At 70.4% G+C, this 56743-nt stretch carries 48 protein-coding genes (1 of these 48 running past the window's edge); 23 read left to right on the forward strand and 25 right to left on the reverse strand.

What is annotated here, in order from left to right; all coding sequences use genetic code 11:
- A protein-coding gene (locus ACEN96_RS25730) for a S9 family peptidase (RefSeq protein ID WP_495585856.1) crosses the window boundary here: on the forward strand, window positions 1-583 show its 3' portion. Its footprint begins 2474 nt before the window's first position; the window shows 583 of its 3057 coding nt (coding positions 2475-3057); its start codon lies beyond the left edge, outside the window; the stop codon is at window positions 581-583.
- 43 nt (window positions 584-626) lie between these two features.
- On the opposite strand, the gene ACEN96_RS25735 is transcribed toward ACEN96_RS25730, so the two are convergent.
- From ACEN96_RS25735 to ACEN96_RS25750, 4 genes are read right to left on the reverse strand one after another with little or no spacing between them, the layout of a single operon-like run.
- Entirely contained in the window at window positions 627-1730 is a 1104-nt protein-coding gene (locus ACEN96_RS25735) for a M48 family metallopeptidase (RefSeq protein ID WP_495585857.1), read from the reverse strand.
- A 16-nt stretch (window positions 1731-1746) separates the two neighbouring features.
- A complete protein-coding gene (locus tag ACEN96_RS25740) occupies window positions 1747-2994 on the reverse strand; it encodes a YjgN family protein (protein WP_495585858.1) in 1248 nt (415 codons plus the stop codon).
- 47 nt (window positions 2995-3041) lie between these two features.
- Window positions 3042-3434: an S-adenosylmethionine decarboxylase family protein gene (locus ACEN96_RS25745; RefSeq protein ID WP_495585859.1), complete on the reverse strand. Its 393-nt coding sequence runs from the start codon at window positions 3432-3434 to the stop codon at window positions 3042-3044.
- 8 nt (window positions 3435-3442) lie between these two features.
- Entirely contained in the window at window positions 3443-3904 is a 462-nt protein-coding gene (locus ACEN96_RS25750) for a MerR family transcriptional regulator (RefSeq protein WP_495585860.1), read from the reverse strand.
- Between the two features lie 45 nt (window positions 3905-3949).
- Here ACEN96_RS25750 and ACEN96_RS25755 point away from each other — a divergent pair, with 45 nt between their 5' ends.
- Window positions 3950-5005 (forward strand): MBL fold metallo-hydrolase, encoded by a 1056-nt coding sequence (locus tag ACEN96_RS25755; protein WP_495585861.1) that lies wholly within the window; start codon window positions 3950-3952, stop codon window positions 5003-5005.
- A 354-nt stretch (window positions 5006-5359) separates the two neighbouring features.
- Here ACEN96_RS25755 and ACEN96_RS25760 read toward each other — a convergent pair whose 3' ends face one another.
- From ACEN96_RS25760 to ACEN96_RS25790, 7 genes are all read right to left on the reverse strand, one after another.
- On the reverse strand, window positions 5360-6265 hold the full coding sequence (locus ACEN96_RS25760; protein WP_495585862.1) for a M48 family metallopeptidase: 906 nt from the start codon (window positions 6263-6265) through the stop codon (window positions 5360-5362).
- A gap of 15 nt (window positions 6266-6280) precedes the next feature.
- Complete coding sequence (locus ACEN96_RS25765; protein WP_495585863.1) at window positions 6281-7060, reverse strand: lysophospholipid acyltransferase family protein; 780 nt, start codon at window positions 7058-7060, stop codon at window positions 6281-6283.
- Entirely contained in the window at window positions 7060-7710 is a 651-nt protein-coding gene (gene gmhB, locus ACEN96_RS25770) for a D-glycero-beta-D-manno-heptose 1,7-bisphosphate 7-phosphatase (RefSeq protein WP_495585864.1), read from the reverse strand. The genes ACEN96_RS25765 and gmhB overlap by 1 nt, the downstream gene beginning before the upstream one ends.
- Before the next feature lie 38 nt (window positions 7711-7748).
- Entirely contained in the window at window positions 7749-9890 is a 2142-nt protein-coding gene (gene glyS / locus ACEN96_RS25775; protein ID WP_495585865.1) for a glycine--tRNA ligase subunit beta, read from the reverse strand.
- A gap of 18 nt (window positions 9891-9908) precedes the next feature.
- On the reverse strand, window positions 9909-10874 hold the full coding sequence (gene glyQ / locus ACEN96_RS25780) for a glycine--tRNA ligase subunit alpha (protein ID WP_495585866.1): 966 nt from the start codon (window positions 10872-10874) through the stop codon (window positions 9909-9911).
- Between the two features lie 74 nt (window positions 10875-10948).
- The gene (gene lnt, locus ACEN96_RS25785) at window positions 10949-12427 is read right to left on the reverse strand and encodes an apolipoprotein N-acyltransferase (protein ID WP_495585867.1); all 1479 of its coding nucleotides are present in this window, start codon (window positions 12425-12427) and stop codon (window positions 10949-10951) included.
- Window positions 12427-13311, reverse strand: a complete 885-nt coding sequence (locus ACEN96_RS25790; RefSeq protein ID WP_495585868.1) for a CorC family transporter — start codon at window positions 13309-13311, stop codon at window positions 12427-12429. Before ACEN96_RS25790 ends, lnt begins: the two co-directional genes overlap by 1 nt.
- A gap of 126 nt (window positions 13312-13437) precedes the next feature.
- Here ACEN96_RS25790 and ACEN96_RS25795 point away from each other — a divergent pair, with 126 nt between their 5' ends.
- The 7 genes from ACEN96_RS25795 to ACEN96_RS25825 all read left to right on the forward strand — a co-directional run bounded on the left by ACEN96_RS25795 (window position 13438) and on the right by ACEN96_RS25825 (window position 20219).
- Window positions 13438-14550: a CobW family GTP-binding protein gene (locus ACEN96_RS25795; protein ID WP_495585869.1), complete on the forward strand. Its 1113-nt coding sequence runs from the start codon at window positions 13438-13440 to the stop codon at window positions 14548-14550.
- 262 nt (window positions 14551-14812) lie between these two features.
- Complete coding sequence (gene dksA / locus ACEN96_RS25800) at window positions 14813-15334, forward strand: RNA polymerase-binding protein DksA (protein ID WP_495588688.1); 522 nt, start codon at window positions 14813-14815, stop codon at window positions 15332-15334.
- A gap of 70 nt (window positions 15335-15404) precedes the next feature.
- The gene (locus tag ACEN96_RS25805; protein WP_495585870.1) at window positions 15405-17162 is read left to right on the forward strand and encodes a hypothetical protein; all 1758 of its coding nucleotides are present in this window, start codon (window positions 15405-15407) and stop codon (window positions 17160-17162) included.
- Window positions 17163-17358: 196 nt separating this feature from the next.
- Window positions 17359-17919, forward strand: a complete 561-nt coding sequence (gene hslV / locus ACEN96_RS25810) for an ATP-dependent protease subunit HslV (protein ID WP_495585871.1) — start codon at window positions 17359-17361, stop codon at window positions 17917-17919.
- A gap of 20 nt (window positions 17920-17939) precedes the next feature.
- Window positions 17940-19283 carry an ATP-dependent protease ATPase subunit HslU gene (gene hslU / locus ACEN96_RS25815; RefSeq protein ID WP_495585872.1) on the forward strand — a complete coding sequence of 448 codons (1344 nt, stop codon included), beginning with the start codon at window positions 17940-17942 and terminating at the stop codon, window positions 19281-19283.
- A 118-nt stretch (window positions 19284-19401) separates the two neighbouring features.
- A complete protein-coding gene (locus ACEN96_RS25820) occupies window positions 19402-19650 on the forward strand; it encodes a hypothetical protein (protein ID WP_495585873.1) in 249 nt (82 codons plus the stop codon).
- Between the two features lie 152 nt (window positions 19651-19802).
- Complete coding sequence (locus ACEN96_RS25825; RefSeq protein ID WP_495585874.1) at window positions 19803-20219, forward strand: YybH family protein; 417 nt, start codon at window positions 19803-19805, stop codon at window positions 20217-20219.
- A gap of 29 nt (window positions 20220-20248) precedes the next feature.
- Here the strand turns inward: ACEN96_RS25825 and ACEN96_RS25830 are convergent, their stop codons facing one another.
- Complete coding sequence (locus ACEN96_RS25830) at window positions 20249-21028, reverse strand: type III pantothenate kinase (protein ID WP_495585875.1); 780 nt, start codon at window positions 21026-21028, stop codon at window positions 20249-20251.
- A gap of 187 nt (window positions 21029-21215) precedes the next feature.
- Between ACEN96_RS25830 and ACEN96_RS25835 the strand changes: the two genes are divergently transcribed.
- The 3 genes from ACEN96_RS25835 to ACEN96_RS25845 all read left to right on the forward strand — a co-directional run bounded on the left by ACEN96_RS25835 (window position 21216) and on the right by ACEN96_RS25845 (window position 24801).
- A complete protein-coding gene (locus ACEN96_RS25835; RefSeq protein ID WP_495585876.1) occupies window positions 21216-23021 on the forward strand; it encodes a methyl-accepting chemotaxis protein in 1806 nt (601 codons plus the stop codon).
- A 240-nt stretch (window positions 23022-23261) separates the two neighbouring features.
- The gene (locus ACEN96_RS25840) at window positions 23262-23609 is read left to right on the forward strand and encodes a HigA family addiction module antitoxin (protein ID WP_495585877.1); all 348 of its coding nucleotides are present in this window, start codon (window positions 23262-23264) and stop codon (window positions 23607-23609) included.
- A gap of 7 nt (window positions 23610-23616) precedes the next feature.
- Entirely contained in the window at window positions 23617-24801 is a 1185-nt protein-coding gene (locus tag ACEN96_RS25845) for a YbfB/YjiJ family MFS transporter (RefSeq protein WP_495585878.1), read from the forward strand.
- Here the strand turns inward: ACEN96_RS25845 and cobA are convergent.
- The 4 genes from cobA to nirB are packed head-to-tail and all read right to left on the reverse strand — an operon-like array spanning window position 24769 to window position 31337.
- Window positions 24769-25629 carry a uroporphyrinogen-III C-methyltransferase gene (gene cobA, locus ACEN96_RS25850; protein ID WP_495585879.1) on the reverse strand — a complete coding sequence of 287 codons (861 nt, stop codon included), beginning with the start codon at window positions 25627-25629 and terminating at the stop codon, window positions 24769-24771. The genes ACEN96_RS25845 and cobA overlap by 33 nt on opposite strands.
- Complete coding sequence (locus tag ACEN96_RS25855; RefSeq protein WP_495585880.1) at window positions 25626-28424, reverse strand: nitrate reductase; 2799 nt, start codon at window positions 28422-28424, stop codon at window positions 25626-25628. Before ACEN96_RS25855 ends, cobA begins: the two co-directional genes overlap by 4 nt.
- Window positions 28425-28437: 13 nt before the next feature.
- Complete coding sequence (gene nirD / locus ACEN96_RS25860; protein ID WP_495585881.1) at window positions 28438-28818, reverse strand: nitrite reductase small subunit NirD; 381 nt, start codon at window positions 28816-28818, stop codon at window positions 28438-28440.
- A gap of 14 nt (window positions 28819-28832) precedes the next feature.
- The gene (gene nirB, locus ACEN96_RS25865) at window positions 28833-31337 is read right to left on the reverse strand and encodes a nitrite reductase large subunit NirB (protein WP_495585882.1); all 2505 of its coding nucleotides are present in this window, start codon (window positions 31335-31337) and stop codon (window positions 28833-28835) included.
- Between the two features lie 50 nt (window positions 31338-31387).
- Between nirB and ACEN96_RS25870 the strand changes: the two genes are divergently transcribed.
- Window positions 31388-33106 carry a bifunctional protein-serine/threonine kinase/phosphatase gene (locus tag ACEN96_RS25870; RefSeq protein ID WP_495585883.1) on the forward strand — a complete coding sequence of 573 codons (1719 nt, stop codon included), beginning with the start codon at window positions 31388-31390 and terminating at the stop codon, window positions 33104-33106.
- A gap of 16 nt (window positions 33107-33122) precedes the next feature.
- Here the strand turns inward: ACEN96_RS25870 and ACEN96_RS25875 are convergent, their stop codons facing one another.
- Complete coding sequence (locus tag ACEN96_RS25875) at window positions 33123-34400, reverse strand: MFS transporter (protein ID WP_495585884.1); 1278 nt, start codon at window positions 34398-34400, stop codon at window positions 33123-33125.
- Between the two features lie 301 nt (window positions 34401-34701).
- Here ACEN96_RS25875 and ACEN96_RS25880 point away from each other — a divergent pair, with 301 nt between their 5' ends.
- Window positions 34702-35997: a type IV pili methyl-accepting chemotaxis transducer N-terminal domain-containing protein gene (locus ACEN96_RS25880; protein WP_495585885.1), complete on the forward strand. Its 1296-nt coding sequence runs from the start codon at window positions 34702-34704 to the stop codon at window positions 35995-35997.
- 397 nt (window positions 35998-36394) lie between these two features.
- Here the strand turns inward: ACEN96_RS25880 and ACEN96_RS25885 are convergent, their stop codons facing one another.
- The 3 genes from ACEN96_RS25885 to ACEN96_RS25895 are packed head-to-tail and all read right to left on the reverse strand — an operon-like array spanning window position 36395 to window position 39267.
- Window positions 36395-37198 (reverse strand): ABC transporter ATP-binding protein, encoded by an 804-nt coding sequence (locus ACEN96_RS25885; RefSeq protein WP_495585886.1) that lies wholly within the window; start codon window positions 37196-37198, stop codon window positions 36395-36397.
- A 51-nt stretch (window positions 37199-37249) separates the two neighbouring features.
- Window positions 37250-38047: a nitrate ABC transporter permease gene (gene ntrB, locus ACEN96_RS25890; RefSeq protein WP_495585887.1), complete on the reverse strand. Its 798-nt coding sequence runs from the start codon at window positions 38045-38047 to the stop codon at window positions 37250-37252.
- Complete coding sequence (locus tag ACEN96_RS25895; RefSeq protein ID WP_495585888.1) at window positions 38044-39267, reverse strand: CmpA/NrtA family ABC transporter substrate-binding protein; 1224 nt, start codon at window positions 39265-39267, stop codon at window positions 38044-38046. Before ACEN96_RS25895 ends, ntrB begins: the two co-directional genes overlap by 4 nt.
- 314 nt (window positions 39268-39581) lie before the next feature.
- Between ACEN96_RS25895 and ACEN96_RS25900 the strand changes: the two genes are divergently transcribed.
- Window positions 39582-40574 carry a PEP-CTERM sorting domain-containing protein gene (locus ACEN96_RS25900; protein WP_495585889.1) on the forward strand — a complete coding sequence of 331 codons (993 nt, stop codon included), beginning with the start codon at window positions 39582-39584 and terminating at the stop codon, window positions 40572-40574.
- A 67-nt stretch (window positions 40575-40641) separates the two neighbouring features.
- Here the strand turns inward: ACEN96_RS25900 and ACEN96_RS25905 are convergent, their stop codons facing one another.
- Window positions 40642-41271: an ANTAR domain-containing response regulator gene (locus ACEN96_RS25905; protein ID WP_495585890.1), complete on the reverse strand. Its 630-nt coding sequence runs from the start codon at window positions 41269-41271 to the stop codon at window positions 40642-40644.
- 139 nt (window positions 41272-41410) lie between these two features.
- On the opposite strand from ACEN96_RS25905, the gene ACEN96_RS25910 reads away from it, so the two are divergent.
- From ACEN96_RS25910 to ACEN96_RS25930, 5 genes are all read left to right on the forward strand, one after another.
- Entirely contained in the window at window positions 41411-42448 is a 1038-nt protein-coding gene (locus ACEN96_RS25910; RefSeq protein WP_495585891.1) for a hypothetical protein, read from the forward strand.
- Window positions 42449-42653: 205 nt separating this feature from the next.
- Window positions 42654-45944, forward strand: coding sequence for a fused isobutyryl-CoA mutase/GTPase IcmF (gene icmF, locus ACEN96_RS25915; RefSeq protein WP_495585892.1), 3291 nt, complete (start codon window positions 42654-42656; stop codon window positions 45942-45944).
- A 134-nt stretch (window positions 45945-46078) separates the two neighbouring features.
- Window positions 46079-47623, forward strand: coding sequence for a methyl-accepting chemotaxis protein (locus tag ACEN96_RS25920; protein WP_495585893.1), 1545 nt, complete (start codon window positions 46079-46081; stop codon window positions 47621-47623).
- A 122-nt stretch (window positions 47624-47745) separates the two neighbouring features.
- Window positions 47746-49275: a methyl-accepting chemotaxis protein gene (locus ACEN96_RS25925; RefSeq protein WP_495585894.1), complete on the forward strand. Its 1530-nt coding sequence runs from the start codon at window positions 47746-47748 to the stop codon at window positions 49273-49275.
- A complete protein-coding gene (locus ACEN96_RS25930) occupies window positions 49272-50462 on the forward strand; it encodes a serine hydrolase domain-containing protein (RefSeq protein WP_495585895.1) in 1191 nt (396 codons plus the stop codon). Before ACEN96_RS25925 ends, ACEN96_RS25930 begins: the two co-directional genes overlap by 4 nt.
- A gap of 112 nt (window positions 50463-50574) precedes the next feature.
- Here ACEN96_RS25930 and ACEN96_RS25935 read toward each other — a convergent pair whose 3' ends face one another.
- Window positions 50575-51690, reverse strand: a complete 1116-nt coding sequence (locus tag ACEN96_RS25935) for a calcium:cation antiporter (RefSeq protein WP_495585896.1) — start codon at window positions 51688-51690, stop codon at window positions 50575-50577.
- 58 nt (window positions 51691-51748) lie between these two features.
- Here ACEN96_RS25935 and ACEN96_RS25940 point away from each other — a divergent pair, with 58 nt between their 5' ends.
- Entirely contained in the window at window positions 51749-52354 is a 606-nt protein-coding gene (locus ACEN96_RS25940; RefSeq protein ID WP_495585897.1) for a YdeI/OmpD-associated family protein, read from the forward strand.
- Window positions 52355-52372: 18 nt separating this feature from the next.
- Here ACEN96_RS25940 and ACEN96_RS25945 read toward each other — a convergent pair whose 3' ends face one another.
- The 3 genes from ACEN96_RS25945 to ACEN96_RS25955 form a co-directional block, all read right to left on the reverse strand.
- The gene (locus ACEN96_RS25945) at window positions 52373-53575 is read right to left on the reverse strand and encodes a GGDEF domain-containing protein (RefSeq protein WP_495585898.1); all 1203 of its coding nucleotides are present in this window, start codon (window positions 53573-53575) and stop codon (window positions 52373-52375) included.
- 83 nt (window positions 53576-53658) lie between these two features.
- A complete protein-coding gene (locus ACEN96_RS25950; protein ID WP_495585899.1) occupies window positions 53659-54456 on the reverse strand; it encodes a DUF72 domain-containing protein in 798 nt (265 codons plus the stop codon).
- Window positions 54453-55157 (reverse strand): ArsR/SmtB family transcription factor, encoded by a 705-nt coding sequence (locus tag ACEN96_RS25955; protein WP_495588689.1) that lies wholly within the window; start codon window positions 55155-55157, stop codon window positions 54453-54455. The genes ACEN96_RS25950 and ACEN96_RS25955 overlap by 4 nt, the downstream gene beginning before the upstream one ends.
- Before the next feature lie 78 nt (window positions 55158-55235).
- On the opposite strand from ACEN96_RS25955, the gene ACEN96_RS25960 reads away from it, so the two are divergent.
- Window positions 55236-56210 (forward strand): cytochrome P450 family protein, encoded by a 975-nt coding sequence (locus ACEN96_RS25960; protein WP_495585900.1) that lies wholly within the window; start codon window positions 55236-55238, stop codon window positions 56208-56210.
- Window positions 56207-56554: an antibiotic biosynthesis monooxygenase family protein gene (locus ACEN96_RS25965; RefSeq protein WP_495585901.1), complete on the forward strand. Its 348-nt coding sequence runs from the start codon at window positions 56207-56209 to the stop codon at window positions 56552-56554. Before ACEN96_RS25960 ends, ACEN96_RS25965 begins: the two co-directional genes overlap by 4 nt.
- The last annotated feature ends 189 nt before the right edge of the window (window positions 56555-56743 follow it).

Consider the following 56743-nt stretch of genomic DNA (forward strand, 5'->3'; position numbering starts at 1 on the left):
GTACCAGATCAACTACCTGATCACGCACACGTCGCTGTTCCGCGCCGCCGAGGCCGGCGCCTCCATGGCCAACATGGTCAGCGGCTACGGCGGCATCCGCTGGGGCGCGGGCATCAGCCGCGCGTTCCAGTACGAGCATGGCCAGAGCCGCATCGGCGCCACGCCCTGGGAACGGCCCGACCTGTACCTGGAGAACTCGCCGATCTTCCGCGTCGACAAGGTCACCACGCCCTACCTGACCATCCACAACGACGAGGACGACGCGGTGCCCTGGTACCAGGGCATCGAGTTCTTCACCGCGCTGCGGCGCCTGGGCAAGGAGGCCTACTGGTTCAACTACAACGGCGAGAAGCACGGCCTGCGCGAGCGCGACCACATGAAGCACTACACCGTGCACATGGCCGAGTTCTTCGACCATTACCTGCTCGGACGCCCGCGCCCGGAGTGGATGGACCAGCCGGTGCCCTACCTGGAGCGCGGCAAGCGCGACGTGACGGGCCAGTTCAAGCCGGCGGCCACCCCGGCCGAGACCGCCGTCGCCAAGGGCCAGGAAGCGACGCCCGAGGGCGGCAGCGCCAAGTAGCCCGCCAGGGCCGCCAGGGCCGCCATCGCGGCCGGTGCCGCGATCAGCGCACCGGGTCCGCGTTCTGCGCGGCGCCGCGCGCGCTCTCGATGCGCTCCGCGATCGGCGGGTGGGTGGACAGCCATTCGGCCCCGCGATCGGAGCGGCCCTCGCGGCGCATCTCGTCGCGCAGCTTGGTCCACGCGCCGACCAGCGTCTCGTTGGGCAGATGCTCGCGCAGGATCAGCCGCTGCGCCTCGGCATCGGACTCGCGCTCGGCGTTGCGGCTGTAGCGCAGCGCCTGCAGCGACGCCATCGACCCCGCCGCGACCGTCGAGAAATCGCCGAGCACCACGCCCGCGACGCTCAGCAGGCCAATGCCCTGCACCACCTGCCGCATCGCATGGCGATGCTTCACATGGCCCGCCTCGTGGCCCAGCACGGCCATCAGCTCATCGTCGGTGAGCGCCTCGGCCAGGCCATCGAAGACGATGATCGTGCCGTTGGGCAGCGCCATCGCGTTGAAGCCCGCGCGGTCGCCCTGCCGCGCGAAGCGCACGTCCAGCGGCACGCCGGGGAAGACGCGCGAGGCGATGTCGTCGAAGCGGTCGACGATCTCCTTCCGGCGGCGCTCGGGCAACTGCGACGGCTTGAGCCAGTCGTGCTGGAGCTGCTCCTCGACCTGGTTGCCGACCGCCCGGTCCAGCTTCGCCGGCACCAGCGGCAGCGCCGCCCGCGCGAGCAGGCCGGCACCCTGGCGGTCGAACCAGGCCACCAGCAGGATCAGCAGGACCAGGCCGCACAGCGACAGCACCCAGCTCCCGATCATTTGCGCGCCGAGCGACTGGCCGCCGAGCTGGCGGCCCATCGCATGGCCCGCCGGGATCCAGAGCGTGCCGCCATCGGGCAGGCCGACCGGCGTGGCGCTGTCGCGCCACCATTCGCCGACCTGCAGCCGGCTGCGGGCATAGCGGCGCAGCCCGGGCAGCGAAGGCTGCGAGGCGGCGAGCTCCGCCTCCGACGGCGGCGACGCCGTGGCGGCCTGCGGACGCGGCGGCCAGGGCATGAACTCGAGGTGGTTGCGGCTCAGGCGCACCCGCACCTCCTGCGGGCGGTTCTCGGCGCCGTCGAACCAGCGGCCGGTGCCGGTCTGCGATCGGGATCTCATGTCGGGTCCTCCGGGCTCACCAGCCGATGTCCAGGCCGAAGGCGTCGGCGACGCCATCGCCCACCGCCCCGCGGCCATGGCCGCGTCCGGACTTCACGATCAGCGTGTCGAGCGGCTCATCGGACAGCACGGTCATGCCCTCGACGCGCAGCCGGGCGATGCGCACCGCCAGGAACGGCCAGTACAGGCCCAGCGTCAGCACGGTCAGCAGGCCGTGTCCCATCAGCGTCTTGAACAGCCGCAGCGCGGGCAGCTCATAGGCGAACTCGATGCCGCCGGACAGGCGCGTGTTGTCCCAGATCAGCTTCTGCAGCCGCGCGATGTAGACCGGCCAGCCGATCACCCAGGCCACGCCCATCGTCGCCAGCGGCGCGAAGATCGCCAGTTGCGCCGCGGGGCCGCTGGAGGCCGCCTTCAGCGCGCCCGCGCCGATCGCCGTGATCACGCCCGCCACCAGACCGGCCAGCAGACCGACGCCGATCAGCCGCAGGTACAGGCCGTAGAAGGCGCGCACCGGCAGCTCGAAGTCGAACTGCAGCGTGCCGTAGCGCGCATGGCGATGCTGGAAGCGCTTGAGCCAGCCATGCGCGAGCGGGAACAGCAGGCTCAGCGCCAGGCCGCCGACGCCCAGGACCACGGGGTTCAGGCCCAGGCCGGCGCCGACCGAGACGAAGGTCCAGGCCACCAGCAGCGGCAGGCAGGACAGGTAGGTGGTGGGCGCGTCGGCCAGGAAGCCGAAGCGCACGCCGCGCCAGCTGGTATTGCCCAGCTTGAAGCGCTGCGCGCCGGCGAACAGCAGCGGGCCGCAGGCGTAGAGCACGATCAGCATCGCGATGCCGGCGCCCTTGGACCATTCGAAGGCATGGCCGTAGCAGACCAGCAGCGCCAGCGCGAGAACGCGGCCGACGAGGATGCGGCGCGGATCGCCGTGGAAGTCGAAGGAGTCGCCGGCCAGCAGCGTGTGGCGCGCGAACCAGCGCGCCTTGCGGCGCTTCGCCCAGGCGGAATAGACGCCCAGCGTGGCCAGCGTGAGCAGCGTGTTGACGATCCAGACGCGGAAGTAATCCGCGCCGGTGCCGGTGAATTCGAGCCGCTGCTCATGCAGCTTCGCGAGCAGGCCGGTGGCCATCGGCCCGGCCGGCGCGGCCTGCGCCGCGGACTCCGGCATCGGCGCCCCGCCCCGCGCGGCCGGCGGCATCGGCGACGGCGCCGCGGCGGGGGCCGCCATCGGCACCAGCGCCAGCTCGATCTTGTTGTCGATCAATCCCACTTCTCCCAGGCCCGTTCTGGCCCGGGCGAGAGTCTAGTGGTTCAGGCCGGCTCGCCCGTGCCGAGCGCGCCACGGTGCAGCGCGTGGTGTTGCACGGCATCCGGCTCGAACAGCGCGACCAGCGCCGCCATCAGCGCGCGCGCCTTGGCCGAGTTGTCCCCGCCGTAGTTGCAGACATAGACGTCCAGCGTCACGCAGGCCAGCTCCGGCCAGGTGTGCAGCGCGACGTGCGATTCGGCCAGCAGCAGCATGCCGGTGATGCCGCCCGGCTCGCCGGCGGCGCTGTCTGGAAAACGGTGCCATTGCTCGCCGACCACCGCCAGGCCGGCGGATTCGGCGGCGGCGCGGGTCTCGCCGGCCAGGCCGTGACGATCGGTCAACAGCGTCAGGTGCGCGCAACCGGACAGATCGGCGGTGAGATGCAGGCCGTTCATCGACGTGCTCAGCCGCCGGACTGTCCGGCCTCGGCGATCAGCGCGTGGCAGCGTTCCTCGTGCTGGGCGATCTCGGCCAGCGTGACCTCGATGTCGCTGAGCTGCTGCTGCAGCTGACGGCGGTGCTGGTCCAGCACGCCGAGGAAGGCCCGCAGCTGCGGCACGGTGTCCGACTGGGTGTCGTACATGTCGACCAGCTGCTTGATTTCCTGCAGCGACAGGCCCAGCCGCTTGCCGCGCAAGGTCAGCTTGAGCCGCGTGCGGTCGCGCTGGGTATAGACGCGGTTGCGTCCGGCGCGCGCCGGCGTCAGCAGGCCCATGTCCTCGTAGAAGCGGATCGCGCGCGGGGTGATGTCGAACTCGGCCGCCAGTTCGGTGATGGTGAACAGCGGCCCCGCGTCGTCGCCGGCCTCGGGCAGGGCGTCCTCGGACAGCTCGTCGGCCGGGGTCGGGCGGGGTTCGGTGCTCATGGCTACACTGGCAAATGACGTTGACGTAAACGTAAGTCTATAGCCATGGCCAACCCTCGCGAATCCGAACTGACCTATACCCTCGGCGACACGCTGCCCGGCCCGGGCGAGGCGCTGGACGTGGCCCCCGGTGTGCGCTGGGTGCGGATGGGGCTGCCCTTCGCGCTGGACCACATCAACCTGTGGCTGCTGCGCGATGCGATCGATGGGCGCGAGGGCTGGACCCTCGTCGACTGCGGCATCCACAACGACGCGACGAAGGCGGGCTGGGAACAGGTGTTCGCCGAACGCCTGGACGGACTGCCGGTGCTGCGCGTCGTCGTCACGCACTTCCATCCCGATCACATGGGTCTGGCGCACTGGTTGACCGAGCGCTGGCAGTGCCGGCTGTGGATCAGCGCGACGGACTATCAGCTCGCGCGGCTCGCCTCGTCGTCGACGGTCGGCATGGGCGGCGAAGCCGCGGCGGCCTTCTTCGGCAGCCATGGCCTGACCGACCCGGCCGCGCTGGACAAGATCCGCGGCCGCGCGAGCTACTACCCCGGCATGGTCCCTGCGGTCCCGCCGGCCTTCCGGCGCCTGATGGATGGGATGACGATCCGGATCGGCGAGCACGATTGGCGCTGCCTCGTGGGTCATGGGCACGCGCCCGAGCACATCAGCCTGTTCAGCGAGACGCTGGGCGTGATGATCTCCGGCGACATGGTCCTGCCGCGGATCTCGACCAACGTGTCGGTCGTGGATGCGGAGCCGGAGGCCGATCCGCTGCAGCTCTACCTGGACTCGCTGGCGCGGCTGACGCCGCTGCCGGCGGACACGCTGGTGCTGCCGGCGCATGGCAAGCCCTTCCGCGGGCTGCATGCGCGCATCGACCAGTTGCAGCAGCATCATCAGGAGCGTCTGGCCGAGGTGCTGGAGGCCTGCACCGCCAAGCCCTGCCATGCGGCGGAACTGCTGCCGATGATGTTCCGGCGGCCGCTGGACCTGCATCAGACGACCTTCGCGATGGGCGAGGCGGTGGCCCACCTGAACCGGCTGTGGCACGGCGGCCAGCTGCGGCGCTCGCTGGACGAGGACGGCATCCACCGCTTCTCGGCCTGACGCCGGCGCGCGTGCGGACGCGCGGGCCTGTCGCGGATCGATCGAAGGAATTCGCTGCCCTGAAATGACAGTCGCCGCCGCCCCGGTCACGGGACGGCGGCGCTGCGCCTTGTAATGCATCAGCTTGTCGGCTCTGAGCGCGGGTCGACCTGGCTCAGCGGTTGGCTGGGGGACCCTGGGCGCCGCCGGGAGCGGAACGCGGGAGGCGGTTCTGGCTCAGATGCGGTGATGACAGCAAGTCCGAGTGTGCCGCCCCACTCAAATGAGTCACAAGCCCCCCAAAGGGGGAAGTGCGAAGGTTTACCGCTACCGTCAAGAACGATTGACGCATTCGGTATTTGTTCTCGGCGGCGCTCAGGCCCCGTCCATCAGCGGCAACACCGCCTGCTTCAGGCGATCGCGCGCGAGTTCGTACTCGGGGAAGACGGAACGGACGACGGCCCAGAAGCGCGGGCTGTGGTTCATTTCCTTGAGGTGGGCCAGCTCGTGCGCGACGACGTAATCGATGAGCGCCGGCGAGAAATGGATCAGCCGCCAGTTGAGCCGGATCATCCCGTCGGCGCTGGCACTGCCCCATCGGGTCTGCGCGGACGAGAGCCGCAATCCGGTCATCGTCACCCCCAGCGGACCGGCGAAGTGCCGGCAGCGCTGTTCGAAGAGCTGCCGCGCCTGACGCTGCAGCCAGGCCTGCACGCCGTCGCGGATCTGCTCCGGCGACGCGTCCTGCGGCAGGCCGAGGTAGAGCATGCGGCGAGGCACCGTGGCCAGCGTCGGCTGCGGATCGGCCTGGCCCTCGTCGAGCCGGGCGCCGGTGAGCGAGGGGTCGAGCACCACGATCAGCGGCTCGCCGAGGTAAGGCAGGCTGCAGCCGTCGCCCCAATGGACGCGGGCCGCCTGCGTGCGCCGGGCGCGCTCGCGCTGCTCGACCAGCTTGCGCAGGATCCAGTCGGCCTTCTGTTGCAGCGCGCTGTCGATGTCGCCCAGCGGCACCCACTTCGGCGCGGACACGCGCAGGCCGTCCTCGCTGACGGTGAAGCCGATGCTCCGCCGCCGCGCGCGCTTGAGTTCGTATGGAATCGCCTGGCCCTGCAGCAAGACCTGGCGCAGCGACGCGCCAGCATCGCCGCGCGAGCGCGGCGTCGGGGCGAGAGGATCGGGAGCGGGACGCGGGGGCGCGGGTTCAGGCTCGGCGTCGAACAACGACAGCTGGGTGAAGCTGTTCAGCAGTCCGCCCAGTCCCCGCAGCTTGGAAGGCAGCATGGGCTGCGAGTGTAATCAGGCAGAGGCCTGCGCGGCCGCGGCCGGCGACGCCTGGCCGGGCGGATAGGCCTCGGGGTCCAGCACCCGCATCTCGCCCTCGATCCAGGCCTGGACCTCCTTCATCAGCTCGGCGGGCGCGCGTCCTTCGCTGGGGATCAGCGGGCCGATCGAGATGTCGATCGTGCCCGGCTTGAGCAGGAAGCTCTTGCGCGGCCAGCAGCGGGCCGAGTTCATCGCGATGGGCACCACCGGCTGGCCGGTCTCGACCGCCAGCCGCGTGCCGCCGGTCTTGTACTCGCCGGCCTTGCCGCGCGCCACGCGCGTGCCTTCCGGGAACATGATCACCCAGTTGCCCTGGCCCATGATCCGCTTGCCCTGCGCCGCCACCTTGCTCCAGGCCTCGCTGCGCTTGCTGCGGTCGATGTGGATCATGTCCAGCCGCGCCATCGACCAGCCGAAGAACGGGATGTAGATCAGCTCCCGCTTGAACACGTAGGCCAGCGGCCGCGGCATCAGCATCGGGTAGGCGAAGGTCTCCCAGGTCGACTGGTGCTTGGACAGCAGGATGGCCGACTGCTTCTCGCCGGTGGGCAGGTGCTCCATGCCGCGCACGCGCCATTTGACGCCGCAGATCAGGCGGGCGCCCCAGATCGCGACGCGCAGCCAGTTGGCGCACATCCAGTAGAGCCGGGTGCTGTTGAGGAACAGCGAGCAGACCACGACCGCGGTGCCCCAGGGCACGACGGTGACGATCAGGTAGAGGACGAAGAGGATCGAGCGCAGGGCGATGAGCATCAGCTCAGGTCTCCGGGAGAGGTATCGGGTTCGGCGGACTCGCCGCGCGACTGGGCGCGCGCGCGGCGCTCCTCATGGATGAGCGTTTCGGCGAAGGCGGCGAGGTCCTGGTGCACGCGGCTGCCGGGCACCAGCGCGATCTGCTCCTGCAGCTGCGCCTCGTCCACGCCGCCCAGGCGGTCGCCGCGCACCAGGTGCGGCACGCAGCCGGCGTTGTGGGCCGTCTGCAGGTCGCGCACGCTGGCGCCGACCATGTGGACCTGCGACAGGTCCACGCCGAAGCGCTCGCCGATCTGCTCGACCAGGCCGGGCAGCGGCTTGCGGCAGTTGCAGTTCTCTTCCGGCGCGTGCGGGCAGAAGAAGGCGGCGTCGAGGCGGCCGCCCTTCTCCGCCAGCAGCTGGTTGAGGCGCAGGTGCACCGCGTTCAGCGAGGCCATGTCCAGCAGCCCGCGCCCGATGCCGGGCTGGTTGGTGGCCATCACCGTGTGCCAGCCGGCATGGTTCAGCCGCGCGACGGCCTCGAGCGCGCCGGGCAGCGGCTCGAGTTCCTCGGGCGACTTCACGTGGTCGTCGCGGTAGCGGTTGATCGTGCCGTCGCGGCCCAGGATCACCAGCTTCATGCCGTGTTGATGGTCGGACCGGGTGGGCATCGGGGGCTCCGTTCAGCGTCGTTGCGGCGCGGCGGCGATCAGGCGGCCAGGCGCGAGAGGTCGGCCACGCGGTTCATCGCCTCGTGCAGCTGCTTGAGCAGCGCCTGGCGATTGGCACGCAGCGCGGGATCCTCGGCGTTGACCATCACGTCGTCGAAGAACGCGTCGACCGGCGCCTTCAGCGCGGCCAGCGCCTTCAGCGAGCCGGCATAGTCATGCTGCTCGAACAGCGTGTCGGCCTGCGGCTTCACCGCGGCCAGCGCCGCGGCCAGCGCCTGCTCGGCGGACTCGGTCAGCAGCGCCGGCGTCACTTCGGTCGGCAGCTCGCCCTCGATCTTCTTGAGGATGTTGCCCACGCGCTTGTTGGCCGCGGCCAGCGAGGCCGATTCCGGCAGCGCCGCGAAGGCGCGCACCGCTTCCAGGCGCTTGGGCACGTCGCCCAGGCGGGCCGGGTTCAGCGCCAGCACCGCGTCGACTTCCTGGGCGCTGTAGCCCTGGTCGCGCAGGCTGACCGCCAGGCGGTCGGCGAAGAAGCCCAGCAGCGCCTCGGCCGGGTCCTGGATCAGCTCGCCGAACGCCGGCAGCGCGCCCTGGATCAGCTCCGGCAGCGAGAGCTGCATGTGGTTCTCGACCAGGATGCGGATCACGCCCAGCGCGTGGCGGCGCAGCGCGAACGGGTCCTTGTCGCCGGTGGGCAGCTGGCCGATGCCGAACAGGCCGATCAGCGTCTCCAGCTTGTCGGCCAGCGCCACGACGGTGCCGGTGTGGTTGCGCGGCAGCGCGTCGCCGGCGAAGCGCGGCTTGTAGTGGTCCTCGATCGCCTTGGCGACGCCGTCGCGCAGGCCTTCATGGCGCGCGTAGTAGCCGCCCATGATGCCCTGCAGCTCGGGGAACTCACCGACCATGTCGGTCAGCAGGTCGGCCTTGGCCAGGCGCGCGGCTTCCTGCGCCTTGCTGTCGAGCACGTCGAACTCGTCCTTGGCCTCGACCGTGTACGGGTGCTGGGCCATGCGCAGCTGGTTGACGATGGCATGCGCGATCGCGCGCACGCGCTCGGCGCGATCGCCCTGGCTGCCCAGCTTGCCGTGGTACACGACCTTGCCCAGGCCGTCGACGCGCGAGGCCAGCGTCTTCTTGCGGTCCTGGTCGAAGAAGAACTTCGCGTCGGCCAGGCGCGGGCGCACGACGCGCTCGTTGCCCTCGACGACCTTGGACGCGTCGTCCGGATGCACGTTGCTGACCACCAGGAAGCGGTGGGTCAGCTTGCCGTGGCCGTCCAGCAGCGGGAAGTACTTCTGGTTGGCCTTCATCGTCAGGATCAGGCATTCCTGCGGAACGGCCAGGAACTCGGGCTCGAACTGGCACGAGAGCACGTTGGGCAGCTCGACCAGCGCGGTCACCTCGTCCAGCAGCTCGGGCGCGTCGATCGGCGACAGGCCCAGCGGTTCGGCGCTGGCCTGCAGCTGGCGCACGATCTCGTTGCGGCGCTGCTCGAAGGAGGCGATCACGCCGCCTTCCTCGCGCAGTTGCTGCTCGTAGCTGTCGGCGTTGCGGACTTCAATCGCGGCGGCCTTGGACTCGAAGCGGTGGCCGCGGGTCACGCGGCCGGCGCTCAGCCCGAGCGCGCCGACCTCGACCAGGTCGTCGCCGTGCAGCGCGATCAGGCCATGGGCCGGACGCACGAACTTGACGTCGCTCCAGCCGTCGGCCAGCTGGTAGGTCATCACCTTGGGAATGGGCAGCTTGGCGAGGGTCTCGTCCAGCGCCTTCTGCAGGCCGTCCTTCAGCGTCACGCCGGGGACGACGGTGTCCAGGAACAGCGCCTCGGCCTTGCCGTCGGGCGCGCGCTTCAGGCTGGGAACGGCCGATGCGTCGACGCCGGCCGCGGCCAGCTTCTTCAGCAGCGCGGGCGTCGCGTTGCCGGCGGCGTCCAGCGCCACGGCCACGGGCATCAGCTTCTGCTGCACCGCCCGATCGGCGGCCTTGGCGGCCACGCCGGTCACGTGCACGGCCAGCCGGCGCGGCGTCGCGAACGCGCGCACCGCGGCGCCGGCCTCGGCCAGGCCCTGCGCCTTCAGCGCGTCCGCCAGCACCGACGAGAAGGCCTCGCCCAGCTTCTTCAGCGCCTTGGGCGGCAGTTCCTCGACAAACAGTTCGACGAGAAGATTCTTGGTGGTCATGCTCGTGATTCCTCGGCCTCAGGCGGCGGCCTTCTTGTCGGCGGCCTTCTCGGCCTTGGCGGCGGCCTCGGCGCCCTTCTTCTCGATCTGCGCGACCACCTCGTCGGCCCAGGCCGTCGGGGCCATCGGGAAGCCGAGCCGCGCGCGGCTGTCCACGTAGCCCTGCGCGACGGCGCGCGCCAGGTTGCGGATGCGGCCGATGTAGGCGGCGCGCTCGGTCACGCTGATCGCGCCGCGCGCGTCCAGCAGGTTGAAGGTGTGCGCCGCCTTGAGCAGCTGCTCATAGGCCGGCAGCGCGAGCTGCGCGCCCATCAGGTGCTGGGACTGGCGCTCGTGCGCGGCGAAGGCGCCGAGGAGGAAGTCCACGTCGCTGTGCTCGAAGTTGTAGGTCGACTGCTCGACCTCGTTCTGGTGGAACACGTCGCCATAGCTGAGGCCGTCGGTGTAGACCAGGTCGTAGACCGATTCCTTGCCCTGCAGGTACATCGCCAGGCGCTCCAGCCCGTAGGTGATCTCGCCGGTGATGGGCTTGCAGTCGATGCCGCCGACCTGCTGGAAGTAGGTGAACTGCGTCACCTCCATGCCGTTGAGCCAGACCTCCCAGCCCAGGCCCCAGCAGCCCAGCGTCGGGTTCTCCCAGTCGTCCTCGACGAAGCGGACGTCGTTCTTCTTCAGGTCGAAGCCCAGCGCCTCGAGCGAGCCCAGGTAGAGCTCCAGGATGTTGGCCGGCGCCGGCTTGAGCACGACCTGGAACTGGTAATAGTGCTGCAGGCGGTTCGGGTTCTCGCCGTAGCGGCCGTCCTTGGGGCGGCGGCTGGGCTGCACGTAGGCGGCCTTCCAGGGCTCGGGGCCGAGCGCGCGCAGGAACGTCGCGGTATGACTCGTTCCGGCGCCGACCTCCATGTCATAGGGCTGCAGCAGGGCGCAGCCTTGCTTGGACCAGTACTCCTGCAGGCGGAGGATCAGTTGCTGGAATGTCAGCATGGGGCGTCGGGCCGTCGGACGGGCGTTGGAGCAAAACGACCGATTCTATGTGCGCTATTTGCGGCCCGTGCCTCTCAGCGGCGGCGCAGCGCGGGCAGAACGCCGGCCGCGGCCAGCGCCCACAGCGGCCACAGCCCGAGGGCCGACAGCCAGCGCGCGTACGGCGTGACGCCGGCGCGGCCGTCGACGACGGTCTCCAGCACGCCCGCGCGCTCCGCCGGCAGCCGCGCGATCACCTGGCCGCGATGGTCGACATGGGCGGTCGCGCCGGTGTTGGTGGCGCGCACGATCGGCCGCTGGAACTCCAGCGCCCGCATCTGCGAGAACTGCAGGTGCTGGTCCTGCACCATGCGCGGCCCGAACCAGGCCAGGTTGCTGGCATTGACGAACACCGTCGCGGCCGGCTCGCCGGCGTCGAGCGCGCTGGCGACCACATCCTCGCCGAACAGATCCTCATAGCAGATCAGCGGACGCAGCCGCTGTCCGGCGAAGGGCAGCGCGCGCTGGTGCCGGCCGCGCGCCTGGTCGTCCATCGGCATGTTCATCGCGGTGACGAACCAGTGGAAGCCGGGCGGGATGAACTCGCCGAACGGCAGCAGGTGGCGCTTGCCGTAGTCATAGGACTGCGCGAAGCCCAGGCCGGCCAGCGAATTGACGAAGCCGTCGGCCGAGTTGCCCAGGAAGGTGCCCAGCAGCAGCGGCCGGACGGCGGCGCCGCGGCGCAGGCGCTCGACATGCTCGTCGCCGAGGAAGGCCAGCGGCACCGGCAGCACCGACTCCGGCGTGACCACGATCTGCCCGCGCGCCGAGTCGATCAGCGCGGTGAGCTGGTCGAAGTTCTCATCGAAGCGGGCGCGGTCGAACTTCTGGTCCTGCGGGATGTTGGGCTGCACCAGCGACACGGCGATCGAGCCGGTCGAGCGGGTGAAGTCCTGCGGCAGCCATTGCGCCGCGCCGATGCCCGCCACCAGCGCGCCCAGCAGCGCCCATTGCCGCAGCGCCAGCGCCGCCGCCGCCAGCGCCGCCAGCGCCGTGATGCCATAGACGCCGACATAGGGCGCGAACACGGCCAGCGGCCCCTGCGCATGCGCGTAGCCACTGGCGATCCACGGGAAGCCGGTGAGGAAGGTCGCGCGGGCGAGTTCCGCGCCCAGCCACAGTCCCGCGAAGACGAGCACCCGCCGCCAAGCGGCCCGGCCCGCCGACCAGCGCGCGGCCAGCCCGAGGCCGGCGGCGTAGTAGATCGACAGGAACAGCGCCAGCGCGAGCACCGCCAGCGCCGACACGGCCGCGGGCAGGTGGCCGAAGTCGTGCATGCTGATGTAGAGCCACCAGAGCCCGGACGTCAGCCAGCCCACGCCGAACAGCGCGCCGGTCAGCGCGGCGCGGCGCGGCCGCGCGCCATCGCAGGCGGCGATCAGCCAGGCCAGCGCCAGCGGCTGCAGCCACCAGGCCGGGCTGGGCGAGAACGAGGCCGTGTGCAGCGCGCCGGCCACCAGCGCCAGCGCGGGATGGCGGCACCAGCGGGGCGCGCGGAACTCCGTGCGGCGCATCAGCCGCTGTGGTCGTCGGCCTCGGAGGCCGGCGCGCGCGTCACCTTGAACCAGCGCACGGCGCCGCCGCGGTTGATCATCACCGAGAAGCGCAGGCCCGCCACCTCGACCGCCTCGCCGCGGCGCGGCACGCGGCCGTGCTCGTGCGCGACCATGCCGCCGATGGTGTCGAAGGCCGCGTCGGACAGCGCCAGGCCGAAGGCCTCGTTGACCGCGCCGATCTGCGCGTCGCCGGCGACGCGATAGCTGCCGTCGGCCAGCGTGTAGATGCCGGCGTCGCCGTCGCCGACATCGAATTCGTCCTCGATCTCGCCGACGATCTCCTCGAGCACGTCCTCGATCGTGATCAGCCCGGCGGTGTTGCCGAACTCGTCGATGACGATGGCCAGGTGATTCCGGTTGGAACGGAAATCGCGCAGCAGTTCATTCAGCCCCTTGCTCTCGGGCACGAAAACTGCCGGGCGCAGCAACGCGCGCAGGTTCAGTTCCGGGGCGCGCTGGAGCTTGAGCAGGTCCTTGGCCAGCAGGATGCCGATGATGTTGTCCCGCTGACCGTCGTAGACCGGGAAACGCGAGTGCCCGGTGTCGATGACGGTCGCCAGCAGCTCGTCGGTCGGCGCGTGGATGTCCAGCAGGTCCATGCGCGGCGCGGCGACCATCACGTCGCCGGCGCTGAGTTCGGCCATCCGCAGGACGCCTTCGAGCATCTGGCGCGATTCGGGCGCGATCAGGTCGCGCTCCTCGGCTTCGGCGAAATTCTCGATCAGCTCGCTGGTCGAGTCGGGGCCGGGATGCAGGAATTCGAGGACCCGGTCCAGGAGGCCGCGCGGGTCATTGCCACGCCCGCCATGCTTGGCGGGCCGACTAGGCTGAGGTTCAGACACTGTCGTGTGTGCCGTCGTTGAGGAGGCGCCAGAATAACCGATTGACATTGACATTCGCTTGAAACACAGTCATCCGCCCCCAGTTGCCGGGGCCAAGCTTTTCCAGAAGAGAGATGGGTCGTCCACATGCCGTCCGCCGCTGATACCGCCTCGCAAGGCGCCGCCCCGAGTCCCGCGCAGGGACTGATCCCCGCCACCATCCTCACGGGCTTCCTGGGCTCGGGCAAGACGACGCTGCTCAAGCGCGTGCTGACCGAGACCCACGGCCAGAAGATCGCCGTCATCGAGAACGAGTTCGGCGAGGAGAACATCGACAACGACATCCTCGTCAGCGAGACGCAGGAGCAGATCATCCAGCTCAGCAACGGCTGCGTCTGCTGCACGATCCGCGAGGACCTGCGCACCACGCTGTCCGACCTGGCCGCGCGCCGCCGCAAGGGCGAGCTGGACTTCGAGCGCGTGGTCATCGAGACCACCGGCCTGGCCGATCCCGGCCCGGTCGCGCAGACCTTCTTCATGGACGACGAGATCGCGGAGACCTTCCTGCTCGACTCGATCCTGACGCTGGTCGATGCCAAGCACGCGGGCGGCCAGCTCGACACCCGCCAGGAAGCGCGCCGCCAGGTGGGCTTCGCCGACCAGATCTTCCTGAGCAAGACCGACCTGGTGGACGACGCGGCCGTCGACGCGCTGACGCACCGCCTCAAGCACATGAACCCGCGCGCGCCGCAATCCCGCGTGCATTTCGGCCAGGTGCCGATCAAGGACGTGTTCGACCTGCGCGGCTTCAACCTGAACGCCAAGCTCGAGATCGACCCGGACTTCCTGGCCGCCGACGACCACGACCATGCGCATGGCCACGATCATCACGATCACGATCACGACCATCACGATCACGAGCACGGCGAGCACTGCGACCATCCGCACCACCACCATCACGACGACGACGTGAAATCCTTCGTCTTCCGCTCGGAGCGTCCGTTCAATCCGGCCAAGCTGGAGGACTTCCTGGGCGCGATCGTGCAGGTGTACGGACCGAAGATGCTGCGCTACAAGGGCGTCCTGAACATGAATGGCACCGACAAGAAGGTGATCTTCCAGGGCGTTCACCAGCTGATGGGTTCGGATCTCGGTCCGAAATGGCTGCCGAATGAAAAGAAGGTCAGCAAGATGGTGTTCATCGGCATCGATTTGCCGAAGGACATCCTGTTGCAGGGGCTGGAAGGCTGCCTGGCTTAGTGCCACACTGACCGATGGTTTCGAGCCATCGCTTGCGCGGCGGCGGAGGTGGCTACAATCCGCCGCGCCCGAACCAGGCCCCTGCGCCACCGGCGGGAAGCTCCGGCTTCCCTGCCGGGCAGGTATAAAGAGCCGCTAGGAGAGTAACGTGAGCAAGACACCGGCCTCCAGGACCGCCGCGCCCAAGCCCGCCACGAAGGCGGCCAAGGCCTCGGCGGCGGGCAAGTCCGCCGAGGCGGACGCGCCAGACAGCACGGTCTCTCTGCTGGACAGCCCCGTCCGGCCCGCGACCCCGACATCAACTTCGAACAACAGCCGCCCCGCCGTGAAGACTGATCCCAAACTCTCCTCCGCCTGGAAGACCAAGTCCGGCGCCGAACTGACCGACGCTGAAGTGCTGGCGATGCCCGACAGCGAGTACATGAACGACAAGCAGGTGGACTTCTTCCGCGCCAAGCTGACGCAGCTCAAGGAAGACATCCTGTCCAATGCCGGCGAGACGACCGAGCACCTGCGCGAGGACACCTCCATCGTCCCCGATCCGGCCGACCGCGCCACGATCGAGGAGGAGCACGCGCTGGAGCTGCGCACCCGCGACCGCGAGCGCAAGCTGCTCAAGAAGATCATGCAGTCGCTGCAGCGGCTGGAAAGCGGCGAATACGGCTACTGCGACGAGACCGGCGAGCCGATCGGTCTGGGCCGCCTGATCGCGCGCCCAACCGCGACGCTGTCGCTGGAAGCGCAGCAGCGCCGCGAGCTCAAGCAGAAGATGTTCGGCGATTGAGCCGGCGAATGCGCTGCGCATCGAGCAGCATCACGCGAAGTGTCCGGTGAAGAGCAAGGTCCGCTAGAGCATGTCCGATCCCAAAGACGGCACCAATAAAGAAGGCGAGAGCTTTTTCCGCAAGGTGGCGCGTTTCGTGGCCAATCCGACGACCGACTGGGCGGAGATCAATTCGCGCCAGGACGATCCCGAGGCCGACGCGGCCAAGGCGGAATTGCGGGCCATGGTCGAACGCAAGCGCCGCAACGATTTCGTGCGCAAGCGCGAGCTCGACATGCTGCGCAAGATCCGGCGCGAGGGCCTGACGCCGGAACAGCTGGCCGCGCTGGGCGGCCATGCCACGTCGGGCATCGACGAACTGGGCCGCATCAGCGAGATCCAGGGCGCGCGGCGCGACGAGGCCAGCGTCAAGGCCAAGATCGACCAGATCGAGCAGCAGATGGTCGGCGAGGGCTTCGTCACGACGCATGTGCCGGGCCAGCATCCGGCCGGTTTCTTCGAGACCAGCACCCGCCCGGTCAACTTCGCCCCGACGCAGCCGGCGGACCAGATCGCCGCGCGCGTCTCCGACCACGCGCCGGCCGCGGACATGGAGCGCCTGGACCTGGCGCCCGCGCCGGCCGCGGCCTCGATGGGCGCCGGCATGGCGCCGCTGTCGTCGGCCGCCGCGCCGGCCCCGATCCCCGAGCTCAAGAAGGAGATCCCGACGCTGAGCTTCCGCGTCGCGGATCCACAGGTCGAGGTCAGCGAGGTCGTCCATGACGCCGAGCTGGACGAGGCCGTCATCGCCTTCGCCAATGCCGACTACGAGCATTGCGAGCGCAGCCTGACCGACCTGACCCGCCCCGGCGGCGCGCGCCACGAGCACGCCGAGACCTGGCTGGTGCTGTTCGACCTCTACCGGGCGACCGGCCAGCAGGGCAAGTTCGAGCATCTGGCCAATGACTACGCGCAGCAGTTCGGCCTGTCGTCCCCGCAATGGTTCTCGCTGCCCAAGCTGGTGGCCGAGGCGGTGCAGCAGGAGCGCGCGCCGCGCGGCCGCGCCAGCAGCGTGTCGTGGACCAGCCCGGAATACCTGGACACCGAGGCCGTCACGCAGATGCGCACGCGCTGTGAGAACCTGCCGATGCCCTGGGTGATCGACTGGGCGCCGCTGCGCCAGATCGACATCGAGGCCTGCGCCAAGCTGCGCGACCTGTTCCGCTCGTGGGCGCAGCAGGCGCTGGACCTGCGCTGGCTGTCCGGCGACCATTTCTTCCAGGTCCTGCGCGAGCAGGCTCCGGTGGGCAGCCGGGACGCGGACCCCATCCTGTGGATGCTGCGCCTGGAGGCGCTGCGCCTGGCCAACCGGCCGGACCAGTTCGACGAAGTCGCGATCGACTACTGCGTCACCTACGAGGTCTCCCCGCCCAGCTGGGAGAAGGCGCTGTGCCATGTGCGCATCAGCGGCAACGCGCTGTCCACCAGCTCGCCGTCGTCGATCCAGCCGGCGGCGCCGGACACCGGCATCGCCTTCCTCGAGTCCACGATGACCGACGAGGTCAACACCGCGGCGCTGATGGAGTTGTCCGGCCAACTGAGCGGCGACATCAGCGAGACGCTGGCGCTGATGACCGAACAGCTCGGCACCGCGTCGCTGGTGACGATCGCCTGCCCCAAGTTGATCCGCCTGGACTTCATGGCCGCCGGCGACCTGCTGAACTGGGTGCTGGCACGGCGCAGCGAGAACCGCGCGGTGCAGTTCAGCGACGCGCATCGCCTGGTGGCGCTGTTCTTCGGCGCGATGGGCATCAACGAGCACGCCCGGGTCAAGGTCCGGCACGTCTGAGGGCGGTCCGCATCGACCTTCGCAGCAACGGGGCCTCTGGCCCCGTTGCGCTTTGGGATGGCCGATCATCGTGGCTCGCCGGTCCGCCTGGCGGGCGGCCGTCAATCGGCATTCGCACAGGCGCGGCCATCGTCTTTTCCTCACCTTGTGATCCGCGCATCGGCTCCCACGTGAGGGGGTCATGACCGGAACTTCCATGTCTCAAGATCATTCCTCCCCGCTCCCGCCGTACCACGGCACCACCATCGTCAGCGTGCGGCGCGGCAACCAGGTCGCGATCGGGGGCGACGGGCAGGTGACGCTGGGCACGATCGTCGTGAAGTCGACGGCGCGCAAGGTGCGCAAGCTCTACAAGAACCAGGTGCTGGCGGGCTTCGCCGGGGCGACGGCGGATGCGTTCACGCTGTTCGAGCGCTTCGAGTCCAAGCTGGAGAAGCATCAGGGCCACCTGGTGCGCGCGGCCGTGGACCTGACCCGGGACTGGCGCACCGACCGCGTGCTGCGGCGCCTGGAGGCGATGCTGGCGGTGGCCGACCGCACGGCCTCGCTGATCATCACCGGCAATGGCGACGTGCTCGAGCCCGAGCAGGGCATCGTCGCCATCGGCAGCGGGGGTGCCTATGCGCAGGCGGCGGCGAAGGCGCTGCTGAACCACAGCGAGCTGGGCGCGGCGGACATCGTCAAGCAGTCGCTGGTCATCGCCGGCGAGATCTGCATCTACACCAACGGCAATCACACGATCGAGACGCTGGACTGAGCCGGCGCCGGAGCACACGAATGAGCAGCAGCATGACCCCGCAGGAAATCGTCTCCGAACTGGACCGGCACATCGTCGGCCAGGGCGACGCGAAGCGCGCCGTCGCGATCGCGTTGCGCAACCGCTGGCGGCGCCAGCAGGTGGATGACAAGCTGCGCGGCGAGATCACCCCGAAGAACATCCTCATGATCGGCCCGACCGGTGTCGGGAAGACCGAGATCGCGCGCCGGCTGGCCAAGCTGGCGGATGCGCCCTTCATCAAGGTCGAGGCGACGAAGTTCACCGAGGTCGGCTATGTCGGCAAGGACGTGGACAGCATCGTGCGCGACCTGGTGGACATCGCGGTGAAGCAGGAGCGCGAGCGCCAGATGCGCCTGCAGCGCGCGCGGGCCGAGGACGCGGCCGAGGAGCGCATCCTGGACGCGCTGGTGCCGCCGCCGCGCTCGACGACCGGTTTCGCGCCGGCCTCGGACGGCGGCGCGGACAACACCGCGCGGCAGGTGATGCGCAAGCGCCTGCGCGAGGGCTCGATGGACGACAAGGAGATCGAGGTCGAACTGGCCGAGGCGCGGCCCTCGATGGAGATCCTCGGGCCGCAGGGCATGGAGGAGATGGCGGAGCAGCTCAAGGGGCTGTTCTCGCAGATGGGGCAGGAGCGCAAGAAGGCGCGCAAGCTCAAGATCGGCGAGGCGATGAAGCTGCTGGTCGAGGAAGAGGCGGCCAAGCTGGTCAACGAGGATGACATCAAGACCTCGGCGCTGGCGCACGCGCAGGACAACGGCATCGTCTTCATCGACGAGATCGACAAGGTGGCGACGCGCAGCGAGCACAGCGGCGGCGCGGACGTGTCGCGCCAGGGCGTGCAGCGGGACCTGCTGCCGCTGGTCGAGGGCACGACGGTGAACACGAAGTACGGGATGGTGAAGACCGACCACATCCTGTTCATCGCGTCGGGGGCTTTTCACCTGAGCAAGCCGAGCGATCTGATCCCGGAGCTGCAGGGCCGGTTCCCGATCCGGGTGGAGCTGAAGTCGCTGTCGGTGGAGGACTTCGAGGCCATCCTGTCGAGCACGCACGCGAGCCTGGTGAAGCAGTACCAGGCGCTGCTGGCGACGGAGGGGCTGACGCTGGAGCTGAGCGAGGACGGCATCCGCCGCCTGGCGCAGATCGCCTACGAGGTCAACGAGCGCACCGAGAACATCGGCGCGCGGCGCCTGGCGACGGTGCTGGAGCGGCTGCTGGACGATCTGAGCTTCGACGCGCACAAGCATGCCGGCAAGACCGTCACGATCGATGGCGCGCAGGTCGACGAGAAGCTCGGCGCGCTGGCGCAGAACGAGGACCTGAGCCGGTTCATCCTCTGATCGCCGCGGCGGCCCTTGGCGCCGCCGACTTCACAGTGAGTTCACCATGAGCTCATCCTGAGCTCGAAGGCCGTCGCGAGACTGGCGTCTTCTCCACCACGAGAGGACCCGTCCCGTGATGAACCGCTTTCTCGCCTCCGTGCTCCTCGGCCTCGTGGCCTGGAACGCGTTGACCGCGCTGCTGATCGACTTCTACGTTCCGTCTCCATGCGACTTCACCGGCCGCTGCGACGGCGACATGATCTTCACGCTGAAGGTCTTCGGGATCTGGCTGGGCATGTTCTGGCTGAGCTCGGTGACCGTGCTGCTCTACAACATCGTCAGCTGGAAGCGCGCCTGGCAGCGCCATCAGCGGCAGTGGCAATGAAGCGCCTTCCCGCCCTGCATCATTTCCTGCGTCTGTCGTTGAGCGGGAATCCCGGCCGGGGGCTGCGCGTCGAGGCAAGCGGCCGCTTGTCGATCTCGGCTCCGCCCGTTCGTCGTGAAGAGTGCCCCCACCCTGACTCGAGGAGCTTCGCGATGACCGACACCCCCATCCATGCCTTCCTGCGCGATTACGCCGCCGCCGTCTACGAGCGCGATCTGACGCGCTTCATGGACCTGTACACCGCGGACATGCAGGTCTTCGACAGCTGGGACCGCTGGCAGCACGATCGCCAGGCGTGGGCGGCCATGGCCGCCGGCTGGTTCGAGGGCATCCGCGACGTGCGCGTCCGCGTGACGGCCAAGGACATCGCGAGCTGGTGCGATGAGCGGGTCGCCGGGGGCGCCGCCACACTGGAGTTCGCCGCGCTCGACGAGACCGGCAAGCCGCTGCGCGCCACCGAGAACCGCCTGACCCTCGTGCTTCGCAGCGAGAACGGCCGCTGGCGCGCGGTGCATCAGCACACCTCGGTGCCGGTGGACTTCAGCAGCAAGCAGGTCGTGCAGCGATAGGCGGTGATCGATCCCGGCTCAGGCGCCGTTCACAGCGCCAGCCGGTGCGCCTGCAGGGCCAGCAGGCCGTCGAAGATCAGCGAGTCGATCAACTCGTGAGGAATGTCCAGCGACGGCGACACCTTCCAGCCCGCGCCGCCGGTCATCAGCGTGACCGGCGCCTGGCCGCAGCGCTTGACGATGTGGCGGTGCATGCGCTCGATCGCGCCGGTGATGGCGTAGTTGCCGCCGCTGGTCAGCGCGTCCGAGGTGTTGGTCGGAAACTCGCGCACCTCGCCGGTCGGCACGCGCAGGCCGGCGGTGCCGCCCTCGAGCGCGCGCAGCATGATGCCGTGCCCGGGCAGGATCAGCCCGCCGAGGAACTTGCCGTCCGCGTCCAGCGCGTCGACCGTCACCGCCGTGCCGATCATCACCACCAGGGCCGGGCGCGCCGCCTGCCCGCGCATGCGCGCGAGGACGTGATGCCGCGCCCCGATCAGGGCCACGAAACGGTCCGCGCCGAGCCGGCCCGGATGGTCGTAGCCGTTGGTCACGCCGCCCGCCTGCGCCGACGACGCCACCCAGCGCGGCTCGATGTCCCACAGCTCCATCTGCTCCTCGACGCGATGCCGCATCGCATCGCCGGCCACGTTGCTGCCCAGCATGCTGCCCGGCGTCACCGGCAGCCGGGCCCAGTCGTGATCGGCCAGCTGCTCGATGTTCTCGAGAAACTGCGCGCCGTGCGCCAGCATCGCGCTGCCCGGCTGGGGACTCGCGTAGAGCGCCCACTTGAGGCGGGTATTGCCGATGTCGATGGCCAGGAAACTCATGGGCGTGGAGGCTGGTTCCGTGGAGTGCGCGCCAGTGGCTGAAGCGCGGGACGGGGACAGGGCGGCAGGTTAGCAGTGTTTATCCTCAAGGCGGTGCACCCCGCGGCCGAAATAGGATGGGATCGGTGTTTGCCGCGCCATCCCGGTGCGGCGCCGAAGATCCACCCTCACACGAGACCCAGGACCGATGAAGTTCTCCATCGCCACGCGCCTCTGGATCCCCGTCGCCGTCATGGCCGCCGTGACCGTCGTCATGACGCTGGGGGCGGCCTCCCGCACCCGCTCGCTGCTCGCCGTCGCGCAGGTGACACAGGAACAGCAGCAGCAGCGCTTCGAACTCGCGCTGCGCTGGCGCGGCCTGACCGAGGCCAATGCCAGCCGCGTGCAGGCCGGCCTCGCGGCCAACGACAACGCGGTGGCCGACGCGATGAAGGGTGACATCGCCCGCACCACGGACGCCATCAACGAGGTGCAGAAGCAGCTGGAGGCGCTGGCCGACGGCGACGAGGACAAGGCCGCGATGGCCAAGATCGCCGATCGGCGCAAGGGCTACATCGCCGCGCGCAACGACGCCGCCAAGCTGAAGTCCGGCGGCGACGTCGAGGGCGCGCACAAGGCCTTGCAGTCGCAGGTGGTGCCGGCGATCGAGCAGTACCTGGTGGCGCAGCAGGAATTCGTGGCGCTGCAGCAGAAGCGCTCGGCCGCGCTGCGCGAGGCCGCCGGCGCGGAGCGCATGCGCACGGTGTGGGGCGTGGCCGCGATGATGGCGGTGATCGTGGGCCTGCTGGCGCTGGCGACGGCGTATTTCGTGCGCACGATCTCCACCCCGCTGAAGTCCCTGATGGTGGAGGCCGAGCGCATTGGCGAGGGCGACCTGTTCCACGTCGATCGCGACTACAACAACGACGAGATCGGCGACGTGCAGCGCGCGCTGGCGGCGATGAAGAGTTCGCTGCGCAAGGTCATCCGCGAGGTGCGGGCGAGCGCCGACGGCATGCAGACCGCCAGCCAGGAGATCGCCAGCGGCAACCAGGACCTGAGCCAGCGCACCGAGCAGACGGCGTCCAACCTGCAGCAGGCGGCCTCGTCGCTGGCGCAGTTGACGGGCACGGTGCAGCAGAGCGCGGACAGCGCGCGCACCGCCAACCAGCTCGCGGGCAGCGCGGCCGAGGTGGCCGAGCGCGGCGGGGCGGTGGTGGGCGAGGTCGTGGGCACGATGGGACAGATCGACGCGTCGGCGAAGAAGATCAACGACATCATCGGGACCATCGACGGGATCGCGTTCCAGACCAACATCCTGGCGCTGAACGCGGCGGTCGAAGCGGCGCGGGCCGGCGAGCACGGCAAGGGCTTCGCGGTGGTGGCGTCCGAGGTCCGGGCGCTGGCGCAGCGCAGCGCCGGGGCGGCGCGCGAGATCAAGGCGCTGATCGGCGACAGCGTGACCAAGGTCGAGGCCGGCTCGCAGCTGGTGCGCGACGCGGGGGTGACGATGGCGGAGATCGTCGCGAGCGTGCAGCGGGTGTCGGACATCATTGGCGAGATCAGCGCCAGCACGGTGGAGCAGAGCCAGGGCATCGGCAACGTCAACGGATCGGTGGCGCAGCTGGACCAGATGACGCAGCAGAATGCCGCGCTGGTCGAGGAATCGGCGGCGGCCGCGGAGTCGCTCAGCGAGCAGGCGCGCAAGCTCACGGCGCTGGTGGGGCACTTCAAGGTCAGCGATCCCAAGCCGGCGGAAGGCGCCCTGACGCCGGCCGCGGCGGCGCCGAAGCCGCTGGCGGCGCCACGTCCGGCGGCGCGGCCCGCCGCCAAGACGCCGATCGCCAAGCCCGTTGCGGCAAAAGCTTCCACGGCGAGAGCTTCCACGGCGGCGGCCCCAAGGCCGGTCGCGAAGGCAAGCCCTGCCCCCGCGCCGGCGCCGAAAGTGGCGCCTCCGGCCCCGGCCGGCCCCAGCGCGACGTCGGCGCCCGGCGACGATTGGGAGACTTTTTGATCTGTCTCAATGGCCCTCAAGACTGAGGGCTGCTCCCCCATTTGTCTGGTTGGCTCCGGACCGCGCACGGCATAGGCTTTCTGCCCTCTCCTCTTCGAGGGCAACCGATGCTCACCAGCCACGACCAGATCCGGGCCAAAGCGCGCGACAGCCTTGACGCGATTACTATTGCCTGTCGATACTAATGATCAAGAGCTTTGCGGACAGGCGCACGGCGGCGATCTTCGACGGAACAACGACATGAGCATTCCACGCAGCCGGTTGAACCAGATCGATTTCGGCGACCTCACGACAGGGCGCCGGCTCGATCCCGTACACCCTGGGAGCATCTTGATGACGGAATTCATCGAGCCGCTCGGATTGACCCGTTATCGCGTCGCGAAGGCGATCGGTGTCCAGCAGCGGCGCATCGACGAGATCTGCGCAGGCGAGCGTTCGATCTCCGCCGACACCGCCGTGCGGCTCGGACTCGCCTTCAGCGTGGACCCGCGCTTCTGGCTCAACCTCCAGGCGCAGTACGACATCGAGGTCATCCTGCAAGCGCATGGCGACCAGTTGGTGGGGGAGATCGACGCCCTGGCGGCCTGATCACGTCATGCGCCGCGCCGCCTCACCCGCCCCCTGGCAAGTCTCCGCCGGCGGCATCGCCGGCCTGATCCTCAGCATCGGCCTGGCGCGCTTCGCCTACACGCCACTGCTGCCGCTGATGCAGCAGCAGGCCGGCCTCGGCGACGCGATGGGCGGCACGCTCGCCGCCATCAACTACGCCGGCTACATGAGCGGCGCCCTGCTCGCCGCGCTCATCGACGACCCGCGCTGGCGCTCGCGCCTGTACTTCTGGGGCATGCTCCTGGGCCTCGTCGCCACGGCGCTCATGCCGCTCGCCCCCCAGCTGGCGCCCAACCTCACGCTCTGGGCTGTCTCCCGCTACCTCGGCGGCCTCAGCGGCGCCGCCGGCATGCTGCTCGGCTCCGGCCTCGTGCTCGGCTTCCTGATGCGCGCCGGCAAACGCCCCGAGCTCGGTGTCCATTTCCTGGGGCTCGGCCTGGGCATCGTCGTGTCCGCGCTCGGCGCGATGGCGATGGACGGGCTCGCGCTCGACTGGGCCGGCCACTGGTGGGGCTTCGTCCTGATCGGCCTCCCGCTGCTCGCGATCACCTGGTGGTGGCGTCCACCCGTGCCGCCGCCCGCCGCGGCCGCGCTCGCGGCCGGCACGCCCAGCCCCCGCTGGATGCGATGGATGATCGCCGGCTACTTCTGCGCCGGTTGGGGCTTCGTCATCAGTGCCACCTTCACCGTCGCCATCGTCGAGCGCCAGCCGCTGCTGCATGGCCAGGGCCCCTGGGCCTGGCTGCTGGTCGGCCTCGCCGCCACGCCGGCCGTGTTCCTGTGGGACCGCGTCGCGCGCCGCATCGGCGACCTCAACGCGCTGCTCGCCGCCTTCGCGCTGCAGATCGTCTCCGTCGTGCTGCCCGCGCTGTCAGGCAGCCTCGCCGCCGCGCTCGCCGGCGCCCTGCTCTACGGCGCCACCTTCATCGGCCTGGTGAGCCTGACGCTCGCGCTCGTCGGCCGCCGCTCGCCCGGCAATCCCGGCAAGGCGATGGCCCGCCTCACGCTCAGCTACGGCGTCGCACAAGTCACCGCGCCCGCCCTCGCCGGCGCGATGGCGCAGGCCAGCGGCAACTACCTCGCCTCGCTCTGGCTCACGGCCGCGGTGCTCACCGTGGGCATGCTGATCATGCTGCGGCTACGCGGCCTGGAACGCCGCGGCGATGCGTGAGCCGTCCAGAGACGCGATGCCATCGGCCATCCGCGCCGAGGCCGTGATCGCGGCGTCCAGATCCACCTGCTCGCGCCAGCGCGGCGACAAGGCCACCACCTCGCCGATGACGAGCAGCGCCGGACTCGGCAGCCCCTCGCGTTCGATCGTTTCCGCCAACCCGGCGAGGGTCGTGAAGCACTCGCGCTGACGCGGCGTGTGGGCCGCGCTGACGATCACCGCCGGCGTCCCGGCCTTCAGTCCGCCGTCCTGCAACGCCTGCGCGATCGACGCCGCTCGCGCGAGTCCCATGTAGACCACCAGCGTCAACCGGCTCTTCGCGAGCGCGGCCCAGTCGGGCGCGATGCCGTGCTCGCCGTTGTGCCCGGTCACGAAGGCCACGCCCGGCGTGCAGCGCCGGTCGGTCACCGGCACGCCGACCGACGCCGGCGCCGCCAGTCCCGCCGACAACCCGTTGATCACCTCGACCTCGATGCCGGCCTCGCGCAACGCGTCGACCTCCTCACCGCCGCGGCCGAACACGAACGGATCACCGCCCTTGAGCCGCACCACCCGCGCGCCGGCCTTCGCCTCGCGGATCATCAGCTCGTGGATGAAGCGCTGCTCCGTCGACACGCACCCGCCGCGCTTGCCCACGCGCAGCACGCGCGCGGACGCCGGCAGGCAGGCCAGCACGCGCGCATCGACGAGGTCGTCGGTCAACACGACCTCGGCCTGCTGCAGACGCCTCAGCGCCTTGACGGTGAGCAGCTCCGGATCGCCCGGCCCCGCGCCGACGAGGGACACCAGGGGCGTGCTGGCGGGCGGGCAGGCATCAAGGGGGGTCATGTCGCTTCCTTCACTTCCACGGAGACCGGCGCGCCGCCGGCGGGGGCGGTGCCGTGCACCAGGCGCCGCAGCGCCGGCAGGCAGGAGCCGCATTGCGTGCCGCAGCGCAGCTCGCCCTGCAGCGCGGCGAGCCGCTCTTCCGGCGAGCCATCCGGCCGCCGCTGGAGGCAGGCCGCGATCGCGTCCTCGCGCACGTTGAAGCAGTTGCAGACCTGCGGACTCGCCGGCGCGGCGGGCTGCTCCGCGTCGGGCGCCAGCAGGCGGCGTCCGAACGGCGCGACCGGGACGCGCTCGCTCCACAGCGCATCGAGCCACGCGCCCTCGCTGCCCTCTCCCACGCGCAGCAGCGCCTGCAAGCGGGCCTCGGCGCCTTCGCCGTCCAGCCGCAGGGACCGGCTGCGTCCGCGCCGTCCATCGGCATAACGCAGCACGCCGGCGCCGTTGAGCTGCAGCACCGTCGACAGCGCCTGCACCACCGGCGCCGGCGGCGCCTCGGCGAACGCGAGCTCCAGGCTCCAGCCCTCGAGCGCCTCGTTCGCCGGGCCAGGCAGGCAGCAGGCGTACGCCGCCTGCTCCATCAGCACGCGCAGCTGGGCGCGCAGCGCCGCGCCGTCTCCCAGCCTCACCCAGGCGGCGCCGAAGACCCGCCATGGCAGGCTCACCGCTTCGACCGACACGGCCGCGAATTTCAGCTCGGGCTGGCGCGCGTCCGGACAGAACGCCGGCTGCGTCAGCGCATTGATGCCGAACTGACCGCGACCGCCGATGAACTCGCTGCCCCAGTGCATCGGCAGCCAGGCGCGCTGCGGGCCGACGCGCTCATCGGCGCGCAGCGGCACGATCAAGGGTCCGCGCCGTGATTGCACCCGCACCAGCGCGCCGGCCTCCAGGCCCCGCCGCGCGATGTCCTGCGGGTGCATCGACAGCGCCGGCGCCGGCTCGCCGGCGAAGAGCCGCGCGACGGTGCCGCTGCGGCTCATGCCGTGCCATTGGTCGCGCAGACGGCCGGTGCTCAGCGCCAGCGGGTACTTCGGATCCTGCGTCTCCGCCGGCGGCTGGAAGGCCTTCGCGATGAAGCGCGCGCGGCCGTCGGCATGCGCGAACGCGCCGTCCTCATACAGCCGGGACTTCGCGTCCGCCGCGCCCTCGGGCCAGGGCCACTGGCGCGGCGCCTCCTCGAGCATCGCGTAGCTGAGTCCGCCGATATCGAGGTCCCGTCCGCGCGTCGCCTCGCGATGCTCCAGCCAGGGCTGCTCCGGACGCTCCCACGCGAACAGGCTCGCGCGGCCCGGCCGCAGCACCGCTTCCATGCGCTGCGCGACGTCGCGCACGATGCGCCAGTCGTCGCGCGCCTCGCCGGCCGGCGGCAGCGCCGCGCGCACGCGGCTGATGCGCCGCTCGCTGTTCGTGACGGTGCCTTCCTTCTCCGCCCAGGTCGCCGCCGGCAGCACCACGTCGGCGAAGTCCGCCGTCGCCGTGCCGGTGAAGGCCTCCTGCAGGATCACCAGCTCGCAGCGCTCCAGCGCCGCGCGCACCAGCACCTGATCGGGCATGGACTGCGCCGGATTCGTGCACGCGATCCACAGCGCCTTGATCTCGCCGCGCGCCGCCGCCTGGAACAGCTCGACGGCGGTCTTGCCCGGCTGCTCCGGCAGGGCCTCCACGCCCCACAGCGCGGCCACTTCATCGCGATGCGCGGCATTGCCCGGATCGCGGTGACCGGGCAGCAGCGTCGCCATGCCGCCGCTCTCGCGCCCGCCCATCGCGTTGGGCTGGCCGGTCAGCGAGAACGGCCCCGCGCCCGCGCGGCCGATCTGTCCCGTCGCGAGATGCAGGTTGATCAGCGCGGTGTTCTTCGCCGCGCCGCTGCTGCTCTGGTTCAGGCCCATGCAGTACAGCGACAGCGTCGATGGCGACTGCGCGAACCACTGCGCCGCCTGCAGGATCTGGTCTTCCTTGAGCCCGGTGAGCCGCGCCGATTCGGCCGGCGTCATCGCCCGCACCAGCGCCTTCAGCGCGGCGAAGCCGCTGGTGTGCCGCTCGATGAAGGCGGCATCGATCCAGCCTTCCCAGATCGCCGCGTGCAGCAGGCCGTGGAACAGCGCGACGTCGCTGCCCGGCTTCAGCGCCAGGTGCAGGTCGGCGAACTCGGCCGTCTCCGTCCGGCGCGGATCGACGACGATGATCTTCATCCCCGGCCGCACCGCGCGCGCGGCCTCGATGCGGCGGAACAGGATCGGATGCGCCCACGCGGTGTTGGAACCGGCGATGAACAGGCAGTCCGTGCGTTCGAGGTCCTCGTAGCAGGCCGGCGGCGCGTCGGCGCCCAGCGACTGCTTGTAGCCGACCACGGCCGAGCTCATGCACAGCCGCGAGTTGCTGTCGATGTTGTTGGTGCCGACCAGCCCGCGCGCCAGCTTGTTGAACGCGTGATAGTCCTCGGTCAGCAACTGGCCCGAGATGTAGAAGCCGATCGCGTCGGACCCGTGCTGCGCGCGGATCGCGAGCAGCTGATCGGCGATGCGCTGCGTCGTCGTGTCCCAGTCCTGCGGCTGCAGCGCTTCGTCGCGCGTCGGCCGCCAGGCCGGCCGCAGCACGCGCTGCCGCGCGCGCACCAGCGGCGTGGCCGTCAGGTGCAGCGTCGCGCCCTTGGTGCACAGCCGGCCGAAGTTGGCCGGATGGTCCGGATCGCCGCGCACGCCGACGACGCGCGCGTCGTCCCCGCTGCCCGCCGTCTCGATGAGCACGCCGCAGCCGACGCCGCAGTACGGGCAGGTCGAACGCGTTTCGGCCATCGCGGCGCTCCGCTCAGCAGGCCACGCGGGTGCAGGGCCCCGCCTTCACCGGCGGCAGGTCGATGCCGAGGGTGTCCAGCTCCTGCCGGTCCAGCAGCACGAAGCCGTCCTCGACCTTCACCTGGAACACCGGCGTGCGGCCCTCATCGGGCTCGCGCGCGCAGCCGCTGTCCAGCGCGATGGTCCAGTTGTGCAGCGGACACGCAACGGCGTTTCCGAAGACGATGCCCTGGCTCAGCGGCCCGGCCTTGTGGGGGCAGCGGTCCAGCAGCGCATGGATGCGGTCGTCGGCGGTGCGGAACAGCGCGACCTGCGGCCCCTTGTCGCGGGCGACGCGGCGCGCGCCGAGCACGGGGATGTCGGCGACGGCGCAGATGGCGATCCAGTGGGTCATGGGGATCCTCGAGGTCAGAAGGTGTCGCGGACGGAAGCGGCAGGCACGGTCTTCGCGCCGGCACCCGCGGTGGAAGCTGGCGCGCCGACGCTGGCGACCGGCTCGAACTGGCGCACGTCGACCTGCGCCTTGGCGAACTCGAACCAGGGATCCGGCTCGCCGTCGAGCGCGAACTGCAGCTCGGCCCACAGCGCCTTGCGGCCCTCGTGGTCATCGAGGATGCGCTGCTTGACGTGATCCAGGCCCACGCGGGCGACATAGTGGACAGTGCGCTCCAGGTACCAGCCCTCCTTGCGGTAGAGCTGCATGAAGGCGCCGGTGTACTCCATCACCTCCTCGGCGGTCTTGAGCTTGACCAGGAAGTGGGCGACCTCGGTCTTGATGCCGCCGTTGCCGGCGATGTACATCTCCCAGCCGGAATCCACGCCGATGATGCCGACGTCCTTGATGCCGGCCTCGGCGCAGTTGCGCGGGCAGCCGCTGACGGCGAACTTGACCTTGTGCGGCGCGTACATGCGCCACATCGCGCGCTCCAGGTCCTTGCCCATCTGCGTGCTGTCCTGCGTGCCCATGCGGCACCACTCGGAGCCGACGCAGGTCTTCACCGTGCGCAGCGCCTTGGCGTAGGCATGGCCGCTGGGCATGCCGATGTCGCGCCAGACGTCGACCAGGTCCTCCTTGCGCACGCCCAGCAGGTCGATGCGCTGGCCGCCGGTCACCTTGACGGTCGGGATCTTGTACTTGTCGACGGCGTCGGCGATCCGGCGCAGCTCGTCGGCGGTGGTCTCCCCGCCCCACATCCGCGGGATCACGGAGTAGGTGCCGTCCTTCTGGATGTTGGCGTGACTGCGCTCGTTGATGAAGCGCGATTGCGGGTCGTCGACGGCCTCCTTGGGCCAGGACGAGATCAGGTAGTAGTTGAGCGCCGGACGGCAGGTCGCGCAGCCGTTGGGGGTCTTCCAGTTGAGCCGCTCGTAGACCTGGTCCAGCGTGATGAGGTGCTCCTTGAAGATGGCGTCGCGCACCTCCTGGTGGCTCAGCTCGGTGCAGCCGCAGACGGCCTTCTTCTTCGGCGTGGCCGAGTAGTCGCCCCCCGCGGTGAACATCAGCAGCTGCTCGACCAGCCCGGTGCAGGAGCCGCAGCTCGCGCTCGCCTTGGTGTGCTTGCGCACCTCCTCGAGCGTGAACAGGCCCTTCTCCTTGATGGCCTTGCACACGGCGCCCTTGGTCACGCCGTTGCAGCCGCAGACCTCGTCGCTGTCGGCCATCGCGGCGGCCTTGTTGTGACCCTGGTGGCCGACGTCGCCGATGTTGCTCTCGCCGAACATCAGCTTGTCGCGCAGCTCGCCGATCTTGCGGCCTTCACGCAGCAGCTTGAAGTACCAGCTGCCGTCGACGGTGTCGCCGTACAGACAGGCGCCGACCAACTGGTCGTTCTTGATGACGAGCTTCTTGTAGACGCCGGCGAAGGGATCGCTCATCACGATCTCCTCGGTGCCCTCGCCACCCATGAAGTCGCCGGCCGAGAACAGATCGATGCCGGTGACCTTGAGCTTGGTGCTGGTCTGGCTGCCGAGGTAGCGGCCGATGCCGAACTGCGCCAGGTGGTTCGCGCAGACCTTGCCCTGCTCGAACAGCGGCGCCACCAGGCCGTAGGCGATGCCGCGATGCGCGGCGCATTCGCCGACGGCGTAGATGCGGGGATCGGTCACGGTCTGCAGCGTGTCGCTGACCACGATGCCGCGATGGCAGTGCAGGCCGGCACTCTCCGCCAGCGCGGTGTTGGGGCGGATGCCGGCGGCCATCACGACCAGGTCGGCGGGGATCTCTTCGCCGTCCTTGAAGCGAACGGCCATCACCCGCCCGTCCTTGTCGCCGATCAACGCCTCGGTCTGCGCGCCCATGCGGAAGCGCAGGCCGCGCTCCTGCAGCGACTTGCGCAGCAGGTCGCCGGCCTGGTCGTCGAGCTGGCGTTCCATCAGCCAGCCGGCGATGTGCACGACGGTCACCTGCATACCGCGCAGCATCAGGCCATTGGCCGCCTCCAGGCCCAGCAGGCCGCCGCCGATGACGACCGCGTGGCGGTACCTGGTGGCCGCCTCGATCATCGTGTTGGTGTCGGTGATGTCACGGTAGCCGATCACGCCGTCCAGGTCCTTGCCGGGCACCGGCAGGATGAACGGGTTGGAGCCGGTGGCGATCAGCAGCCGGTCGTAGCCGGCCACGGTGCCGTCGTCCGCGATCACCTGGCGCTTGACGCGATCGATCGCCGTCACCGTCTTGCCCAGGTGCAGCGTGATGCCGTTCTCCTCGTACCAGGAGAGCGGGTTCAGGATGATCTCGTCGAGCGTCTGCTCGCCGGCCAGCACGGGGCTGAGCAGGATGCGGTTGTAGTTGGGATGCGGCTCGGCCCCGAAGACGGTGATGTCATACAGGTCGGGGGAGATCTTGAGCAGCTCTTCCAGGGTGCGGACGCCGGCCATGCCATTGCCCACCATCACCAGCTTCATCTTCTTCATGCGGCACGCTCCAATCGGATTCGGGCGATGGCGGCAGAATCGCCGCCACCATGAGTTTCGACATCGCCATCGGCCTGGCCAGCGACCGCGGCCCGCGGGAACGCAACGAGGACTTCGCCGCTGTGCAGCGGCCGCGGGATGCGCGCGAGGCCGCCAAGGGCTGGATCGCGGCGCTGGCCGACGGCGTCTCCGGACAGCCCGGCCATCCTGGCGAAGGCGGCGGCCGCATGGCGGCGCAGACCACCGTCGGCGCGCTGGTGCGCGACTACCACGCCACGCCGCGCCACTGGGACACCACCGTCGCGCTGGACCGGCTGATCGCCGCGCAGAACGGCTGGCTGGCCCACCACAATCGGCGCGGCGAGCGCTCGGCGCTGACGACGCTCAGCGCCGTCGTGCTGCAGGGCGGCGGCTACACGGTGGCCCACGTGGGCGACAGCCGCGTCTGGCTGATCCGCGACGGCCAAGCCGCGCAGCTGACCCAGGACCATGCGATCGACCAGAGCGACTTCGCGCGGCTGACCCGCGCGATCGGCCTCGACGACACGGTGCGTGTCGACTACGCGCAAGGCGACCTGCGCGCCGGCGACCGGCTGCTGCTGACCAGCGACGGCGTGCATGGCCCGCTGCGCCCCAGCCAGCTGGCCGAACTGGCGATGGGCGAGGACGCGCAGGCGGCCGCCGAGGCGCTGGTCCGTGCCGCGCTCGACGCGGGCGGACATGACAACGCCACGGCGCTGCTGGTGCTGGTTCGCGCGCCGGGCACCGCCGGCTACGACGACCTGCTGCGCGACGCGCAGCGCCTGCCCGTGCCGCCGCGGATGAAGGCCGGCGATCTGCTCGACGGCCTGCGCGTCACCGCGCTGGTGGCCGACAACGGCGTGCACCGGCTGCTGCGGGTCCGCCGTGACGAGGACCTCGGCGGCCAGCGCCCGCTGGCCCTGAAGACGCTGGCCGAGGCCCGCGGCGACGATCCGCAGGAGCGCGCCATGCTGGCGCACGAGGGCTGGCTGATGCGCCGCGTCGGCGACCATCCCGGCCTGGTGCGCAGCCATGAGACGCCGGACGCCAGCGCGCTGTACCTGCTGGCCGACTGGCACGACGGCCGCACGCTGGAGGAATTGATGACCGCCGACCGGCCGGCGCTGGCCGACTTCCTCGCCGCGGCCGGCAAGATCGCCGCGGCGCTGGGCCGGCTGCATCGCGCCGGCATCGTGCATCGCGACATCAAGCCAGGCAACCTGCATCTGGGCGACGACGGCCGCTGGCGCGTGCTGGACCTGGGCGTGGCGCTGTCCGGCCATGAACCCGAGGCGCTGCGCGAGCTGCATGCCGGCACGCCGAGCTACATCAATCCCGAGCAGTGGGACGATCCGCCGGTCCCCGCGGACGCCGGCAGCGATCTCTTCGCACTGGGCGTGACGCTGTACCAGTGGCTCACCGGCCGGCTGCCCTACGGCGAGATCGAGCCCTACCAGCGCGGCCGCTACCGGCACGACCCGCGTCCACCCTCGCGGCTGCGGCCCGACGTGCCGATCTGGCTCGACCGGCTGCTGCTCAAGGCCGTGCACCGCGAGGCGGCGGCCCGCTTCGAGACCGCCGACGAGCTGCTGTTGGCGCTGGAGCGCGGCGCCTCGCGCCCGCTGCCCGCCGCTGGCGGCAGCGCGCTGGCCCGGCGCAATCCGATCGCCGCCTGGCAGCTGGCCTTCGGCCTGTCGGCGCTGCTCAACCTGCTGCTGCTGGTCTGGCTGCTGTTCCTGCCGCGCTGAGCGCGGCCGGGCCGCTTCAACGCGCTTCATACGCCCTCCCATGGGACGGAGCCCGGCCCGCGGCGCCCTTCGCGTCCGCGGCCGGCACGCGCGCGCGGCCGCCGCGCTCGGCCCAGGTGCGGGTCCAGCGGATCTGCATCACGCGCATCACGCCCAGCATCAGCAGCGACAACGCGGCGAAGATCGCGAAGCCCCAGAAGTAGGTGCCGGCGTACTGCTTGGACAGGCCCATCAGGTTGGGCACCAGGCCGCCGCCCAGCGCGCCGACCTCGCCGATCATCGAGCCCGCCACCGCCGTGGCCGCGGGCCAGCGCAGCGGCACCAGCTGGAACAGCGCGCCGTTGCCGGCACCGAGCGCGGCGAAGCAGGCGATCAGCAGCAGCGTCGTGGCGATCAGCGATCCGCCGGCCAGACCCGCCAGCAGCAGCGTGACGGCCACCGCGACCAGCACCACGGTCAGCGTGTTGACGCCGCCCCAGCGGTCGGAAATCCAGCCGCCCATCACGCGCACCGCGGCGCCCATGAACGCCGCCAGCATCGTCAGCTGGCCGGCCTGCACCTTGGAGACGCCGAACTGGTCGTAGTAGTAGGTGGGCAGGAAGGTGATCAGGCCGATGAAGCCGCCGAAGGTGACCGCGTAGATCAGGCTGAAGGCCCAGCCGTCCTTCTCGAACAGGCAGGCCATGTGGCTGCGCAGGCCGGCATGGCTGTCGACATCGGGCGGCTCCTTGGCGAAGACGATCATCACGGCCATCGGCACCAGGATCGCGACACCGGCGATCGCATAGACCGCCTGCCAGCCGAGCCACTGCGCCAGCGGCGGAGCCACCAGCACCGACACCGCCGTGCCGACGTTGCCGGCGCCGACCAGGCCCATCGCCAGGCCCTTGTACTTGGGCGGGTACCAGCCCGAGCCCAGCGACAGCGCGACGCCGAAGCTCGCGCCGGCGATGCCCAGCAGCACGCCCATGGCGAGCAGGTCGCCGTAGCCCTTGACCATGAAGAAGCCGTAGCCCATCGCGACGGCGATCAGCGCCATCTCGACCAGCGTGGCGTTCTTGCGGCCGATGTATTGCGACAGCACGCCCAGCGGGAAGCGCATCAGCGCGCCGGCCATGATGGGGATCGACAGCATCAGACCCTTCTGGGCGGCGCTCAGCTGGTAGGCCTCGCTGATGAAGGGCGCGAGCGCGCCGTTCAGCACCCAGATGCAGCACGAGAACGCGAAGTACAGGAACGCCGCGCCGAGGGTCGGGGCGTGACCGGAACGCAGGAAGGTGCGGAACGCTGCCATGACGAGGATGCTCTGGGGGGGCTGGAAACGAAAAAAGGCCGCGTCGAGCACGGGGCTCGGCGTGGCCTTCTGACGGAGGGGCATCGGGTCGCGGGGCGGCCCGGTGCGAGACCGCGGAGCCGGAGCTCCGCGCGGGTGCGGCGCGCCGTTGCGCCACGGGCTTCTCTTCGCAAGTCGCGTGCCAGATCGCCGCGCTGCACCGCGGGCGGGCGCGGCGCGGCCGATGGGCTTATGCTGCGACGCCTCGCGCGGCGGCACGATCCGTGCGCGTGGGATCGTGTGTCTTCCCTCTGTAGCGACCATGTCCGAGCCGACCGCGCGCGCCGCCGCTGACGCCTCCCACTCCGACGACGAACTGCCCCGCCGCGTGCTGTGGCTGGGCGCCGCGCCGGGTGACGCAGCAGGCGCGCCGCACTGGATCGCGGCATCCGTGCACCAGCCCGGACGCGACAGCTTGGTGCGCGCCGCACAAGAACAGGCCGCCGAGGCCTTGGTGCTGAGCGCGGGCGCGGAGCAGTTGAGCGACTGGCTGGACGTGCTGACGGCTGCCGGGCTCGACCTGCCGGGCGTCGCCGTGATCAGTGATGCGTCGCGGCCGCCCGCGGCGCTGCTGCAACGCGCGATGGCGCTCGGGATCCAGACGCTGCTGGAGACGCTGCCGCCGCCAGACGCGCTGCGCCGCCAGCTCCGCTGGGCCGCCTGGCAGGCCGGGCGCCAAGCGGCGCTGCGGGCGCAGCTCGACGATCGCAAATGGACCGAGCGCGCCAAGGGCCTGCTGATGGCGGGGCGCGAGCTCGATGAGGACAGCGCCTTCCGCCTGCTGCGGGAAGCCGCGATGCATGCGCACCTGCGGCTCGGCGAGGTGGCGCGCGCGGTGGTGCAGTCGGCGCAACTGGCCGAGGCGGTCAACCTTGCGGGGCAGCAACGGATGCTCAGCCAGCGTCTGGTGAAGCTGATGGCGCAGCGGACCGCCGGGATCGAGGTCAAACGCGCCAAGACCTTGCAGGATGAGTCGCGGGCGCGGGTGAGCGCGAACCTGGCGCGGCTGCCGGCGCTGTTGCCGGCGCTGCCGGAGGCGGCGGAGCGCGTGGAGGGCGTCATCGACGCCTGGAGGCGGCTGGAGCCGCTGATCGCGGGCAAGCCCGGCGTGGAGACGCTGGCCGCTGCCGATACGGCGGCGGAGGACCTGCTGACCCGCTCCGATGCGCTGGCGACGGGGGTCGCGGGCGCGGGCGGCGGCAAGCCGCTGCAGGTCGTGAACCTGTGCGGGCGGCAGCGGATGCTGAGCCAGCGCCTGGCCAAGGACGCGCTGCTGGCTGATCTGCTGCCGGAGCGGGATCCCGCGTTGCTGCGGGACAGCCTGGACCGCTTCGCGGCGGGACTGGCCGAGCTGGAGGCCTCGCCGCTGTCCAGCGACGCGATCCGCACGCTGCTGGCCGAGGTCGGCGCCGAATGGCTACGGCTGATGCGCAGCCTGCGCGACGCCCATGGCCGCGAAGCCGCCAGCGGACTGGCCCGCAGCAGCGAGGTGCTGCTCGACCGGCTGGACCTGCTCACCGGCCACTACCAGCAGAGCCTGCAGATCATCCTCGGTTGAATGCCTGTCGCGCCCAGCCGCTCTTTCGTTGCTCAAGTGAGCGGGCAATTCCGCGCCGGTCCCTGCCTGCGACAGGGAGCTGGTGACCTGCGAAGGCACTAGCCCACACCCCTCCCTCCCGCAAGCGGGCGAGGGGGTAAGAGCCGGACGTCGTAGTAAACCCCCTCGCCCCAGCGGGGAGAGGGAGGGGAGAGGGGGCTCGTGCCACAGCGCTGCTGCCCTTCGAAGCACCCCCTCTCCCCCGCCCTCTCCCCCCTCGCGGGGGGCGAGGGAGTTCTTTGCGCAAGGCAAGTGCGGGCACCTCGCCCGCTTGCGGGACAGGGGTGTTGCATCGGCGATGCTCGGTCGAACACCCTCTCCCGCGAAGTGGGAGAGGGAGGCGTGAGTGCCAGCGCCGTCAGGCCGCCTTTGCCTCCGCATGGCGGTGCCGCGTGTAGAGGAAGTCGATCACCGCCTTGCGCGCATGCACGTACGCAGGGTCCTCGGCGAGCGCCACGCGATCGCGCGGCCGCGGCAGCGTCACGGGCAGGATCTCCCCGATCGTCGCAGCCGGTCCGTTGGTCATCATCACGATGCGATCCGACAGCAGCACCGCCTCATCCACATCGTGCGTGACCATCACCACCGTGCTCTTCGTCGCCGCGACGATCTTCAGCAGCTCGTCCTGCAGATGGGCGCGCGTCAGCGCATCCAGCGCGCCGAAGGGCTCGTCCATCAGCAGCACCTTCGGCGCCATGGCCAGCGCCCGGGCGATCCCCACGCGCTGCTTCATGCCGCCGGAGATCTCATGCGGCCGCTTGAACATCGCATGCCCCATGCCGACCAGATAGAGCGCCTCCTCCGTCCGCGCCATCAGTCGCGGACGCAGTTCCCGGCGGCCGAAGACCGACTCGACCGCGAGCAGCACATTGTCGAAGCAGGTCAGCCACGGCAGCAGCGAGTGGTTCTGGAACACGACCGCGCGGTCCGGCCCCGGGCCGTCGATCTCCCGGCCGTCGCAGAGCAACCCGCCGCCGGAGGGCAGCAACAGGCCGGCGATCAGGTTCAGCAGCGTCGACTTGCCGCAGCCCGAATGGCCGATCAGCGTCACGAACTCACCCTGGGCGATGTCCAGGTCGATGTCGCGCAGCGCGTGGAACCAGCCCTGCCGGGCCGGGAACAGCATGTCGGTCCGCTGGACGCGGATGAAGGGTCGGCTCATCGCGGACTCCTGGCAATTCGCGGGAAAGGGCTGGGCATGGGATCGGTCCGGTCAGTCATCGAAGGAGAAGCGCCGCGCGAGCGCCATCAAGGCCGCCTCGAGCAGCAGTCCGACCAGGCCGATCACGAAGATCGCGATCAGGATGTGGCGCACGTTGAGGTTGTTCCACTCGTCCCAGACCCAGAAGCCGATGCCGACGCCGCCGGTCAGCATCTCGGCCGCGACGATCACCAGCCAGGCCGTGCCCACCGACAGCCGCACGCCGGTGAGCAGATAGGGCAGCACCGCCGGGAACAGGATGCGCGTGACCAGCTTCCACTCCGAGAGGCGCAGCACGCGCGCGACGTTGAGGTAGTCCTGCGGCACGCGCTGCACGCCGACCGCGGTGTTCACCACCATCGGCCAGATCGAGCAGATGAAGATGGTCCAGATCGCGGCCGGATTCGCGCTCTTGAACACCAGCAGCCCGATCGGCAGCCAGGCCAGCGGCGAGACCGGCTTGAGCAGGCTGATCAGCGGCGACAGCATGCGGCTCGCGAATTCGAAGCGCCCGATGATGAACCCCATCGGAATGCCGACCATCGCGGCGAGCCCGAACCCCAGTCCCACCCGCTGCAGCGAGTTCAGCACGTTCCAGCCGATGCCCTGGTCGTTGGGTCCATTGCGATAGAAGGGATGGGCGAACAGCTTGACCGCGGCCTGCCAGGTCTCGCCCGGCGTCGGGAACGCCCCGCCCTTGAGCGTCGCGACGAACCAGACCAGCCACAGCAGGCCGAGCCCGAGCGCCGGCGGCAGCAGGCGCATCCAGAGGGACTCGCGCGTCCCGCGCTCAACGGGCGGGCGGCTCATGCGCGGACCTTGAAGGCGTCGGCGTACTTCGCCGGATCCTTGCCGTCCCACACGATGCCGTCGAAGAGCTTCGCCGACCGCATCGGCTCCTTGGGCACGGACACGCCCAGCGCCGCCGCGGCCTGCCTGTAGAGCTCGACCTGGTTGACCTGGCGCGCGACGCCCAGGTAGTCGGGATGCTCCTTGATCAGGCCCCAGCGCTTGTGCTGCGTGAGGAACCACATGCCGTCGGACAGCCAGGGGAAGTTGACCTGGCCGTCGTTGAAGAACTTCATGTAGTTGGGATCGTCCCAGCTCCGGCCCAGGCCGTTCTGGTAGCGGCCCAGGATGCGCTGGTTGATCGCGTCCACGCTGGTGTTGACGTAGGCCTTGTCGGCGATCGTCTCGGCCATCTTCTGCTTGTTGGACAGGCTGGCATCGATCCAGCGGCCGGCCTCGAGCACCGCCATGATCACGGCCCGCGCCGTGTTGGGGTACTTCCTGACGAAGTCGCCGGTGGTGCCCAGCACCTTCTCCGGATGGTCCTTCCAGATGTCCTGCGTCGTGGCCGCGGTGATGCCGATGCCGTCGATGATCGCGCGGTGGTTCCAGGGCTCGCCGACGCAGAAGCCATCCATGTTGCCCACCCGCATGTTGGCCACCATCTGCGGCGGCGGCACGGTGATGACCTTGGCGTCCTTCATCGGGTTCACGCCCGCCGCGGCCAGCCAGTAGTAGAGCCACATCGCATGCGTGCCGGTCGGGAAGGTCTGCGCGAAGGTGTAGTCGCGCTGCTCCTTCTTCATCACGCGGGCCAGCGACGCCGCGTCGACGGCGCCCGCCTCGGCCAGCTTCTTCGACAGCGTGATCGCCTGCCCGTTGTTGTTGAGGGTCATCAGCACCGCCATGTCCTTCTTGGGACCGGCCACGCCGAGGTGCACGCCATAGACCAGGCCGTACAGGACATGCGCCATGTCCAGCTCGCCGTTGACGAGCTTGTCGCGCACCCCGGCCCAGGAGGCCTCCTTGGTGGGCACGATCCTGATGCCGTATTTCCGGTCGAAGCCCAGCGCCGCGGCCATCACCACCGACGCGCAGTCGGTGAGCGGGATGAAGCCGATGCGCACTTCCTCCTTCTCCGGCTTGTCCGAACCCGCGGCATAGGCCCCGCCGCCAGGCAGCGCGGACAAGCCGCCCAGCGCGGCGCCCGTGGCGAGCAGCTTGCGACGCTCAGCGCTCATCAGACCCTCCTTCGAACCGTGTTGCATTCAAGACCTCCACGACGCGGCCTGCGCGCCCTCCAATGAACCGACCAAAAGAAAAAGGCGCCACGATCGACCCGGCGCGGTGCGCGGGTGCGATCGGACGCCTTTGTCCGAACCTTTCTGGGGCGGCCCTCACGCCGTTGCGAGGGCTTGCCGTTCCAAACGCAGGAAGCGTGCCAGCGCCGTGCACGCGGTGTGCCCGCGGAAGCGGTTTCAAGGGGCGGCGCTCGCGTCCGGCGTCGACTACCTTCCGTGAAGCCGCCGTGAACGCCGCGGCAAGGGAGATCTCCATGCATCCATGTCCCCGTAACGCGCGGCCGCTGGCCGCCGCCGTGCTCGCCGTCGGCCTTTCCGGGCAGGCCTTGGCGCTGGAGATCACAAGCGGCAAGCAGGCCGCGATCTATCGGGACGGGGCGGCCACGCCGGTCGCCGGACCGATCAGCCGCTCCGGCACGCTCGCCTCGGGACAACTGGACTCGGCGAGCCTGACGGTCACGGACAACTCGTCGGGCTCACTCCTGGCCACGGCGACAGGCTGGAGCCGGGGGAGCCGGACCGGCCTGTCCAACTTCGCATCGGCCAGCGTGTTCCTCAACACCGTCGAGTTCGAGCGGTCGGCCTATGTCGAAGTGACCTCCTCGATCTCGTTGACGGATACCTTCGTCATCACCTGCCCGACCTGCGTCAACGGCACCGTCGCCTGGGCCGGTCTCTCCGTGGGCGGCAACATCGGCCAGTACATCTCGACCGGCGGTTTCAGTCCCTGGTCCGGACGGCCGGAAGGCGCCTACGAGACGACGGCGATGAACTACTACACCGCCAACGGCGCGACGAGCTCCGGCGTCCCACCCCCGCCCTGGGGCGAACCTCGCCAGGACCAGGCCGGCTCCTCGTACGTCATGTACGACATCCAGAGCAACGGCACCCATTCGGCCTGGGAAATCCGCGACGACGGCGCCTTCATGTTCCAGTTCGTGTATGGCGAGCCCGTCACCTTCGGCCTCCATCTGAGTTCCCGGGTGACGGCCGCAGTCGGATCCGGCACGAGCGGCCAGACCGACGCCTGGGCGCTCGCCATGTCCAACCAGATCGACAACATCACCTTCGGCGGCGTCTACGTCACCGACCTGGACAACAACCCGGTGGGAAACATCTCCGCGCTGAGTGCCGATGGCTACAACTACGCGCTGGCGGCCGCGGTCGTCCCCGAGCCCGGCACCTGGGCGCTGATGCTCGGTGGAGTGGCCGCGCTGGCGCTCATCGGGCGGCGCCGACGCGCTTGAAGCGACCCATGCAGCGGGCGCGCCGGCACGCACCGTCCTGTGGCGTCCACGCGCCGCGGCGGTGCATTCAGCTGCGCAGCAGTTCGTGCGCGTCGATGACGCGCTGCGCCACCTGCGCGATCGGCTCGCCGCGGTCCATGGCCAGCTTGCGCAGCCGCTGGTAGGCCTGCGCCTCGTCCAGGGCCTGCTCGCGCATCAGGATGCCCTTGGCCCTGTCGACGAGCTTGCGCGAGGCCAGTTGCGCCTGCGCGTGGCTGAGCTCCGTCCGCAAGGCGAGGTCCTGCTCGAAACGCGCGATCGCCATGTGAAGCACCGGTGCCAGGCGCTGCGCCTGCAGTCCCGCGACGACATAGGCGCTGACGCCCGCCTGGATCGCGCGGCGCATCGTGCCGCGGTCCTCGTCCTCGGCGAAGACGACCACCGGTCGCGGCATCTTCGCGGACAGCGTGGCGAGGTTCTCCAGCGTGTCGCGCGTCGGCGACTCGGCGTCGACGATCACGACGTCCGGCTGCAGGCGCAGCACGCAGTCGTGGATCAGGGGCGCCTGCTCGACGACGCCCACCACCTCGTATCCCTGACGCACGAGCTCGTCGCGGAGCAGGTCCACCCGATGCGCGCCGTCGTCGATGACGAGCACGCGCAGACCCGCCGGGGCGCGTGGCTCCGGGCTGGCGGCGGGGGCGGGCGGGCGATTCACACGAGCGCGGACCGCAAGTTCCGTGCCCCGCCAACGCACGCGGCATGCCTGAGGTCGTCCTTTCCAGGGGCGGCGGCGTCTCATCGCACCGGCTACTGTTGAAGCGGGCCGTCCCGCGTGCGGCTTCGAGGAGTCCGACATGCCGACATCCCATTCAGGGTCCGCGTTCGTTGCCGCCGCCACCCTCGCCGGCCTGATGGGGGCGCTTCCGGTGAGGGCGGCGGACTTCACCACCGGCTACAGCTACCAGTTGAGCGTCTCGGGCACGCCGGACCGGGCCGGCCAGCAAGGCGGGCCGGCCGCGGCGGGGCAACGCCTGCGGCTCGACGACTCGAGCGAGTTCCGCGACGGCGCCCTGTTCACGACCGCGGCCGTGCACGGCTGGAGCAGCGCCAGCAACGGCCACCTGCAGGCCGCCCTGCGCGCCGATGCCGCGGTGTCCACGCAGAGCGCGCTGCAAGGCGCCGGCATCCGCGCGGAAGTGACGAGCTCGCTGAGCGACACCCTGGTCGTCGGCTGCCCGACCTGCACCGCGGGCACGCTGGGCTGGATGAGCTTCCGCGTCTTTTATGACGCCGTCACCGACCGCTCCGGACGACTCGGCCAACCGCCCGGGGAATTCGGCCTCTACGCCGCCGACACCACATGGCGGGCCGACGCCCTCATCCAGGCGGACGGCGTGCCGCACCTGCCGCCCGATCCGACCGACCCGGTGCCACCGCCGCGGACCGACGTGGCTCACCTGGAGTACTTCCTGCTGGAAACCAACCGCAACGGCCACACGGGCATGTCCCAACCGCCGCGGGGGGGCCCCGGCATGCAGGACGTCTCGATCCAGTTCGTCTTCGGCCAGCCGATCCATCTCGATCTGGCGATCTCCGCCAGCGTCCTGACCGCCGTGACGAGCGACAACAGCAACACGCCCTTCACCGCCAGCGCCACCTCCTGGATCGATCTGTCCCGCAGCCTCTACTGGGACGGCGTCACCGGCGTGCAGGACGCCGACGGCAATCTGGTCGCCGGCTACACCGTCCTGGGCAACGGCGGCCTGGACTATCGGCAGTCGTTCGCCGCCGCCGCCGTCGTTGCCGAGCCCGGCACCTGGGCCCTCATGGCCGGCGGCCTGCTGCTGGTCGGTGTCGCGATCAGGCGCCGCGGCCCCGGCTCCGAGGGTTAACCCGCACGCATCGACAACCCCGCGCGCCACGGCGCGCGGCCTGCCGTCCGATTGCCCCACCCGGCAGACTTCTCCCGTTTACGTTAACGTCAATCGACCCCTAGAATCCGGCGCAGATTCCCGATCCAATCGGATCGCGAGCCCTCAACCAGAACAAGACCGTCCGCGGCCCGAGGCCGACGGCGCCGCGCTGGAGACTGCCGTCATGACCGAGATGTCCGCCGAGTACAAGGCCCTGGCCGAGTACCGCCCCACCCAGAAGGTCCGCTTCGTGACCGCCGCCAGCCTGTTCGACGGGCACGACGCGGCGATCAACATCATGCGGCGCATCCTGCAGAGCATGGGCGCGGAGGTCATCCACCTGGGGCACAACCGCTCGGTGGACGAGGTCGTGACCGCCGCGCTGCAGGAGGACGCGCAGGGCATCGCGGTCAGTTCCTACCAGGGCGGCCACGTCGAATACTTCAAGTACATGGTCGAGCTGCTGCGCCAGCGTGGCGGCGAGAGGATCCAGGTCTTCGGCGGCGGCGGCGGCGTGATCGTGCCGGCCGAGATCCGCGACCTGGCCGACCACGGCGTGCGCATCTTCAGCCCCGAGGACGGCCAGCGCATGGGCCTGATGGGCATGATCGGCGAGATGGTCATGCGCTGCGACCAGGACCTCAGCGCCGCCGCGCCCACGGCCATCGCCGCGCTGCAGGGCCATTCGGAAGCCGCCTGGCGCGCGCTCGCGCAGGCGGTCACCGCGCTGGAGAACGGCCGCGCCGACGCCGCCTTCACCCAGTCGCTGCGCGGCGCGGCGCGTGAGCTGCGCACGCCGGTGCTCGGCATCACCGGCACGGGCGGCGCCGGCAAGTCCTCGCTGACCGACGAACTCATCCGCCGCCTGCGCCTGGACCAGGACGACGCGCTGCGCATCGCGGTGATCTCGATCGACCCGTCGCGCCGCAAGAGCGGCGGCGCGCTGCTCGGCGACCGCATCCGCATGAACGCCATCGCGCCCTGGGCCGCGGGCCAGCGCGTGTACATGCGCTCGCTGGCGACGCGCGACTTCGGCTCCGAGATCTCCCAGGCGCTGCCCGACGTGATCGCCGCGGCCAAGGTCGCGGGCTTCGATCTCGTCATCGTCGAGACCTCCGGCATCGGCCAGGGGGACGCCGCGATCGTGCCGCACGTGGACGTGCCGATGTACGTGATGACGCCGGAGTTCGGCGCCGCCAGCCAGCTCGAGAAGATCGACATGCTGGACTTCGCGGAGTTCGTGGCGATCAACAAGTTCGACCGCAAGGGCGCGGCCGACGCCTGGCGCGACGTCGCCAAGCAGGTGCAGCGCAACAAGGAGGCCTGGGGCAGGAAGGCCGAGGACATGCCGGTCTTCGGCACGATGGCCAGCCGCTTCAACGACGACGGCGTCACCGCGCTGTACCAGGCGCTGAAGCCGCGTCTGGCGGAGCTGGGCCTGAGCCTGCAGGACGGCGTGGGCCGCCTGCCGGTCGCCGCGACGCGCTTCAGCACCCACCAGACACCGATCGTGCCGCCGGCGCGCGCGCGTTATCTGGCCGAGATCGGCGACACCGTCCGCGCCTACAAGAAGCGCGCCCGCGCGCAGGCGCGGCTGGCCCGCGAGATCCAGCAGCTCAGCGCCAGCGCCGCGATGCTGGGCCAGTCCGATGCGTCCGCGGACGTCGCCGCGCTCCAGGCGCTGGCCGCCTCGCGCCAGGCCCGGCTCGACGCCGACGCGCGCCAGCTGCTGGCGCAGTGGCCCGACATGCAGAAGGCCTACGCCGGCGACGAGTACGTCGTGAAGATCCGCGACAAGGAGATCCGCACCGCGCTGGTGTCGACCTCGCTGTCCGGCACCAAGATCCGCAAGGTCGCGCTGCCGCCGTACGAGGACCAGGGCGAGCTGCTGAAGTGGCTGATGCTGGAGAACGTGCCGGGCAGCTTCCCGTACACGGCCGGCGTGTTCGCGTTCAAGCGCGAGGGCGAGGACCCCACCCGCATGTTCGCCGGCGAGGGCGACGCCTTCCGCACCAACCGGCGCTTCAAGCTGGTCTCCGAGGGCATGCCGGCCAAGCGGCTGTCGACGGCCTTCGACTCGGTCACGCTCTACGGCGCCGATCCCGCGCCGCGGCCCGACATCTACGGCAAGGTCGGCAACTCCGGCGTCAGCATCGCGACGCTGGACGACATGAAGGTCCTGTACGACGGCTTCGACCTGTGCAACCCGACGACCTCGGTGTCGATGACGATCAACGGGCCGGCGCCCTCGATCCTGGCGATGTTCATGAACACCGCCATCGACCAGCAGCTGGCCCGGTTCAAGGCCGACAACGGCCGCGAGCCCACCGCCGACGAGGCCGCCAAGATCCGCGCCTGGGTGCTGGCCAACGTGCGCGGCACGGTGCAGGCCGACATCCTCAAGGAGGACCAGGGCCAGAACACCTGCATCTTCTCGACCGAGTTCTCGCTCAAGGTGATGGGCGACATCGCGCAGTACTTCGTCAACCACGACGTGCGCAACTTCTATTCGGTGTCCATCAGCGGCTACCACATCGCCGAGGCGGGCGCGAACCCGATCTCGCAGCTCGCGTTCACGCTGTCCAACGGCTTCACCTTCGTGGAGGCGTATCTGGCGCGCGGCATGCACATCGACGACTTCGCGCCCAACCTGAGCTTCTTCTTCAGCAACGGCATGGACCCGGAGTACACCGTGCTGGGCCGCGTGGCGCGCCGCATCTGGGCTGTGGCGATGCGCGACAAGTACGGCGCCAACGAGCGCAGCCAGAAGCTGAAGTACCACGTCCAGACCTCGGGCCGCTCGCTGCACGCGCAGGAGATCGCGTTCAACGACATCCGCACGACGCTGCAGGCGCTGATCGCGATCTACGACAACTGCAACTCGCTGCACACCAATGCCTATGACGAGGCGATCACCACGCCGACCGAGGAATCGGTGCGCCGCGCGATGGCGATCCAGCTGATCATCAATCGCGAATGGGGCCTGGCCAAGAACGAGAACCCGAGCCAGGGCGCCTTCATCATCGACGAGCTGACCGAGCTGGTCGAGGAGGCGGTGCTGACCGAGTTCGAGCGCATCGCCGAGCGCGGCGGCGTGCTGGGCGCGATGGAGACCGGCTACCAGCGCAGCAAGATCCAGGAGGAGTCGCTGCACTACGAGATGCTGAAGCACACCGGCGAGTACCCCATCATCGGCGTGAACACCTTCCGCAACCCGCATGGCGACCCGGTGCCCGAGCACATCGAGCTGGCGCGCTCGACCGAGGAGGAGAAGCAGGGCCAGCTGACGCGGCTGGGCGACTTCCACGCGCGCCATGCCGCCGAGGCGCCGGCGATGCTCAAGCGGCTGCAGCAGGCGGTGATCGACAACGGCAACGTCTTCGAGGTGCTGATGGACGCGGTGCGCGTGTGCTCGCTGGGGCAGATCACGGCGGCGCTGTTCGAGGTCGGCGGGCAGTACCGGCGCAGCATGTGACACGCGCGGCGGCGTGAAGGATCGCCGCACCTGTCCGGACCCGCGTCCCTCAGGCATGGGATACCGCGCGCAGTGGCACGCATCGTGCAATCGGCCTCAGGAATGTCCCACTGAAGACACCCCGGGAGACCGTCATGACCTTCCTGCGCCAGTTCACCACCGGCAAGCGCCTGTCGCTGGCCTTCGGGCTGATGCTGCTGCTGATCCTCGCCGTCTCGGCGCTGGGCATCACCGGCAGCGGCCGCGTCTTCGCCGAGCTCAAGACGCTCTATGAGGACCGCACCCTTCCGCTCAAGCAGATCGGCGACATCGACAGCCTGATGCTGCGCAACCGCCTCCTGGTGACCGAGATGATCCGCGACCCGGCGCAGTTGCCGGCGCTCGATCCGCAGCTGCAGGCCAACATCGCGACGATCACCGGGCTGTGGAAGGACTACATGGCCACCTCCCTCACCGACGAGGAGCGGCAGCTGGCCGCCGACTTCGCCGAGATCCGCGGCAACTATGTGAGGCAGGGCCTGCTGGCGGCGCGCGACGCGGTCCGCGGCGGCGACCTCGCCCGGGCGCAGGCCCTCTACGGTGAACGCATCACGACGCTCGGCGCCCAGGCCAAGACCGCGATCGACGCCCTCCTGGCGCTGCAGGTGCGCGTCGCCGACGAGTCCTACCGCTCCGCCGAGTCGACCGCGTCGTCCGTGCGCGCCTGGAGCCTGGCCGCCGCCGCCGCCGCGACGGTCCTCGCGCTGGCCGCCGGCCTCCTCACGACCCGCTCGATCACCGCGCCGATGCATGAAGCGGTGCAGTTCGCCGAGGCCGTCGCGCAAGGGGACCTGCGCACCCGCGATGCCACGGCTGGGCAGGACGAGGCCGCGCGGCTGATCGCCGCGCTCGGCGCGATGTCGGGCTCGCTGCGCGACATCGTCAGCCGCGTGCGCAACAGCAGCGAGAGCATTGCCACCGGCTCCAGCGAGATCGCCACCGGAAGCCTCGACCTGAGCCAGCGCACCGAAGAGCAGGCCAGCAGCCTGCAGCAGACGGCGGCATCGATGGAGGAGCTGTCGAGCACGGTGCAGAACAACGCCTCCACCGCCGGCCAGGCCGATCAGCTGGCGACGCGCGCCGCCGAGGCCGCCGGCCAGGGGGGCGGCGTGGTCCAGCAGGTGGTGCGCACGATGCAGGACATCAGCACCTCGTCGCGCCAGATCGCCGACATCATCGGCGTCATCGACGGCATCGCCTTCCAGACCAACATCCTGGCGCTCAATGCCGCGGTCGAGGCGGCCCGCGCCGGCGAGCAGGGCAAGGGCTTCGCGGTCGTCGCGTCGGAGGTGCGGGCGCTGGCGCAGCGCTCGGCCCAGGCGGCACGCGAGATCAAGGCGCTGATCGGCCGCAGCGTCGAACAGGTGCAGTCGGGCTCGGGGCTCGCGGACGAGGCCGGCTCGGCGATGCAGGGCATCGTCGAGCAGGTCCGGCAGGTGAGCACGCTGATTGGCGAGATCGCGTCCGCCAGCCACGAGCAGTCGCGCGGCATCCAGCAGATCGGGCAGGCGGTGACGCAGCTCGATCAGGTCACGCAGCAGAACGCCGCGCTGGTCGAGGAAAGCAGCGCCGCCGCCGACAGCCTGCAGCAGCAGGCCAAGGAGCTGGCCGAGCTGGTGCGCGTCTTCCGCCTGGCCTGAACGCCGGGTCCCCCGACCCGAGGGGCCCGGATGCTGCGCGCCTTGCCGCGTCCGGGGGGCCCTCCCATAATCGACCGCACCCTCGTCGACGGGAGTCCGCCGTGCTGCAGATGCTGAACCGAATGAAGATCACCACCCTGCTTCAGGTCGGCTTCGCGGCGGTGCTCGCGATGGCGGCCCTGATGACCGGCGTGGGCGTGCTGAAGCTGCGCGAGATGGTGCGGCTGGGCGAGCAGCTGGACACGCTCCAGCAGCGCCGGCTGATGGCGACGAACTGGCGGGCCGCGACCGAGCTCAACCTCAACCGGGTGCTGGCGCTGGCCAAGTCCGGCGGCCACGAAGGGCTGAGCGGCTACCTGTCGGGCGAGATGGCGCGCACCACCGAGCGCATCAACGGCCTGCAGGCCGAGCTCGAGAAGGTGATCGACGATCCCGAGCAGAAGGCGCAGTTGCCGGTGATCGCCGCCGAGCGCCAGCGCTACGTCGACCTGCGCAAGCGCGTGCTGGCGGCGCTCAAGGCCGATCCCGAGGCCGCCGGGAAGCAGGTGGACCAGGTGCTTGTCCCCGCCGCGACGGGCTACCTGGGCTCGGTCGAGAAGCTGGTGACGCTGATCGGCGAGGACACCGACGCCTTCGCGGCGCGCCAGCGGCAGCAGGCCAGCGAGGCCGCGACGCTGATGCTGGCGCTGACGGGGCTGGCGGTCGCGCTGGGGATCTTCATCGCGTGGCGGATCACGCACTCGGTGCGCGCGCCGATGGTGCGGGCCGGCGCGGTGGCGCAGACCATCGCCAGCGGCGACCTCAGCCAGGACATCGACATCGACCGCAGCGACGAGATCGGCGTGCTGCTGCGCGAGCTCAGCACGATGCAGGACTCGCTGCGGCGCATGGTGCGGCAGGTGCGGGACGGCACCGAGACGATCAACGTCGCGACGCGCGAGATCGCGACCGGCAACCACGACCTGTCGGCCCGCACCGAGGCCACCGCGTCGAACCTGCAGCAGACCGCCTCGTCGATGGAGGAGCTGACCGGCACCGTGGCGCACACGGCGAGCTCGGCGCAGCAGGCCAACGCGCTGGTGAGCGCGACCAGCGCCTCGGCCTCCAAGGGCGGCAGCGTCGTCGGCGAGGTCGTCCAGGTGATGCAGCAGATCGAGTCGAGCTCGCGGCGCATCAGCGACATCATCGGCGTCATCGATGGCATCGCCTTCCAGACCAACATCCTGGCGCTCAATGCGGCGGTGGAGGCGGCGCGCGCCGGAGAGCAGGGGCGCGGATTCGCCGTGGTCGCGGGCGAGGTGCGGGCGCTGGCGCAGCGCTCGGCGGGCGCCGCCAAGGAGATCAAGGCGCTGATCGGCGAGAGCGTCACCCGGGTGAACACCGGCACGCGGCTGGTGCAGCACGCGGGCGAGGCGATGGGCGAGATCGTGCAGGGCGTGCGCCGCGTGGCCGAGATCGTCGGCGAGATCGCGACGGCGGCGGCCGAGCAGAAGGACGGCATCGGCCAGGTCAACGTGGCGGTGCAGCGGCTCGACGAGATGACGCAGCAGAACGCGGCGCTGGTCGAGGAATCGGCCGCGGCGGCGGGGAGTCTGCAGTCGCAGGCGGAGCAGTTGAACGCGCTGGTCAGCGCCTTCCGGCTCGCGGCATGAGGGCCCGGCTCGGCGCGCTGCTGGCCGCGGCGATCGTGGCGGCCGTGGCGATGATGGCCGGTTGCGCGGGGTCTGCGGCAGTGGAGACCTCAGTCGGCCTCGATGGCGCGCAGGCGCTGATCCGCGACGCGGTCAGCCGCGGCGAGGTGAAGGGACTCGCGTTGGCGGTCATCGAGGCGGGAGAAATCCGGGCCGTGCACAGCTACGGCCATCGCAATGCCGATGGGCAGGCGCTGCAGACCGGCACCGTCATGTATGGCGCCTCGCTGACAAAGACGGTGTTCGCCTACACCGTGATGCAGCTGGTCGACGAGGGACTCGTCGACCTGGACGCATCGATCGCGACGCTGCTCGAACGGCCCCTGCCCGACTATCCCAGGAACACGGCCTACGGGCCCTGGCCTGACCTGCTCGGCGACGAACGCTGGCGCGCGTTGACGCCGCGGATCCTGCTGTCGCATCGCAGCGGGCTGGCCAACTTCGCCTTCCTGGAGCCGGATCGCAAGCTGCGCTTCCATTTCGATCCGGGGACGCGCTACGCGTACTCCGGCGAGGGGCTGATCCTGCTGCAGTTCGTGCTCGAGCAAGGACGGCTGAAGCTGGATCTCGGGAAGGAGATGCGGCGCCGGGTGTTCGACCGCTTCGGCATGACGATGACGGGCATGAAATGGCGCGCGGACTTCGCGGGCAACCTCGCGGACGGCGTGACCGAGGAGCGCCGCTGGCTCCCGCACGACGAGCGCAGCCGCGTGCGCGTGGCGGGGTCGATGGACACGACGATCGAGGACATGGCGCGCTTCGCCGCGGGACTCGCGCGCGGCGACGGGCTGTCGCCGAAGAGCCGCGCGGAGATGGTCCGCGCGCAGGCGCCGATCACGACGGCCTCGCAGTTCCCGTCATTCCAGGACGAGCTGCCGGCGGCGAAGAGACGGCCGGACCTGGCGGCCGGGCTGGGCGTCGTGGTCTTCGATGGCCCGCAGGGACATGCCTTCTTCAAGGGCGGACACGACGACCAGACGGGCAACACGATGGTCTGCATCGAACGCCGCCGCGCCTGCGTCGTGCTGCTGTCCAACGACGTGATGGCGGAGCGGCTCTATCCCGCCATCGTGCGACGCGTGCTCGGGGACACGGGCGCGCCGTGGACATGGGAGTATGGGGAAAAAGCCGCAGGCTGGCCTCGCTGAATCGGCACGGCTGGCCCCTGCCCCGTCCATCGTCTGGCGACAGGCGCCGCTCCCAATGAAGAAGGGCCACCCCAGGTGGCCCTCCTCTGCTCGGCGCGAACGCTGGTGCCCGTCAGGGAATCACCGCCAGGAACAGGAACACGATGAACACCACCATGTGCACGGCGCCCTGCAGCACCGTCGCGCGACCGCCGCCCAGCGTCAGTCCGCCGACGATGAAGGTCAGGAACAGCAGCACCATGCTCAGCGGCGTCAGTCCCAGCACCAGCGAGTGCGGGAACAGCGGTGACAGCACCGCCACCGTCGGGATCGTCAGGCCGATGCTCGCCAAGCCCGAGCCCAGCGCGAGATTCAGGCTGGTCTGCAGCCGGTTGTGCAGCGCCGCGCGCACCGCCGCCACCGTCTCCGGCAGCAGCACCAGCATCGCCACGATCACGCCGACCAGCGAGGGCGGCGCCCCGATCGCATGCACGCCGCGCTCGATCGTCGGCGCCAGCAGCTTGGCCAGGCCCACCACCCCCACCAGGCACACCAGCAGCAGCGCCAGGCTCACGCCCGCGACGCGCCAGCTCGGCGGCGCGGCATGGGTGTCCTGGTCATCGAGACCGGCCACCGGCAGGAAATAGTCGCGATGCCGCACCGCCTGCACGAACACGAAGGCGCCATACAGCACCAGCGACACGCCGCCCGCGAACAGCAGCTGCGCGGTGGTGAAGGTCGGCCCCGGCGAGCTCGTCGTGAAGGCCGGCAGCACCAGCGTCAGCACCGACAGCGCGGCCAGCACCGCGAGCGTCGGGCTGGTGCCTTCGACGCGGAAGGCCAGCTCCTGGTGCTTCCAGCCGCCGACCAGGATGCACAGGCCCAGCACGCCATTGCAGACGATCATGATCGCGGAGAACACCGTGTCGCGCGCCAGCGCATTGGTGGCCTCGCCGCCGGCGAGCATCAGCGACACGATCAGCGCCACCTCGATGATGGTGACCGCCACCGCGAGCACCAGCGAGCCGTAGGGCTCCCCGACGCGATGCGCGACCACCTCCGCGTGATGCACCGCCGCGAGCACCGCCGCGATCAGCAGCGCGCTGACCACCGCCAGCACCAGCGTCGAATTGCCGCCCGCCGTCAATCCCAGCAAGGCCAGGATCGCGGCCAGCGGCGCGAGAAGGGTCCAGATCGGCAGGGCCGCGGGCAGGCGGGCGAACAGGGAGGTCGAGGTCTTGGCGCGCATGGGGACCGAGCATAGACCACGATGGTCGAATGGCCGGGGAATCGCTAGGCTCGCGCCCATGCCCACCCTCGATCCCCGCGTCGACGCCTACATCGAGCGCGCCGCCCCGTTCGCGCAGGAGCTGCTGCGCCATTGGCGCGCGACCGTGCACGCGCACTGCCCCGAGGTCGTCGAGACCATCAAATGGGGCTTCCCCAACTTCACCTACCGCGACCGCATCCTGACCGGCATGGCCGCGTTCAAGGCGCACTGCTCGATCGGCTTCTGGCACGGCGAAGCGGCCGTCGGCGCGGACCACGCGAAGGGTGGCGCGATGGGCGACTTCGGCCGGCTCACCTCGGTCAAGGACCTGCCGCCCAAGGCCGAGCAGAAGGCCATCCTCAAGCGCGCGATGACCTTGATCGAGACCGGCGTGAAGGCCCGGCCCGCCCGTCCCTCGGCGCCCAGGCCGCCGCCCGAGACGCCGGATGATCTCGCCGCCGCGCTCAAGGCCAATGCGGCCGCGCGCAAGACCTTCGAGGCCTTCCCGCCGGGACAAAGGCGCGAGTACATCGACTGGATCGTCGAGGCCAGGAAGCCCGAGACGCGTGCCCGCCGCCTCGAGCAGGCCGTGGAATGGATGGCCGAAGGCAAGCGCCGGAACTGGAAGTACGAGAACTGCTGAGGCCGCCCGCCGGCTCCGTCAGAGCTTCGCCCCGCCCAGGTCCACGCCGCGAGGCCATTCGCTGTCGTGCACCTGCACGTTGTTGCGGCCGCCGTCCTTCGCGCGATAGAGCGCGCGATCGGCACGCATGAAGAGGTGGTCCGCGCTGACCTTGCCGCCGGGCTCCGCCACCGCGATGCCGGCCGAGACCGTCAGGCTGAAGGCCCGGCCGTCGCCGTCGCACAGGCTCAGCGTCGCCACCGCCTCGCGGATCTGGTCGACCAGCCGCATCGCCCCGACGCCATCCGTCGCGGGCAGGATCAGACCGAACTCCTCGCCGCCCCAGCGGCCCACCACGTCGGACCCGCGCAGGCGCGATCGCACCTCCGCGGCGAAGGCGCGCAGCGCGTCGTCGCCGGCGTGGTGACCGTGACAGTCGTTGACGTCCTTGAAGTGGTCCAGGTCGAGCAGCACGAAGGCCAGCGGCGTGCCTTCGCGGCGGCCGCGCTCGAGCTCATGGCGCAGCAGCGCGTCCGCCGTCATCCGGTTGAGGCAGCCGGTGAGGCCATCGGTGGAGGCCATCTCCTCCATGCGCCGCGCGATGCGCTCGAAATTCGCGAGCACGAAGCCGAAGCCCGCGCCGATCAGGCAGATGAAGCTGAACAGGAAGGTGAGCCCCTGGCCGAGGCTGCTCTGCATCAAGTTCTGGTACTCCTCGGGATGGGTGAGCGCATGGACGCTGCGCAGCACCAGGCTCGCCGCCGCGGCGACCAGCGTCACGCCGACGGCCCGCAGCGAGGACTCGCCGCGCCAGCCGGGTCCGGCCAGCACGAGGATGGAGGGGCACAGCAGCAGCGCGAAGACCAGCGAGATCGCGCTGGTGCGCAAGGCCAGCGGCCAGTTGAGCATCCAGGCGGTGAGGGCCCAGGCGGCCGCGGGCGCGCCCCACCACAGCCAGCGCGGCAGCGAGCGGCCCAGCACATGGCGGTGGATGGCCTCGTCGTAGAACACCAGGCCCAGCGCGATCAATCCGTTGCCCAGCAGCGCCGACACCCACACCGGGATGAAGACCCGAGCGGTCAGCATCGTGAAGCCGGCCAGCAGCGTCCACGAGCCCCAGGTCCACACCCCCAGGTCCAGGTAGCGCAGCCGGCTGCGCTGCGCGGCCCACAGCTGCACGCCGAGCATCGCGAACCCGCTCAGCAGCGCCAGCATCAGCGTGGGAATGTGGATGGACGCCATGGCGAGACAGTGTAGTGATCGGCGCCGCCGCGCCTACCCCCTGTCTCACACCGGCCGCGGCGTGAACGCCGCGTCAAGCCCGCTCAGCTGAGCCGCTCGATCAGCGCCATCGCCGCGGCGGGCGCGCGCTCCTTGGCGCCGCTGATGAAGAAGACGAACACGTCGCGCGGCTGCCTGGGCGGCGCGCGGTCGGCCTCGACCAGCGGCAGGCGATCCGGCTGCCCGCCCGACTGCCAGCGGCTCGCGCTCGCGGCGATGCCGTCGAGCTCGTCCTCCGTGACGCCGGTCACGAGCTCGGAGCGGGTCCGCATCACGCGGGTGTAGACGAAATCCGCGGTGACATCGGGGATGGGCGGATAGTCGTCCGATTCGGTGAAGACCACGCCGGCGCCGTGATCGCGCGCCATCGCGAGGAACTCGGGGCTGCGGAAGCTCTCGTGCCGGACGTCGAGCGCGTGCCGCAGCGCGACGCCGCCCGACTGCGCCGGCAGCAGCTTCAGGAAGGCGCCGAAATCGGCCGCGTCGAAGCGCTTGGTCGGCGCGAACTGCCAGACGATGGGGCCGAGCTTCGGGCCCAGTTCCGCGACGCCGCTGTCGATGAAGCGGGAGACCGACTCGCCGGCCTCGGCCAGCACGCGGCGGTTGGTCGTGAAGCGGTTGGCCTTGAGCGAGAAGACGAAGTCTTCGGGCGCCGTGTCGCGCCACTTGGCGAAGGTCGCCGGCTTGAAGGTCGAGTAGTAGGTGCCGTTGACCTCGATGGCGGTCAGCTTGCGGCTGGCGTATTCCAACTCGCGCGAGGCCGGCAGGTCCTTCGGATAGAAGGTCTCGCGCCAGGGTTCAAAGTTCCAGCCGCCGATGCCCACGTGGATCGAGGTGCTCATGTCGTCGTGTCCTCCATCAGTCGTTCGAGACGGGTCTGCCCGCGGCGCGTGACGCGCAGCGCGCGGCTGTCGGGATCGGGGTCGAGCCAGCCCTGCGCCAGCATCGCCTGCAGCCAGGCCGCGCCCAGCGCGCCGCCCAGGTGCGGGCGGCGCTCGCTCCAGTCCATGCAGGCGCAGGCCAGCCGGCGCCGGCGCGCGCCGGTGGCGGCCGCGACATCGACGCCAAGCGCGCGCAGCGCGTCCAGGCCCTCGCCGGTGAAGCGGTAGCCGCGGGTCTCCTCGGGATCGGGCGCCATCCAGTGGCGGCCCAGCGCGAGGTCGTGCAGCCGCACGCCCCAATGGCCGGCGAGGTGGTCGTAGCAGCGGCGCGCCTGGCGCAGCGCGGGCGGCGTGCTGGGCTCGAAGCGCGGCCTCGGCAGCCCGGCCAGGACCAGCATCGCCTCGAGCGCCTGGCCCACCTCGGGCCCGGCGAGCCGGTAGTAGCGGTGCTTGCCTTGGGCCATGCAGCCGACCAGTCCCTGTCCGAGCAGCTTGGCCAGATGCGCGCTGGCGGTCGAGGCGGCGACCTCGCCGACGGCGGCCAGCTCGGTGGCCGTGCGCGCGTGGCCGTCCATCAGGCAGCACAGCATGCGGGCGCGGACCGGCTCGGCCATGCTGGCCGCGATGTGGGCCAGCGCCTCGTCGGCGGTGGGGACGTCAATCATGTTTCGATGCTAAGCGAAGCGTTCCCGGCGATCCATCGCGAAGATCCCCACATGACCACCGAACCGGCCCCCACCATGAGCGCTTGTCCCTTCCATTCGCGGCAGGACGCCGCCGCGCCGGCGATGCCGCCGCTGCTCGATCCTGATCTGCGCATGCGGCCGCCCGGCGAGCCGCTTCCCGCGCCCCTGCGCGAGCACGGCGGCCCGCTGGCCGAGGTCTTCGCGCGCTGGCTGCGGCAGCGGGACGATGCCGCCCATGCGCCGGAGAAGGCCGCGCTGACGCGCGCGCTGCTGGCGCTGTCGGAGGACGACATCCGCGCGCATGCGCGGCGTCAGGCCGCGATCGCGATGCAAGGGGGCTGGGCCCACTGGCACTGGGCGGTGCCGGCGGCGACGGTCGCGAGCCTGCTGGGGCTCGTCATCGAGGGCGTCGACGCTCAGCGCCGCTTGCACCTGGGCCTGCGCGCGATGGCGGCGGGGCTGGGCGCGCAAGCCGATGGCGAGACCGTCCTCGCCGGGGGCGAGGCGGTCGCCGCGTTGCTGGATGGGCTCGACGATGCCGAGCGCCGGGCGCCCGACGCGCCGCTGCAATGGACGCTGCTGCGCCACGCCGCGCCGTCGCGCTGGACCGACCGCGTGGCGTTCACCGCCAACCGGCTGGGCCTGATCTGGCAGAGCCATGAGGCGGGCGCGGCGTTGCTCGGTCATGCGTTGCTCGAGATGCGGAGGTCGGGCCACGTGCCGGCGCGCGAGGATCTGCTGCGCCTGGCGCGTGAGGGCGGCGCCGTCCGGCTCACCCGGCGCTTCGACTGCCGCCAGACACCGCCGCTGCCGGTGACGGTGCCGCTGTCGGGCACGGATCATCCATTCGGTGAGGGGCCGCATCGCTGCCCCGGGCAAGGCCTGGCCCTGTCGAGCGCCCATGCGGCGCTGGTCTGGCTCGGTGAACAGGACGGCCTGCGCTGGCCGTCGCCCGCGGAGCCGCTGGCGTTGCCCAACATGGACATTCCCCAATTTCAAGACCAACCGGACGAGGAGTCCCGCCCATGATCGCCGTCATCTTCGAAGTCACGCCCAGCGCCGACGGGCGTGACCGCTACCTGGAACTCGCCGCCGAACTCAAGCCATTGCTGCAGGAGATCGACGGCTTCCTCAGCATCGAGCGGTTCCAGAGCCTGACCGATCCGACGAAGCTGCTGTCGCTCTCGTTCTGGCGCGACGAGGAGGCGGTGCGCGCATGGCGCCGCCTGGAGGCGCACCGCGCGGCGCAATCGGAAGGGCGCGGCGGCGTCTTCGCCGACTACCGGCTGCGCGTCGCGTCGGTGCTGCGCGACTACGGCATGACCGAGCGCGAGCAGGCGCCATCGGACAGCCGCGAACGGCATCGCGCCTGAGGCGCCCTTTCTCTTCTCTCCCCCTCGCCCGCTTGCGGGAGAACAGCCGTGTCCAGCGCTGCTGCCCTCCGAAGCACCCCCTCTCCCCTTCCCTCTCCCCCCTCGCGGGGGGCGAGGGAGTTCTTGCCGGCAGCGCTCGCTCGTTCCTACACCCTCGCCCCAGCGGGGAGAGGGAGGGGAGAGGGGGCT

This window comes from Roseateles sp. Mitsp63 (genome assembly GCF_059491535.1).

Bases quoted from the DNA above. Each gene is read 5' to 3' on its own strand.
- ACEN96_RS25880 (WP_495585885.1), top strand. From the start codon at position 34,702: ATGTCCGAGCCGACCGCGCGCGCCGCCGCTGACGCCTCCCACTCCGAC.
- hslV (WP_495585871.1), top strand. From the start codon at position 17,359: ATGTCTCAAGATCATTCCTCCCCGCTCCCGCCGTACCACGGCACCACC.
- ACEN96_RS25820 (WP_495585873.1), top strand. From the start codon at position 19,402: ATGAACCGCTTTCTCGCCTCCGTGCTCCTCGGCCTCGTGGCCTGGAAC.
- ACEN96_RS25965 (WP_495585901.1), top strand. From the start codon at position 56,207: ATGATCGCCGTCATCTTCGAAGTCACGCCCAGCGCCGACGGGCGTGAC.
- ACEN96_RS25960 (WP_495585900.1), top strand. From the start codon at position 55,236: ATGAGCGCTTGTCCCTTCCATTCGCGGCAGGACGCCGCCGCGCCGGCG.
- cobA (WP_495585879.1), bottom strand. From the start codon at position 25,629: ATGACCCCCCTTGATGCCTGCCCGCCCGCCAGCACGCCCCTGGTGTCC.
- gmhB (WP_495585864.1), bottom strand. From the start codon at position 7,710: ATGCCCACCCGGTCCGACCATCAACACGGCATGAAGCTGGTGATCCTG.
- hslU (WP_495585872.1), top strand. From the start codon at position 17,940: ATGAGCAGCAGCATGACCCCGCAGGAAATCGTCTCCGAACTGGACCGG.
- glyS (WP_495585865.1), bottom strand. From the start codon at position 9,890: ATGACCACCAAGAATCTTCTCGTCGAACTGTTTGTCGAGGAACTGCCG.
- ACEN96_RS25935 (WP_495585896.1), bottom strand. From the start codon at position 51,690: ATGCGCGCCAAGACCTCGACCTCCCTGTTCGCCCGCCTGCCCGCGGCC.
- ACEN96_RS25760 (WP_495585862.1), bottom strand. From the start codon at position 6,265: ATGCTGCCTTCCAAGCTGCGGGGACTGGGCGGACTGCTGAACAGCTTC.
- ACEN96_RS25825 (WP_495585874.1), top strand. From the start codon at position 19,803: ATGACCGACACCCCCATCCATGCCTTCCTGCGCGATTACGCCGCCGCC.
- ACEN96_RS25930 (WP_495585895.1), top strand. From the start codon at position 49,272: ATGAGGGCCCGGCTCGGCGCGCTGCTGGCCGCGGCGATCGTGGCGGCC.
- ACEN96_RS25830 (WP_495585875.1), bottom strand. From the start codon at position 21,028: ATGAGTTTCCTGGCCATCGACATCGGCAATACCCGCCTCAAGTGGGCG.
- lnt (WP_495585867.1), bottom strand. From the start codon at position 12,427: ATGCGCCGCACGGAGTTCCGCGCGCCCCGCTGGTGCCGCCATCCCGCG.
- ACEN96_RS25765 (WP_495585863.1), bottom strand. From the start codon at position 7,060: ATGCTCATCGCCCTGCGCTCGATCCTCTTCGTCCTCTACCTGATCGTC.
- ACEN96_RS25920 (WP_495585893.1), top strand. From the start codon at position 46,079: ATGACCTTCCTGCGCCAGTTCACCACCGGCAAGCGCCTGTCGCTGGCC.
- glyQ (WP_495585866.1), bottom strand. From the start codon at position 10,874: ATGCTGACATTCCAGCAACTGATCCTCCGCCTGCAGGAGTACTGGTCC.
- nirD (WP_495585881.1), bottom strand. From the start codon at position 28,818: ATGACCCACTGGATCGCCATCTGCGCCGTCGCCGACATCCCCGTGCTC.
- ACEN96_RS25885 (WP_495585886.1), bottom strand. From the start codon at position 37,198: ATGAGCCGACCCTTCATCCGCGTCCAGCGGACCGACATGCTGTTCCCG.
- ACEN96_RS25870 (WP_495585883.1), top strand. From the start codon at position 31,388: ATGAGTTTCGACATCGCCATCGGCCTGGCCAGCGACCGCGGCCCGCGG.
- ACEN96_RS25910 (WP_495585891.1), top strand. From the start codon at position 41,411: ATGCCGACATCCCATTCAGGGTCCGCGTTCGTTGCCGCCGCCACCCTC.
- ACEN96_RS25900 (WP_495585889.1), top strand. From the start codon at position 39,582: ATGCATCCATGTCCCCGTAACGCGCGGCCGCTGGCCGCCGCCGTGCTC.
- ACEN96_RS25945 (WP_495585898.1), bottom strand. From the start codon at position 53,575: ATGGCGTCCATCCACATTCCCACGCTGATGCTGGCGCTGCTGAGCGGG.
- icmF (WP_495585892.1), top strand. From the start codon at position 42,654: ATGACCGAGATGTCCGCCGAGTACAAGGCCCTGGCCGAGTACCGCCCC.
- ACEN96_RS25805 (WP_495585870.1), top strand. From the start codon at position 15,405: ATGTCCGATCCCAAAGACGGCACCAATAAAGAAGGCGAGAGCTTTTTC.
- ACEN96_RS25940 (WP_495585897.1), top strand. From the start codon at position 51,749: ATGCCCACCCTCGATCCCCGCGTCGACGCCTACATCGAGCGCGCCGCC.
- ACEN96_RS25750 (WP_495585860.1), bottom strand. From the start codon at position 3,904: ATGAGCACCGAACCCCGCCCGACCCCGGCCGACGAGCTGTCCGAGGAC.
- ACEN96_RS25745 (WP_495585859.1), bottom strand. From the start codon at position 3,434: ATGAACGGCCTGCATCTCACCGCCGATCTGTCCGGTTGCGCGCACCTG.
- ACEN96_RS25855 (WP_495585880.1), bottom strand. From the start codon at position 28,424: ATGGCCGAAACGCGTTCGACCTGCCCGTACTGCGGCGTCGGCTGCGGC.
- ntrB (WP_495585887.1), bottom strand. From the start codon at position 38,047: ATGAGCCGCCCGCCCGTTGAGCGCGGGACGCGCGAGTCCCTCTGGATG.
- ACEN96_RS25735 (WP_495585857.1), bottom strand. From the start codon at position 1,730: ATGAGATCCCGATCGCAGACCGGCACCGGCCGCTGGTTCGACGGCGCC.
- nirB (WP_495585882.1), bottom strand. From the start codon at position 31,337: ATGAAGAAGATGAAGCTGGTGATGGTGGGCAATGGCATGGCCGGCGTC.
- ACEN96_RS25895 (WP_495585888.1), bottom strand. From the start codon at position 39,267: ATGAGCGCTGAGCGTCGCAAGCTGCTCGCCACGGGCGCCGCGCTGGGC.
- ACEN96_RS25755 (WP_495585861.1), top strand. From the start codon at position 3,950: ATGGCCAACCCTCGCGAATCCGAACTGACCTATACCCTCGGCGACACG.
- ACEN96_RS25925 (WP_495585894.1), top strand. From the start codon at position 47,746: ATGAAGATCACCACCCTGCTTCAGGTCGGCTTCGCGGCGGTGCTCGCG.
- ACEN96_RS25840 (WP_495585877.1), top strand. From the start codon at position 23,262: ATGAGCATTCCACGCAGCCGGTTGAACCAGATCGATTTCGGCGACCTC.
- ACEN96_RS25795 (WP_495585869.1), top strand. From the start codon at position 13,438: ATGCCGTCCGCCGCTGATACCGCCTCGCAAGGCGCCGCCCCGAGTCCC.
- ACEN96_RS25835 (WP_495585876.1), top strand. From the start codon at position 21,216: ATGAAGTTCTCCATCGCCACGCGCCTCTGGATCCCCGTCGCCGTCATG.
- ACEN96_RS25875 (WP_495585884.1), bottom strand. From the start codon at position 34,400: ATGGCAGCGTTCCGCACCTTCCTGCGTTCCGGTCACGCCCCGACCCTC.
- ACEN96_RS25950 (WP_495585899.1), bottom strand. From the start codon at position 54,456: ATGAGCACCTCGATCCACGTGGGCATCGGCGGCTGGAACTTTGAACCC.
- ACEN96_RS25845 (WP_495585878.1), top strand. From the start codon at position 23,617: ATGCGCCGCGCCGCCTCACCCGCCCCCTGGCAAGTCTCCGCCGGCGGC.